Here is a 57,671-nt window from a genome sequence, read left to right on the forward strand (position 1 = left end):
CGCGACGATCCAGATGACCACTCCGGCGACGACCAGGACAGCGATGATCGCGAGCACCCAGACCCATGCGGAACCCGTGTCGGCATCGTCGGGGACCGGTGTGGGCGTCGAGGTCGCCTCGGGCTCCGTGGTCTGCTCCGCCGTCGGCGCTGCGCTGGTCGGGGCCGCCGTGGGCTCCGCGGTCGCAGACCCGTCGTCGCCGACGGTCACCATGAAGGAGTACTCGCCGGAAGTGGGGTGTCCGTCGCTGGAGACGACCTTCCAGATCACGTGGTATTCGCCGGCCGGACCGGACCCCTGCAAGGGCTGGGTGACGATCGCGCCTTCGACCGTCGCCGCGCCCTCGGTGACCGACGTGCCATCGGGGGCGGTCACGACGACCTCCGTCGCACCCTCACCGTCGATGAGCTTGGCGCTGAAGGTCAGCGTGAGCTCTTCGGGGACGGTGTCGACCGATTCATCGGCAGCGGGAGACGACGACACGAGCGCGTCGTGCGCGGACGCCGAGAGCGGGGAGAAGAGCACGAGGAACGCGGCGAGCAGGGTCGCGGCGAGGGCGATCGGGGCGGCCGACGGGCGCAGAGCTTTGGTCTTCACCACTCCACCTTATGGATAAGCAGTATGTGACGGCTGAGTGTGAATGCGGCCTCCCGCGAGCGCCTCGGCATCCGTTAGTCTGGATGATCAGGAGGGCACAGTGACAGACAGCGACAGCCGACCGGCCGGTGAGGACGCGATCCACCGTTCCGGCGAGCAGAAACACGACGTGACGCAGACGTTCGGACACGATTCCGACCTGTCTTTCGTGCCGTTCGGGGTGGAATTGACCGACGTGGAGCAGACGGCCATCGCCGCACTGCCTGCGGGATCCGCGTTGCTGCTGGTGCGCTCGGGCGCTCTCGCCGGTGCGCGCTATCTGCTCGACACCGATGTGACCACGGTCGGGCGGCACCCCGAGGCCGACATCTTCTTCGACGATGTGACCGTCTCGCGCCGGCACGCCGAGATCACCCGCAGCGGATCCGCCTTCGAGATCATCGACCAGCGCTCCCTCAACGGGACGTATGTCAACGGGGAGCGCGTCGACCGCAGCGCGCTGGTCGACGGCTCCGAAGTGCGCGTCGGCAAGTTCCGTCTGAACTTCTTCGTCTCCCCTCACGATCGCGCGGCGGCGAACGACTGATGGCGGCCACTCCCGCCCGCGAACGTTCCGCGTCCGCGGGCTTGCTGAGTATCGGCCAGGTCCTTGCTCGGCTCACACCGGAGTTCCCCGACCTCACGTCCAGCAAGCTGCGTTTCCTCGAAGTGCAGGGCATCGTCAGCCCCTCCCGCACGGAGTCGGGCTACCGCAAGTTCTCCGCCTCGGACATCGAGCGGTTGCGTCTCGGTCTCACGCTGCAGCGCGATCACTATCTTCCGCTGAGCGTCATCCGGGAGCAGCTCGATGACGCCGCCGCCGGCGGGGAGGCGTCCGCCCTCGCTCCGCCGCCCTCGATCACGCCGGCGCCGCGTCGCTACCGCCGAGACGAGTTGCTCGCCGCCGCCGGTGCGGGACCGCAGCTGCTCAACGATGCGATCAGCACCGGCGTCATCACGGCGCAGGAGAGCTACCCGGAAGCCACCGTCACGCTGCTGCGTGGTCTCGTCGCCCTCGACCGCCACGGCATCGAACCCCGGCACCTGCGGTCGTTGCGCCAAGGGGCTGAGCGGGAAGTCGCGCTCATCGAGTCGGCGATGTCCGCACTCCTGCGGCGGACCGACGCCGCATCCCGGGCGAAGGCCAGCGAATTGGCGCCGGAACTGGCGACGCGGATCGACGAAGTGCGCTCGCTCTTCGTCAAGGATGCGCTGTCGCGAGTGCTTTCGTAACGAACTGATTGCGACACACCTTCGTTGTCGCACGGATGTCATTGCCGGTGCCCAGGCACTGCTCTACCGTGGAAGAAACCGTTCCAGGGAGGATTTCAGATGAATGCGGATGAGCTCGCAGGCGACCCGCGGTTCGTACCCGAACTCCTCTTCACCGACGGCCTCCCGGCCATGGACGACGAGGTCGGATACCGCGGCGCGGTCGCCGCTCGTGCGGCCGGCATCACGTACCGCCAGCTCGACTACTGGGCGCGCACCGAGTTGGTGGAGCCCACCGTGCGCGGCGCCAGCGGCTCCGGTTCGCAGCGCCTCTACGGCTTCCGCGACATCCTCGTCCTGAAGCTGGTGAAGAGCCTTCTCGACACTGGCATCTCCCTCCAGCAGATCCGCACCGCCGTCGAGGAGCTGCGCCGCGCAGGCATCCGCGATCTCGCGGGCACCACGCTGATGAGCGACGGTGCATCCGTCTACCTCTGCACGTCGAACGACGAGGTCATCGACCTCGTGAGCCGCGGCCAGGGTGTCTTCGGCATCGCCGTCGGCAAGGTCCTCCGCGAGGTGGAATCGACCCTCGTGGCATTCGACCCGACCGCTCCGGACCCCGTCGACGAACTCACCGCTCGTCGCGCGAAGCGTTCCGCCTGACCACGACTTTCCGCTTCAGACGGAAAACGGCCGCCCTCGATGAGGGCGGCCGTTTCGTCGTGTGCGTCGTGCGGATCAGCTCTGCGGGCCGTTCTCCGGAACGGCGATCCGACCGGTGCGGATGATCCTGTCCAGAAGCTGGTCGAAGTCGGCGGCGAGTTCCTGCGCGGAATCGCCGGGCCAGATGTGCAGCGGCTTCGCGGCACCCTGGGCCTGCTGCAGCGAGGTGCGCTCGGGCAGCTGAGGGGAGAGCACGAGAGGTCCGAACATGTCACGCAGCTCCTTGATGCGGAACTGGTGCTCGATGGACTGCGGGCGCACGCGGTTCACGACGATGCCGAGGGGCTGGAGCCGGGGCGAGAGCCCCCGACGGATCTCCTCGATGGCGCGGAGGGCACGGTCGGCGGCGGCGACGGAGAACAGTCCGGGTTCCGTGACCACCATGACGCGGTCGCTGGCGGCCCAGGCGGTCCGGGTGAGCGCGTTCAGGGAGGGAGCGCAGTCGACGAGGACGAGGTCGTAGTCGGCCTCGACCGAGGCGAGCGCCTCCTCGAGCTTCCACACGTCACGCACGCTCGGGTGCGGCCCGTCGAAGTTGATCGCGGAGGGGCTCCCGATCAGCACGTCGATGGTGCCGGGGTGGACCTTCGCCCATCCGCTTGACGTGATCGCCTGCCGGACCACCTTCTCCTTCGGGTTCGCCAGGACGTCGGCGATGTTGAGCCGACCTGCCACCTGGATGTCCATCCCGGTGGAGACATCGGACTGAGGGTCGAGGTCGACGACGAGAGTCCGGACGCCCCGAGCGAAAGCCGCGGAGGCCAGCCCGAGTGTCACGGTCGTCTTGCCGACGCCCCCCTTGAGAGAGCTGACGCTGAGTACGTGCACGGACACCACGTTACCTTCCCCTAGGCTGGGGGAACACTCAGCCCCGCCCCATGTGCATCGAAAACGCTGTGCATCGAGCTCCCAGAGGTGTGCATGTTCCAGAAGATCCTTGTGGCGAACCGCGGCGAGATCGCGATCCGCGCCTTCCGTGCGGCTGTCGAGGTGGGGGCGCGCACCGTCGCGGTCTTCCCCCATGAAGACCGGGGTTCAGTGCATCGTCTCAAGGCCGACGAGGCCTACGAGATAGGCGAGCGCGGGCACCCGGTGCGGGCGTACCTCGATGTCGACGAGATCATCCGCGTTGCGCTGGAATCGGGAGCGGATGCCATCTATCCGGGATACGGCTTCCTGTCGGAGAATCCCGAGCTCGCGGAGAAGGCTGCGGCGAACGGCATCGTCTTCATCGGTCCTCCCTCGAACGTGCTGGAGATGGCGGGCAACAAGGTCGAGGCCAAGCGGCACGCGATCGACGCGGGAGTCCCGGTCCTGCGGTCCACGGAGGCCTCCGACGACGTCGACGCACTCGTCGCCCAGGCAGAGGACATCGGGTTCCCGCTCTTCGCGAAGGCGGTCGCGGGTGGCGGTGGCCGGGGGATGCGCCGCGTCGAGACGTCCGGTGACCTCGCTCCGGCGTTGGCCGAAGCCATGCGCGAGGCCGCCAGCGCGTTCGGTGATGCGCGGATGTTCCTGGAGCAGGCCGTCGTCCGCCCCCGGCACATCGAGGTGCAGATCCTCGCCGACAAGACCGGCGAGACCGTGCACCTGTTCGAGCGCGACTGCTCCGTGCAGCGTCGTCACCAGAAGGTCGTGGAGATCGCTCCGGCGCCGAACCTCGACGACGACATCCGCACGGCACTGCACGGATACGCCGTCGCGTTCGCCCGCTCCATCGGGTACGAGAACGCGGGCACGGTCGAGTTCCTCCTCGAGACAGCGGGGGAGCGGGCAGGCGAAGTCGTCTTCATCGAGATGAACCCCCGCATCCAGGTCGAGCACACCGTGACCGAGGAGGTCACCGACGTCGACCTCGTGCAGAGCCAGATGCGGATCGCCTCGGGGCAGACGCTGGCCGAGCTCGGTCTGCAGCAGGAGAATCTGCACCTGCGCGGCGCCGCGCTGCAGTGCCGGATCACGACCGAGGACCCGACGCAGGGCTTCCGTCCCGACACGGGGAAGATCACCACGTACCGCTCTCCCGGTGGGGCCGGGATCCGTCTCGACGGTGGCACCGTGCACCAGGGCGCACAGATCAGCCCGCATTTCGATTCGATGTTGGCGAAGCTCACCTGTCGCGGGCGGGACTTCCCGGCCGCGGTCGCTCGGGCGCGCCGGGCACTCGCCGAGTTCCGCATCCGCGGCGTCGCGACCAACATCCCCTTCCTGCAGGCTCTCCTCGAGGATGACGCCTTCATCGCCGGAGACGTGAGCACCTCCTTCATCGACGAGCGCCCCGGACTGCTTCGCGGTCGTGTCTCGAAGGACCGCGGGACGAAGCTCCTGAACTGGCTGGTCGACGTCACGGTCAACAAGCCGAACGGTGCCCACCCCGGTGTGATCGATCCCGCATCCAAGCTGCCGGCGATCGATCTGAGCGCGGAACCGGCTCCCGGCTCACGCCAGCGCCTCCTCGAGCTCGGGCCCGAGGGATTCGCCCGCAGCCTCCGGGAACAGACGGCGCTCGCGATCACCGACACGACTTTCCGCGACGCGCATCAGTCCCTCCTGGCGACGCGGGTGCGCACGAAGGATCTCGTGGCCGCGGCGCCCTACCTCGCCCGGTCGACCCCCGGACTCCTGTCCGTCGAGGCCTGGGGCGGGGCGACCTACGACGTCGCCCTCCGCTTCCTCGGTGAGGACCCGTGGGAGCGCCTCGACAAGCTGCGCGCCGCACTGCCGAATGTCGCGATCCAGATGCTCCTGCGCGGACGCAACACGGTCGGCTACACGCCCTACCCGACGGCGGTCACCGAGGCGTTCGTCGCCGAGGCTGCGGCCAGCGGTGTCGACATCTTCCGCATCTTCGACGCGCTCAACGACGTGGAACAGATGCGGCCGGCGATCGAGGCCGTGCGCAAGACCGGAACGGCGGTCGCCGAGGTGGCGCTCTGCTACACCGGCGACCTGCTCGATCCGGCCGAAGACCTCTACACCCTCGACTACTACCTGCACCTCGCAGACCAGATCGTCGACGCGGGGGCGCACATCCTCGCGATCAAGGACATGGCGGGGCTGCTGCGCCCGGCCGCCGCGGCGAAGCTCGTCGCAGCGCTGCGGGAGCGGTTCGACCTGCCGGTGCATCTGCACACGCATGACACCCCCGGTGGGCAGCTGGCGACCCTGCTCGCCGCGAGCGCCGTCGGGGTGGATGCGGTGGATGCCGCGTCCGCGCCCCTCTCCGGCACCACGAGCCAGCCGTCGCTGTCGTCCCTCGTCGCCGCCCTCGCCCACACCGACCGGGACAGCGGCATCCCGCTCGACGGCGTCTCCGATCTCGAGCCCTACTGGGAGGCGGTGCGGCGGCAGTACGCGCCGTTCGAATCCGGGCTTCCGGGACCCACGGGACGTGTCTACCACCACGAGATTCCCGGTGGCCAGCTGTCGAACCTGCGTCAGCAGGCCAAGGCGCTGGGGCTCGCCGACGATTTCGAGCTCATCGAGGACATGTACGCCGCGGCCGACCGCATGCTCGGTCGCGTTCCCAAGGTCACTCCGTCCTCCAAAGTCGTCGGTGACCTGGCCCTGCACCTGGCCGCGGTGAAGGCGGATCCGGCCGACTTCGAGGCCAACCCCGAGAAGTACGACGTGCCGGACTCGGTCGTCGGTTTCATGGCGGGCGAACTCGGCGATCTTCCGGGCGGATGGCCCGAGCCGTTCCGCAGCAAGGTGCTCGCCGGACGCACGGTGCGCGTCGGCCTCACCGAGATCAGTGCAGACGATGAGGCCGCACTCGCCGGGACCAGTGCCGAACGCCGCGCACGGCTGAACACCCTGCTGTTCCCCGGTCCGAGCGCTGAGTTCGCGGAGCGGCGGGAACTGTTCGGAGACCTCTCCGTGCTCGACACGGCCGACTACCTGTACGGGCTCGTGGCCGGGCAGGAGCACCTGATCGAGATCGATCGCGGCGTCCAGCTCTACGTGGGTCTCGAAGCCATCGGCGATGCGGACGACAAGGGGATGCGCACCGTGATGACGACCCTCAACGGACAGCTCCGGCCCGTCTTCGTGAGGGATCGGTCGATCGTCGTGGACGTGCACGAGGTCGAGAAGGCGGACACCTCCGTGCCCGGCCAGGTCGCGGCGCCCTTCTCCGGGGTGGTCACGCTGAAGGCCGAGGTGGGTGCAGCCGTCCGCGCCGGCGAACCCGTCGCATCCATCGAGGCGATGAAGATGGAGGCGGCCATCACGGCCCCCGTGGACGGCGTCATCGAACGTCACGCGATCGCTGAGACGCAGCAGGTGGATGCCGGAGATCTTTTGGTCGTGATCCGTCCGGCGCACTAATCTTGTGCGGGCGAGGCCAGCGCACGATGTGCGTACCCGGGGCCCGCACAGGCTGGGAGCGACATCGTGACACCGAAGAACACCACGGACCCCGAGGATAACCCGCTGGGGGTGCTCGACGAAGCCGCGTCACTCGACACAGCAGGCATCGGCATCCTCGGGGCGACCGCGCAGGTCAGTGTGACGCTGCCGAAGGACGAGGACGATGACCTTGCCGACGACGGGGTCGTGGACGGCGAGGTCGTCGGCGAGCTCGTGATCGATCCGCCTCGCGTCGAGGAGCAGGCGACCGACGCCCGTCCGGTCGAGACCCCCGCCGTCGCGGCGCCTCGAATCGTGCGGCCGTCTTCGGAGAAGGTCATCGATGCCGTCGTGGTCGACGAGCCCGAGACCCCCGAGACGCCTGCGGTCGTCGAAGTCACCGACGACGCGCGGCACCAGGCCGAAGAGGCAGCCGCCGCGGCACGATTCCTCGCACGAGCGAGCGCGGAAGCGCCGCCGTCTCCGTCGACATCTGCTCCCGTACGAACATCCGTCGAGAAGGAGAACAGATCCGTGTCCGCTCCGGAGGAGAAGAAGACCGTCATCTCGCAGTCCCCCCGCACGGCACCGCGCACCGACGTGACGCTGACGTCCAAGCGTCTGGACGACCTGGGAGAGTCCTCGCGCGAGTCCGCGGATCTCCTCACCGCCGACAGACTGCTCGATCCGCATCGGGTGGCCAAGCCGGAGCCGGAGGGAGCGTGGAGCCACTTCCTGTACACGATCTCTGGCCGACGCATCAACATCGGCGACGGCAGACGCGCGCGGGAACGCAAGGCGCTCTCGGCGAGGATCGCGGCTCCGCTCGCGGGCGGTGCACGCTTCGTCCCGGTGCTCTCCCGCAAGGGAGGTGTCGGCAAGACGACGATCACCGCGCTGCTGGGGATGGCACTCGCCGACGCCCGCGAGGACCGGGTGATCGCCGTCGATGCCAACCCCGATCGGGGAACCCTCGCGGAGCGCATCGTGCGGCCGCATCACAGCAAGTCGGTGCGCGATCTGGTCCGGATCCACGATGACGTCAAGGGCTACCACGACATCTCCGCCATCGTCGCGCGCGACGCGACACGTCTCGATGTCCTCGCCTCCGATTCCGATCCGCGCGTCGCCGAGGCGTTCAGTGACAGCGACTACCGCGACGTGGCCGGCGTGGCCGCTCACTACTACTCGCTGGTCCTGACCGACACCGGCACCGGGATCGTCCACTCCGTGATGTCGGCGACGCTCGACCTCGCGGACCAGATCGTCATCGTCTCGGGATTGAGCGTCGATGAGGCCCGTCTGGCATCCGAGACGCTCACCTGGCTCGAGACGAACGGCTTCGCGGAGCAGGCGCGTGAGGCGATCGTCGTCCTCAACCAGTCCACGCCCGGGACCCCGTTGGTGCGGCTGAACGAGCTGGAATCCCACTTCGCCACCCGTGCGCGGAGCGTCGTCCGCGTCCCCTACGACCCGCAGATCGCGGGAGGGGGGACGATCGTGTTCGCGACCCTGTCGCCGGAGACCCGCATCGCCGCGCGTGAGCTGGCGGCGCTCCTGGTCGAGGGCCTGCGGGCCAGGGCCGCCTGATGTCGGTCCGAGAGATCCGCATCTTCGGCGACCCCGTCCTGCGCACGGTGTGTGCCCCGATCGAGGAGATCGACGAGGGGGTGCGCGCACTCGTGGCCGACCTGGTCGACACGGTGGAGCTGCCGGGTCGCGCCGGCGTCGCCGCACCGCAGATCGGCGTCGCGCTGCGTGCGTTCAGCTACAACATCGACGGCGACATCGGCTACGTGCTCAATCCCGTCCTCACCGAAGTGCGGGGGGAGCCGGAGCCGACGGGCGAGGGCTGCCTCTCGGTACCCGGACTGTGGCACGACGCACTGCGGTATCCGTGGGCGCGCGTGGAGGGCATCGATCTCGACGGCAATGCCGTCGTGCTCGAGGGGGAGGGACTCCTCGCGCAGGCTCTGCAGCACGAGACCGACCATCTCGACGGCAAGCTCTTCCTGACCAGGCTCGATGCCGAGACGCGCAAGGCCGCCATGCGCGAAGTGCGGGAGAGCGCCTGGTTCTGACGGCCTGAACTCCGACCGCACGAAGAAGGGCCCCGCGCGAGCGGGGCCCTTCTTGCTGTCCGGGGTGTCAGCCGCCGATGGCGACGTTGGTGGTGGCGACCGGCTCGTCGTAGATCGCGGCGATCTCGTCGGCGAAGTCGTTCATGATGACGTTGCGCTTGATCGAGAGCTTCGGTGTGAGGTGGCCGGAGGCCTCCGTCCACTCGGAGTCGAGGATCGTGAACTTCCGGATCGACTCCGCGCGCGACACCCGGTCGTTCGCGGCGTCGACCGCCCGCTGCACCTCGGCGCGGACGGCGGCGTTCGTGGACGCATCCGCCAGCGACATCTTGGCATCGAGGCCATTGTTCGCGAGCCAGGTCGGAAGCATCTCCGGGTCGAGCGTGATCAGAGCGGAGATGAACGGACGCTGGTCACCGACCACGACGACCTGCCCGATGATCGGGTTCGCACGGATCGGATCCTCGAGCGCGGCGGGAGCGACGTTCTTCCCTCCGGCGGTGACGATGATCTCCTTCTTGCGCCCGGTGATCGTGAGAAAGCCTTCGGAGTCGAAGCTGCCGATGTCGCCGGTGTGGAACCAGCCGCCGTCACTGAAGGCCTCGGCCGTCGCCTCGGGGTTGTTCCAGTACTCCTTGAAGACGTTGATGCCGCGGACCTCGATCTCGCCGTCCTCGGCGAGGCGCAGTCCGACACCCGGGAGAGCAGGTCCGACCGTGCCGATCTTCGACTTGTCGGCCAGGTTGACCGTCGCCGGGGCAGTCGTCTCGGTGAGGCCGTAGCCCTCGAGGATGACGACGCCCAGGCTGTGGAAGAAGTGGCCGAGGCGCGAGCCCAGGGGAGCGGAGCCCGAGACGGCATACACGACGTTGCCGCCCATCGCCTCGCGGAGCTTGCTGTAGACGAGCTTGTTGAACAGCGCGAACTTGAGCTTCATGCCGAACGGGATCTTCTTGCCCTGCTCGAGCAGCTTCGAATGCTCGATGGCGACGTCGGCGGCCGAGCGGAAGATCTTGCCCTTGCCGCCCGCCTCCGCCTTCTGCTCCGCGGAGTTGTAGACCTTCTCGAAGACGCGCGGGACCGCGAGGAGGAAGGTCGGCTTGAAGGAACCGAGCGCCGGCAGCAGCTGACGGGTGTCGGGCTGGTGTCCGGTGCGGACGCCGGCGTGGACGTCGAGGATGGAGATGAAGCGGGCGAACACGTGTGCGGTCGTGATGAACAGCAACGTGGACGCGCCGGGCGTCTGCACGACCTCGTCCAGGGCCTTGGCCGAGTTCCGGGAGAGCTCGACGAAGTTGCTGTGCGTGAGCACGCACCCCTTCGGGCGGCCGGTCGAACCGGAGGTGTAGATGAGCGTCGCGATGTCGGATCCGACGGCGAGGCTGCGGCGGCGCTCGATCTCTCCGTCCGTCACCGACGCACCCTGCGCGGTGAGGGTGTCGATCGCTCCGAGGTGCAGCTGCCAGACCTCCCGGATCAGCGGCAGGTCGCCGCGGACCTCATCGAAGCGGGCGAAGTGCTCGGGGGACTCCACGATCAGCGCGATCGCACCCGAGTCTTCGAGGATCCACTGGATCTGCGAGGGCGAGCTCGTCTCGTAGATCGGCACCATCACGGCGCCGGCGTAGAAGAGGGCGAAGTCGATGAGCGTCCACTCGTACGTGGTGCGCGCCAGGAAGCCGACCTTCTCACCGGGCTGGATCCCGGCGGCGGCGAAGCCCTTCGCCAGGGCGACGACCGCCGTCTGGAAGTCGGCGGCGGAGATGTCGCGCCAGCCGTCGCCCTCCGGCACGGAGAAGAGGGCGCGATCCGGAGTGGCTTCGACGCGCTTGACCAGGAGGTCGGCGACGTTCGCATCGGGGTCGGCGGGGACGATCGCAGGGACTTCAAACTGGACCACGGCAGCTCCTTCGGTACCGGTCGGGCAGGGCGTGGCTTCGAGTCTAGGGCATGGAACCGAGTTGCGTCCGGGGTGAAACTGGGTCGCTCGCGCGGAAGCGCCGCGGAGAAGACCCGGGTGGATGCGACCCTCGGCGCTAGACTTCCACTCGATGTTTTATTGGCTGATGAAGTACGTGGTGATCGGCCCCGTGGTCAAGGCGGTCTTCCGACCGTGGATCGTGGGGCGGAAGAACGTGCCCGCAAGCGGTGCGGCGATCCTCGCCAGCAACCATCTGTCCTTCGCCGATTCCATCTTCCTTCCGCTCATGATCGACCGGTCGATGTCGTTCCTGGCCAAGAGCGACTACTTCACGGGCCGGGGTCTGAAGGGGTGGTCCACGAAGTTCTTCATGAAAGCCACCGGACAGATCCCGATCGACCGTTCCGGCGGCAAGGCTTCGGAGGCGTCCCTGAACACGGGCCTCCAGGTCCTCGGCGGAGGCGACCTCCTGGGCATCTACCCGGAGGGGACACGGAGTCCCGACGGCACGCTGTATCGCGGCCGCACGGGGATCGCCCGCATGGCTCTCGAAGCCAAGGTCCCGGTGATCCCCGTGATCATGGTCGACACCGATACGGCGATGCCGATCGGACGGCGGTTGCCGCGCATCGTCCGGGTCGGGATCGTCATCGGGGAACCTCTCGACTTCTCCCGCTACGCCGGGATGGAAAACGACCGCTACATCCTCCGCTCCGTCACCGACGAGATCATGGTGGCCCTGCAGCGCCTCGGTGAGCAGAAGTACGAAGACGTCTACGCGTCGACGGTCAAGGACCGGCTCCCCACCCGCGTCACATAGCCTCCCGCGCGCATCTGCGTGGTCCCCGCGACCACTAGGCTGGAAGGCATGCTCCCGCACCACATCGAAGCACTTGATGCATGGCGTTCGCTTCCCATCAAGCAGCAGCCGCAGTGGCCCGACGCGGACCGCGTCGCCGACGTCTCGCGCCAGATTGCAACCCTCCCGCCGCTGGTCTTCGCGGGTGAGGTCGACAACCTCCGCGACCGGCTCGCCCGCGCGGCTTCGGGACAGGCGTTCCTGCTCCAGGGCGGCGACTGCGCCGAGACCTTCGCCGGCGCGACGGCCGAGCAGATCCGCAACCGCATCAAGACGGTGCTGCAGATGGCCGTGGTGCTCACCTATGGCGCATCGATGCCAGTCGTCAAGATGGGCCGCATGGCCGGTCAGTTCGCGAAGCCGCGCTCGAGCGACTCCGAGACGCGCGGCGACGTCACGTTGCCGGCGTACCGCGGCGACATCGTCAACGGCTACGACTTCACCGAGGGCTCTCGTACGGCCGACCCGGGTCGGTTGCTCCAGGGCTACCACACCGCCGCGTCGACGCTGAACCTGATCCGCGCGTTCACCCAGGGTGGATTCGCCGACCTCCGCGAAGTGCACTCGTGGAACAAGGGCTTCGCGCAGAACCCCGCCAATCAGCGCTACGAGCGCATGGCGGCCGAGATCGATCGCGCGATCAAGTTCATGGAGGCGGCCGGCGCCGACTTCGACGAGCTGAAGCGCGTCGAGTTCTTCACCGGTCACGAAGGCCTGCTGATGGACTACGAACGACCGATGACGCGTATCGACTCGCGCACGGACACTCCGTACAACACGTCGGCTCACTTCCTCTGGATCGGCGAGCGCACCCGCGAGCTCGATGGCGCGCACGTCGACTACTTCTCCAAGATCCGCAACCCCATCGGCGTGAAGCTCGGACCGACGACGTCGCCCGAGACGGCGCTCCAGCTGATCGACAAGCTCGACCCGGACCGCGAGCCCGGCCGACTCACGTTCATCACGCGGATGGGCTCGGGCAAGATCCGTGACGCCCTGCCGCCCCTGCTGGAGGCGGTCCGCGATTCCGGTGCGCAGCCGCTGTGGGTCACCGACCCGATGCACGGCAACGGCATCACCACCCCGACGGGCTACAAGACGCGTCGCTTCGACGACGTGGTCGACGAGGTGCGCGGCTTCTTCGAGGCGCACCGCGCAGTCGGGACGTTCCCGGGTGGCATCCACGTCGAGCTCACCGGCGACGACGTCACGGAATGCCTGGGTGGATCCGAGCAGATCGACGAGGCGGCTCTCGCGACGCGTTACGAGAGCCTGTGCGACCCGCGTCTGAACCACATGCAGTCCCTGGAGCTCGCGTTCCTGGTGGCTGAGGAGCTCGAGAAGCGCTGATCAGCTCCTCGCGTCACGAAGAGAGCCGCCCTCCCCGAACCTCGGGAGGGCGGCTCTCTCGTGTGGGCTGTGGGATCAGCCGGTGAGCTGGATGGAGAGGTTCACGGTGCCCCCTCGCGGCAGTGACTTGTCCGCTCCCGGGTCCTGGCCGGTCACCGTGGCCATCTCCGCGAACCCCGGCAGGTCGCCCCAGGCCGCGTAGCTGGCCGTGAAGCCGTTGTCGGCGAGGATCTGTTTCGCTTCGTTCAGGGTCCTGTTGGTGACATCGGGGACCGGGAAGAGTTCGGGTCCCTTCGAGACGATCAGCTGCACCGTGTCTCCGGGGCGCCAATTGCCCTCGGAAGCCCGGTCCGCCACGCCGATGACGATGTCCTTGGCGACATCGTTGCTGAAGGCGTACTGGGACTCCTCGTTGACGACCAGGTCCTTTCCGGTCAAGGTCGAGGTCGCCTCGTCGACCGACATGCCGGACACGTCGGGGAAAGCACCCGCTGAGACGTACAGTTCCACGGAGTCGTCTTCGAAGACGGTGCATCCGTCACCGCAGGCATAGGCGTCACCGCCTGCGCGCGGGGTGACGTAGGCGTTGATCACGATGCCCGCGTCGGCATTCGAGAAGAGGATGAGGGTCTCGTCGTCGACGTTGACGTTGACCCCGGCGAGATAGTCGCGCGCGTCCTGTTCCGTTCGTCCGTTGAGCTTTTCGAGGTCGTGCGAGGCGGGGCCTGCGGACACGATCACCGTGACGGCGTCACCCTTGTCGAGCCGAGTGCCTTCGCCGGGGTCGGTCTCGATCACGGTTCCGGCGTCGACGTCGACGGAGAACTCGTCTTTCTGTGTGGGGACGAAGCCGGCATCCACCAGCACGGCCGCGGCGTCGTCGTAGGTCTTGCCGGCGACGCCGGGCACGGCGATGAGCGACCCGGGGCCGGAGCCGAACCACCAGCCGACGCCACCCGCGAGCACGGCCAGCAGCAGCACGAGCGTGAGGAGGAAGGCGCCGCGCGCGCGCCGCTTCGACGCGCGCCGTCGAAGGAGCGTCGCGTTGTCGATCGGGGCGGCCACGGGGGCGGCAGGATCCGCGATGACCATCGTGCTCGGCATCACCTTGGTGAGGTCGCCGGAGTCGCCGGGGCTGTGCTGCGGAGCGGTCGCGCGGGCGGCCATCGGGGTGATGCCGAGTTCGCGTTCGATCTCACGCAGACGCTCGAGCATCTGCTGGGCGTCGTCCGGGCGCTCGTCCGGCGACTTCTCGGTCGCCCAGAGCACGAGTTCGTCGAGCTGCTCCGGCACCGCGGGGTTGCGGACGCTCGGACGCGGGACGGATTCCGTGGCGTGCTGGAAGGCGATCTGCATCGGCTGCTCGCCCTTGTACGGCTGCTCACCCACGAGCATCTCGTAGAGCATGATGCCGAGCGCGTAGATGTCGCTGCGCGCGTCGGCCGTGCCTCGGGTGACCAGTTCAGGCGCGAGGTACGCGATGGTCCCGAGCAGCTGCTGCCCGGTCGCCGTGTTCGCCGTCGTCGCTCTGGCGAGGCCGAAGTCGCCGATCTTGATGCGTCCGTCCTCCGCGAGGAGCACGTTCTCCGGCTTGACGTCACGGTGCACGATGCCGGCTCGGTGCGCGGCGGAGAGCCCGGCCAGGATCGCATCCATGATCGTGATGGTCTGCGGGATGGTGAGGCGCTTCTGCTCGCGCAGCAGCTCGCGCAGCGTGATCCCGGGGAGGTACTCCATCACGAGGTAGGCGAGCTCGCCGTCCTGCCCCTGGTCGAAGACGTTGACCACGTGCGGATCCGCCAGGCGGGCGGCCGCGCGGGCTTCTTGGATGAAGCGGCTCTGGAACGCGGAGTCATCGCTGAGGTGCGCATGCATCACCTTGAGGGCGATGCGCCGCTCCAGCCGAAGGTCGGTGGCGACGTACACCGTCGCCATCCCGCCACGGGCGATGCGAGCACGCACACGGTAGCGGCCGTCGACAAGCCGCCCGATGAGGGGGTCGGCCTGCTGATTGGTCGTCACGTCAGAATTCTATGGAGGACTGCCTGAAAGTCAGGGGAGCGGCTCACCTCTCGGCGGTGTCGGTTTTCCGGATGTCGTCACCCGTAGAGCGCGAGCCAGGCATAAGCTTGCGTCTCCCATTGGCCGTATCGGTCGGGATAGGCCGAGATCTGCACGGCCTGAGCGGCCGAGGTGAACGGCATGCTCTCCCAGCCGGGGATGTCGAGGAGCCCTCGCGTCGCCTGCCCGTTCGGATCGTGCTGACCACCGTAGAACACTCGCGTGCTGCGCTCCGCGTCCATGATCTGCGCGGGCGTTCCCCATCCGGTGCTCGGGCGTTGCTGGAAGATCCCGAGTGAATCGCGGTCGCCCCAATCGAGGTTGCGGAGTCCCGACTCGACCATGCCGGTCGCGAGTGCCAAAGCGATGGCGCGATCGCTCACACCGAGCTCGCGGCCGATGCGGATGATGAGGGCGGCGTTCGACGCCTGCTCGGCGGTGAGGCTCGCGTAGCGCTGCCCGCCGGTCGCGGCGGTGCTCGACGCCGCAGGGGCGGGGGCGGCCTGCACGGCGAGTCGCTGACCGGGGTAGATGATCGATGACGGGCCGAGTCCATTCAGGGTGAACAGCGCGTGGGTGGTGGTCCCGTACTTCTGCGCGATGCCGAACAGGGTGTCACCCGCGACGACGGTGTGGGCCGCCGCGGATGCAGGGGGAGTGGCGGGCGTGGCAGCCGGCGCGGCGGCCGCCTGCGGCGCAGCGGAGCCGGAGACGACGAGGCGCTGTCCCGGATAGATCACCGAAGCGCGTGTCAGCCCGTTCGCAGCGAGCACGGCATCCACGGTGGTGCTGTACTTCCGGGCGATCGCGTACACGGTGTCGCCGGCGACGACCTGATGCGATGTCGAGGTCGCCGTCGGAGCCGGCGCCGGCGCGACGGCTGGTGCGGCCGACGCCTGCAGGGTCAGGGTCTGGCCCGGGTAGATGACCGAACGCCACGAGAGCCCGTTCCAGGACAGCACGTCGACCGTGCGGAGCCCGAAGCGTGAGGCGATCGCCGAGACGGTGTCACCGGGCTGGACGACATAGCTCGACGGTGCGGACTGGGCGGGTACCGTGCGCACGGGGACGCTGCGCGGGCGCTCGATCGGCGAGAAGTCCGTCGTCGTCGTCGAGGCGGCGTCGGCGGGAGCGGTGGTGAGCGTGGCGGCCAGAGCCCCCAGGACGGCCGCAGGCAGTCCGAGCTGCAGGTTGCGCGTTCGACGCGTGGCGGTCTTGATTCCCAAGGCGAGCCCCCTTTTCGAGCACTTCACGCTGACACGGATGTAAACGGAAGTCAACAGAAGTGACGGAAGTGACGTATGGGGCTGATGGGTCGATATGCGGCATCCCGGCGGAGATGAGATAGTGGGCAACGTGTCTGAGAACGTTGCTGGAACCCCTGCCGCCGCTGCCGTCGAGTGGCTGACGATGCCCGACCTCGTCGAGGTGCTCGACGAGCCGCTCGGTCGCGTGCGCCGTCTGATCGACGAGCACTACCTGGTCGGGTCCCGTCGCACCGGCACCTTCGCCGTGCCGGCGGTGTTCATCGTCGACGGGCGTCCTCTGAGCTCCTTGCGGGGAACGATCATCGTGCTCCAGGATGCGGGCTTCACCGACGACGAGCTGATCGACTGGCTGCTCGCGGACGAGGAGAGCCTGGGGCGTTCGCCGATCGACGCACTGCTGGCGGGGCACAAGAGCGCCGTGCGTCGACTCGCACGCACTCTCGCTTGAGGGGTCCGTCGCGTCAGGCGGAACGGACCGTCGCTGCGCGTGCGAGTTCACGCAGTTCGGCGACCGCGGCGTTGTCGAGCCGGGCGCCCGAGAGGGCGCGGTCGGCGTCCCGGGCGTAGTCCGCGATCATGGTCTCGACCTGAGCGAGCGCACCCGAGTCGGTGATCGTCGCCTGCAAGGAGGTCACCTGCTGCGGTGTCAGCTCGACGTCTCCGAGCATCTCGTCGAGCAGGTTCCTCGCTGACGTGTCGAGCGCCTGCCGCGTGAGGGCGATCAGAACCGTGCGCTTGCCTTCCCGAAGGTCGTCACCGGCCGGTTTCCCGGTGACGGAGGCGTCGCCGAACACTCCGAGCACGTCGTCGCGCAGCTGGAAGGCCATCCCGATCGGGTGACCGAAACGGCGAAGCGCGTCCAGTTGATCGGCGTCGGCGCCGGCAAGTGCGCCGCCGAGGATCAGCGGCTGCTCGATGCTGTATCTGGCCGACTTGAGAGATGCCACCCGCAGCGCCCGATCGGCGTGGAGGGCTCCGTCGTTGACGCTCCAGGCCGACTCCTCGGCGATGTCGAGGAACTGCCCCGTGGTCACGTCCCGGCGCATCCGGGCATACTCGGAGCGCACGGCGCGCGCGTGCGGCTGGTCGTCCAGCGCGGCCTCGAGCAGATCGTCGCTCCAGGCGACGAGAAGGTCGCCGAGAAGAATCGCGGAGGCGCGGCCGAACGACTCGGCATCTCCCGACCACCCGGCTTCGTCGTGCGACGCCTGGAGCGCGCGATGGGCCGCCGGCCTCCCGCGACGGGTGTCGGAGTTGTCGATCAGATCGTCGTGCACGAGAGCCGCGGATTGGAAGATCTCTAACGCGGTGCACACGTCCCAGAGCGCCTCGGTCTCTGCCGCATCACGCTCGTGGAAGCGTGCGACGGCGCGCCAGCCGGCGTGGCAGAACCGGGCGCGCAGTCTCTTCCCTCCTTCGAGGGTGCCGGCCGCGGCATCGAGAAAGGAGACGGCGTCCGGGCCGTAGTCGGCGGATTCGTCGCGCATCCGTGCGAGGAAGCGGTCGAGGCGAGCGGCGACCGCGCCGGGGACGGGGGAGGAGGACGACACGACTCCCAGCATACGTAAAGCAAGGGGACGTCGAACTGCTAGCCCCGGACGCCTCCGCGCGCGTAGAATGGGAGGCACGATACCCGAGGGGGACGAAATGCCACTCTCCGAACAGGAGCAGCGTCTGCTCGACGAGATGGAACGCCATCTCCTTCACAATGATGCCGACGTCGTGAGCGCGCCGTCTGGCGACCGCGCACTGAGCTACCGAAATCTGGTCTACGGTGCTCTCCTTCTCCTCGCCGGTGTCGGCGGCCTCGTGGCCGGCGTCATCCTCGGCGGCGTATGGGGCATCGTGGTCGGCGTGATCGGATTCGTGGCGATGCTCGCCGGTGTCATCGTGGCCGTCACGCCCGTGCGGCGCACGGCTCCTGCGCAGCCTCGGGAACGCTCTGCGGCGAAGCGGCAGGATTCCGCCTCGTTCATGGACCGTATGAACGACCGCTGGGATCGTCGGCAGGACGGTCACTGACCCCCACACACTTCTCACGACAGAAGCCCGGATGCTGAGCATCCGGGCTTTTGTCGTTAACGCGCGGGCCGCCACGCTCCTCCACTGAGCCTCCACTTCGCTCCACCGCGGAATTCCGCGGTATTTCAGCATGCCCTTTTGCTCACGACCCGTGATTTCCCGGATTGGTCGTAGGTAAGTGGAGGAAAGTGGAGTAAAGTGGGGCGCACCTCGAGTTGGCCGGACGCAGAGGGGGTGATGGCCGATGTTGCTGGGTACGCACTCTCCGAAGCTGGACGACAAAGGACGGGTCATCCTTCCTGCGAAGTTCCGCGAGGACCTCGGTGGCGGCATCGTCGTCACCCGCGGCCAGGAACGGTGCCTCTACGTGTTCAGCACGGCCGAGTTCGAGGCGATGCACGAGCGGATCCGCCAGGCTCCGCTCGCCAACAAGCAGGCGCGTGACTTCATGCGTCTGTTCCTCTCCGGTGCGAGTGCGGAGATGCCCGACAGTCAGAACCGCATCACCATCCCCGCGCACCTGCGTCAGTACGCAGGGCTGCAGAAGGAGCTCATCGTCACCGGTGTCGGCGCTCACGCCGAGATCTGGGACGCGGAGAGCTGGAACGCCTACCTCGCCGCTGGTGAGGAGACCTACTCCGACCTCGAGCAGGAGGTGATTCCGGGACTCTTCTGACCACGGCTGTGATGCCCCGCCGCTCCCGCCCCGACACACTTCCCCGGTGCCGGGTCGAGAAGCGGAGGGGGATCAGAGCCGATGGTCACCCCGAGAAAGATCATGAACCTCCGAGATATCCACACCCCCGTCCTGCTCGACCGCTGCGTCGAGTTGCTCGCTCCCGCCCTTCAAGCGGACGGAGCGGTGCTCGTGGACGCCACGCTCGGTATGGGCGGCCACTCCGAAGCTCTGCTCGAGCGTTTTCCGAACATCCGACTGATCGGGCTCGACCGCGACACCGACGCGTTGCGCATCGCGGGGGAGCGGCTCGCCCGATTCGGGGACCGCGTCACGCTGGTGCACACGGTGTACGACGAGATCGGACTGCATGCGCAGGGCGCGGCAGGGATCCTCTTCGACCTCGGGGTCTCCTCCCTCCAACTCGACGAGGCCGAGCGCGGATTCGCGTACTCGAAGGATGCTCCTCTCGACATGCGCATGGACCAGACCAAGGGCGTCACCGCTGCCGATGTCATCGCGACGTACAGCGAAGGCAACCTGCGCCGCATCTTCGAGCGGTACGGGGAGGAGAAGCTCGCCGGTCGCTACGCGCGCTTCATCATCGAGGCGCGTCAGAAGCAGCCGATCACCCGCTCCGGCGAGCTCGTCGAGATCCTGATCGCAGCGACTCCCGCTGCCGCACAGCGTGCCGGGCATCCGGCCAAGCGCGTGTTCCAAGCCCTGCGCATCGAGGTGAACACCGAGCTCAACGTGCTGGCCGACGCGATCCCGTCAGCGATGGATGCGCTCGATGTCGGCGGACGCATCGTGGTGATGTCGTACCAGTCGCTCGAGGACCGGCTCGTCAAGCAGGCGTTCGCCGCGGCGTCTGCCTCGACGGCGCCGGCCGGGCTTCCGGTGGAACTGCCCGAACATGCACCGCGGTTCCGCATCCTCACCAAGGGTGCGGAACTCGCCGGCGACGACGAACGCGCGCGCAACCCCCGGGCGATCCCGGTGCGGCTGCGCGCCGCCGAGAAACTGCGGGAGAGCGCATGAGTCTGAACGCGGTGGTCCGCAAGCCCGCGACGCCCCTCACACCGACCCGCGAGCCGCAGAGGCGGCTGCAGCCCGTCACACGGCCGGCGGTCCGTCGCAAGCCGAAGCTCGCGTACGCGCTCGTCGCCCTGGGTGGGGCCCTGGCGATCGGTGCGGCACAGGTGGGGTTCTCGCTCGCGATCACCCAGGATTCGTTCACCTTGGCCGCGCTCTCCTCGCAGCAGCGTGAACTGGATCTCCGGTCCCACGCGTTGCAGGAAGAGCTCACCGGCCTCAGCTCGCCGCAGGTGCTCGCCAGCAGCGCTGCCGATCTCGGCATGGTCGTCGCCGGTTCTCCCTCGTACCTGCGGCTCAGCGACGGAGCGCTCTTCGGCACCGGAGCCGGCGCGGAGGGGATCTCGACCGTCAACCCGGACGGTGCGGCGGCTGTGGCCAACTCCCTGATCGTGGAACCGCCGCCGGCGGAGACCGTGACCGACGACGGCGACACGGCCCAGACGACGCCGGACCTTCCGCCGGCCATCACCGACGGGCTCCCGAGTCCCACCACGCACTGACCAGCACGAAATGATCGATGGAGAGATCGCATGACGACACGAGCAACCCGCGGTCCTCGGCGACGTACCGTCGTCGCCCTCGCCGTCATCCTCTCCGTGTTGGCGGCCTTCGTCGTGCGCCTGATCGACATCCAGGTCGTGAGCGCCGACGAGCACGTCGCGCAATCCCTCACCAAGATCGGCGCGGGGAACACGATCCCCGGTCGACGCGGATCGATCGTCGACGCGGGGGGCACCGTGCTCGCATCGAGCGTGCTGGTCTACGATGCGCAGCTGAATCCGAAGGTCATCATGCAGCTGGAGGAGAAGGATCCCCAGGTGCCGTGGGCCGAGGCGTCCGACAAGATCGCCGCGATCACCGGGCAGAGCGGTGACGACGTGCGCGCCCTCGTGTCGGATGCGCTCGCGAACGACCCGCAGAGTCAGTACGCACCGCTCAAGAATTCGCTCACCACGGAGCAGTACATCGAACTCCGCGATCTGAAGCTCGCCTACCTCCACATGGAGGGAAGGGAGACCCGCGTCTATCCGAACGGTGCGGTCGCCGGGAACATCCTCGGCTTCCTGGACGGATCGGGGACGGCACAGGCCGGGATCGAGCAGCTGAGCGAGAAGTGCCTCGCACCCATCGACGGCGAGGAGTCGTACCGCAGGGGATCGAACGGCGTGGTGATCCCCGGCAGCGAACGCACGGTGGAGGCCGTCGACGGCGGTTCCGTGGAGCTCACCATCAACAGCGACCTCCAGTGGTATCTGCAGCAGATGATCGGTGAGGAGGCGCAGAAGCAGGGCGCCAAGGGCGGCACCGTGACGGTCGTCGAGGTCAAGACCGGCAAGATCCGCGCGGCAGCCGAGTGGCCCTCGATGGACCCCAACGATCTGGACTCCTCGACGCCGGAGACCCGGTACAGCCAGATCTTCCACAAGGACTTCGAGCCGGGATCCACGTTCAAGGCGATCACGGCCGCCGCCGTCATCGAGGGCGCGGGCCTCACACCGCTGAGCACGGTCACCGCGTCGTCGCGGGAGACGTTCCCCAACGGAGCCGTCGTGAACGACGCATTCAGTCACCCCGCCTACAACTACACGCTCGCCGGTGGGCTCATCGATTCGTCGAACGTGGCGCTGTCGAAGTTCGGCACCATGGTCTCCCCGGACGTGCGCTACGACTACCTCGAGAGGTTCGGAGTCGGCCAGAAGACCCTCAACTTCCCCTCGGAGGTCGGCGGCATCCTCCACCCGGTCAGCGACTGGGACAGCCAGTCCCTCTACACGACGACGTTCGGCCAGTACTTCACGGTGACGGCACCGCAACTTGCCGGTGCCTACCAGGCGATCGCCAACGGCGGGGAGAAGATCGATCTCTCCCTCGTCGAATCGTGCACGGCCGAGGACGGCACCGTCGTGAAGTCCGAGGCGCCGAAGCATGAGCAGATCATCAAGAAGCAGACCGCGGCCGAGCTGACGCGCATGCTGGAGAACGTGGCGGTGCAGGGCGGCAACGCGGACCGCATCCAGGTGCCGGGCTACCGTGTGACCAGCAAGACCGGTACCGCGCAGGTGTCCGACGGCAACGGCGGCTACAAGGCCGGCGTCTACTACACCAGCATGGTGGGGTTCGCCCCGGTGGACGATCCGCAGTACGTCGTCGTGGTCACCCTGGACGAGCCGACTAAGGTTGTATCGTCCGCGGCCACCGCATCCGCCTTCCAGAAGGCGATGACGCAGGTGATGAAGACCTATCGCGTGATGCCGTCCACTGTCCCGATGGACGAGCTCCTTCCCAAGTTCGGATAGTCGGCGAGAGCCGCGCATGGAGATGAAATGATCGCCCTGACGCTCGCTGAGATCGCCGCCGCAGTCGGCGGTGAACTGCGCGTGGCCGGAGAGGACACGACCGAGACCGTCGTCGACGGGATCGTCGACACCGACTCCCGCACGATGACTCCCGGCTCGGTCTTCGTCGCGAAGCCCGGCGCGGAGACCGACGGCCACCGGTTCGTGGGTGCGGCTGTCGCAGCAGGGGCCGCCGTGGCGATCGTCGAGCACACCGTCGACGTCCCCGTCAGCCAGGTCGTCGTGTCGGACGCCGTCGTGGCCCTCGGCGCCCTCGCACGCGAGGTGGTCGCTCGCGTCCGTGCCGAGGGGCGGCTCCGCATCGTCGGCATCACCGGGTCGAACGGCAAGACGACGACCAAGAACTTCCTCGCGCGCATCCTGGAGGACGAAGGCGAGACCGTCGCTCCCGTCAAGTCGTTCAACAATGAGGTCGGTGCTCCCGTCACCATGCTCCGCGTGACGAAGAGCACCCGTTTCCTCGTGAGCGAGTTCGGTGCGGCCGCGCCGGGGAGCATCGCGCACCTCGCGGGCCTGGTGGAGCCGGATCTCGCAGTGGTCCTCATGGTCGGCATGGCTCATGCCGGAGGGTTCGGCGGGATCGAGGCGACGGCCAAGGCGAAGTCGGAGCTCGTCTCGGCGGCCCGGGTGCCCGGCACAGCCGTGCTCAACATCGACGATCCCCGAGTGGCCGCGATGAAGGATCTCGCGCTCTCGCGCGGCCTGGACGTCATCGGCTTCGGGCAGAGTGACGCCGCCGACGTGCGCGCAGTCGACATCGAGGTATCGGCCTCGGGCACGTCCTGCGTCATCGAGGTCGGCGGGGAGCGGCTGCCGCTGCGACTCCGCGTGCTCGGCGCGCATCACATCACCAATGCCCTGGCGGCGATCGCCTCCGCCCTCGTCCTCGGCATCGCCCCGGCAGACGCCGTCGCGCGTCTGGAGACGGTGGAGATCGCCGAACGATGGCGTATGCAACCGCTCGGAAGCGACCGCGTCCGCATCATCAACGACGCCTACAACGCCAGCCCGGACTCGATGGCTGCGGCGCTGCGCACCCTCGCCCAGATCACCGGTCCCGATGAGCGGACGGTCGCCGTGCTCGGGGCCATGAGTGAACTCGGCGAGAGCGCGGGGGAGGAGCACGATCGGATCGGTCTGCTCGCCGTGCGTCTGAACATCCAGCGAATCGTCGTCGTCGGACCGGAGGCCAGGCGGCTCTATCTCGCCGCCGTCGGCGAAGGCTCCTGGGACAGTGAGGCCGTGCACCTTCCCGACCAGGACGCGGCGTACGAGTACCTCCGCACCGAGCTCCGCGACGGCGACCGCGTGCTCGTGAAGTCATCCAATTCCGTGGGCCTCCGGCATCTCGGCGATCGTCTGGGAGAATTGTTCTCGTGAGGTCTCTCATCATGTCGGCGGCGATCTCGCTCGCCTTCACCCTGTTCCTGACCCCCGTCTTCCTCCGGCTCTTCCGGAAGTGGGGCTGGGGACAGGTCATCCGTACCCCGGAGTCGGTCCACAACCCGAGCCATGAGGCGAAGCGGGGGACCCCCACGATGGGCGGCGTCATCTTCATCCTCGGCTCGATCGTGGGCTACTTCACGGGCGTCCTCGTCAGCGGCGAGGTTCCCGCCCTCTCGGCGCTTCTGGTGATCTGGCTGATGGTCGGCTTCGGTGCCGTGGGCTTCATCGACGACTACATGAAGGTGCGCAGCCAGCGGAGCCTCGGGCTGTCGGGCTGGCGCAAGGTCATCGGCCAGCTCATCGTGATCGTGCCCTTCGGCATCGTCGCCCTCAACTTCCCCAACAAGTGGGGGCAGACGCCTGCGAGCTCCGCGATCTCCCTCTTCCGCGACATCACCTGGCTCAACCTGTTCGCCTTCGGTGTCGTGCTCGGCTGGATCCTCTATCTGGTGTGGATCTCGGTCATCGGCGTCGCCACGTCGAACAGCGTCAACCTGACGGACGGGCTGGACGGCCTCGCCGCCGGTGCCGGCGTCATCGTCGTCGGTGCGTACAGCGTGATCGCGTTCTGGCAGTTCAAGCAACCCTGCATCGGCGGAGACCCCGATGCGCTCGGCGGATGCTACGAGGTTCGCGATCCCTTCAACCTCGCCATCATCGCGGCCTCGGTCGCGGCGAGCCTCATCGGTTTCCTCTGGTGGAACGCCCCCAAGGCGAAGGTCTTCATGGGTGACGTCGGCTCGATGGCCATCGGTGGCGTGATCACGGCCATGGCGATCCTCACCCGCACCGAACTCCTCCTCCTCGTGATCGCCGGGGTGTTCGTGCTGTCTTCCGGTTCGGTCATCCTGCAGCGGGGCTACTTCAAACTCACCCGAGGCAAGCGCCTCTTCCTGATGAGCCCGTTCCATCACCACCTCGAGATGCGCGGCTGGTCCGAGGTCACGATCGTCGTCCGCATGTGGATCATCGCCGGTCTGCTCGCCGTGTCGGCCGTCGGCCTGTTCTATGTCGAATGGCTCACCCGTGTCGACTGAGCGCCTCGCCGGACTCACCAGTTGGAACGCCGACTGGCGGGGTCTTCGGGTCGCGGTTCTCGGGCTGTCCATGACCGGCTTCTCCGTGGCCGATACACTCACCGAACTCGGCGCGGACGTGCTGGTGCTCAGCGAATCGGCGGAGGAGGAATACGAGCGGCTGCTTCCGGTGATCGGTGCACGCCTCGAGCTCGGATCACTCGCCGAAGTCCCCGCCGTGCTGGTGGATTTCGCGCCGGAGGTCGTCATCGCTTCGCCGGGGTTCCCGCCCTCGCACCCGCTCATCCGGTGGGCACAGGAGTCGGACGTGACGATCTGGGGCGACGTGGAGCTCGCGTGGCGCGTCCGCGACAAGGTCGTCCGTGCCGACGGTTCGCCGGCCGACTGGGTGCTGATCACCGGGACGAACGGCAAGACGACCACGACTCAGCTGACCGCATCACTCCTCGTGGCGGGGGGCCTGCGCGCGGCACCGTGCGGCAACATCGGCGTGCCGGTGCTCGATGCCGTGCGCGACCCGGCGGGCTTCGACGTGCTGGTGGTCGAGCTCTCGAGCCATCAGCTCTGGTACCTCGGACAGTCCCGCCCCGAGGGTGAGCTGTTCCCGTACTCCGCCGTCTGCCTCAACCTCGCCGACGATCACCTGGTCTGGCACGGCAGTGCACAGGCGTACCGCGATGCGAAGGCCGTGGTCTATCGGAACACCCGTGTCGCCTGCGTCTACAACAAGGCGGATGAGGCCACCCGCCACATGGTGGAGGAGGCGGAGGTCGTCGAGGGGGCCCGCGCCATCGGCTTCGATCTCGGGATCCCGGGCCCGAGCGACCTCGGCATCGTGGAGGGGCTCCTGGTCGACAGGGCCTTCCTGGACGACCGTGCACGCAGCGGCCTCGAGCTCACGACCGTCGCCGCTCTCGATGAGGCGGGCCTCGCGGCTCCGCACATCGTGCAGAACATCCTCGCAGCGAGTGCGTTGGCGCGCTCCCTCGGTGTGGAGCCGGAGGCGATCCACGCAGCGCTCCAGTCCTTCCGCCTCGACGCCCACCGCATTCAGGTGGTCGCGCGACACCGGGGGATCACCTGGGTCGACGATTCCAAGGCGACGAATCCGCACGCGGCAGCGTCGTCGCTGCGTGCCTACCCGGGGGCCGTGTGGATCGTCGGGGGTGACCTCAAGGGCGTGGACATCGCCGAGCTCGTCGCCGAGGTCGGCACCACGGCTCGTGCGGCCGTCGTGATCGGCGTCGAACGTGCGTCCGTCGTCGCGGCATTCCGGCGACACGCGCCGACGGTGCCGGTGTTCGAGGTGGATGCTGGCGAGACTGGTGAGGTCATGAACCGTGTCGTGGAGATCGCGTCGGGGATCGTCGACGGCGAGGGCACAGTCCTGCTGGCCCCGGCTGCGGCGTCTTTCGACCAGTTCTCCGGCTATGCGGATCGCGGGCATCGCTTCGCCGAGGCGGTGCAGGACTGGATCGACCGGGGGAGCGCCGATGACACAGGTGTCCCGCCCTCCGCGCTCTGAGTCCGGCGGGCTCGCAGCCCGAGTCTCCCTCGGGCGTCGGTTCACTCCGGTGTCGACGGAGTTCCTCCTCATCGCATCGACCGCGCTGCTGCTGACTCTGTTCGGTCTGGTCATGGTGCTGTCCGCCACGAGTGCCTCCGCGGTCGCGAGCGGCAAGGACCCGATGGGCGGTGTGCTGCGTCAGGGGGTGTTCGCCCTCCTGGGTGTGCCGCTGATGTTCCTCGTCAGTCGGATGCCGGTCGCGTTCCTGAAGAAGATGGCGTGGCCCGCACTGTTCGGCGCGGTCGCTCTGCAGCTGCTGGTGTTCACGCCGCTGGGTATCGAGGACGGCGGAAACCGGAACTGGATCCAGATCGCCGGGTTCACGCTGCAGCCCTCCGAGTTCCTCAAGCTCGCCCTGGCCCTCTGGATCGCGGCGGTGCTGCTGCGCAAACAGGCGATGCTCGGCACCTGGCATCACGTCTTCATTCCCGTGATCCCGGTCGGTGCGCTCGCGATCGGTACCGTGCTCGCCGGAAAGGACCTCGGCACCGCGATGGTGCTGGTCCTCATCCTCCTGGGGTGCCTGTTCTTCTCCGGGGTCAAGCTCCGGTTGTTCATCCTGCCCGTGATTCTCGGCGTCATCGCGGTGCTCGCCTACGCGCTGTCCAGCCAGGACCGCATGCGCCGCATCGTCGCCACGTGCGACGACATGGCGCTGTACGAGGGCGACTGCTATCAGTCGATCCACGGCATCTGGGGCATGGCATCCGGGGGGATCTTCGGACTCGGGCTCGGCAACTCCCAGGAGAAGTACGGATGGCTGCCTGCAGCGGGCAACGACTTCATCTTCGCCATCGTCGGAGAAGAGCTCGGGCTGATCGGCTGCATCGTCGTCCTGGCCCTGTTCACGTTCTTCACGGTCGGTGCGTTCCACATCATCCGGAAGACGCCGGATGCCTTCATCCGCGTCGCGGCCGGGGGAATCACGGTGTGGATCGTCGGTCAGGCCGTCCTGAACATCGGCGTCGTCATCGGTATCTTCCCCGTGATGGGCGTCCCTCTCCCGTTCATGTCGCAGGGAGGCACAGCACTGCTCGCCGTGCTGATCGCCTGCGGCGTGCTGCTCGCGTTCGCACGCACGATCCCCGTGACCGAGAAGCAGTCAGCGGAGCGGGGTAGGGTCGCCAGGTGACCTCGTATCTCCTCGCCGGCGGTGGCACCGCCGGCCATGTGAATCCCCTGCTCGCCGTCGCCGATGCGCTCCGTGAGCGCGTCCCCGACGACTCGGTCCTCGTGCTCGGCACGGCGGAGGGGCTCGAATCGCGACTCGTGCCCGAGCGAGGTTATGACCTGCTGATCGTGGACAAGGTTCCGTTCCCGCGCCGACCGAACCGCCAGGCGGCCGCCTTCCCCGGGAGGTTCCGTCGGGCGATCGCCCAAGTGCGCGAGCACATCCGTCGGCACGGCATCGACGTCGTCGTCGGGTTCGGCGGGTATGCGTCGGCGCCGGCGTACGTCGCCGCTCGTCGCGAGGGTGTTCCGTTCGTGGTGCACGAGGCCAATGCCAAGCCCGGACTGGCCAACGTGCTCGGTGCCCGCCGCGCGGCGGCCGTGGGCGTCGCGTTCGAGGGCACGCCTCTCCGTGGCAGCGAAGTGGTCGGGATGCCCCTGCGCCGCGAGGTGATCGCGCTCGATCGTTCGGCCGCTCGCGCGGAGGCCGCGGAGCACTTCGGGCTCGACGCCAAGCGTCCCGTGCTGCTCGTCTTCGGTGGTTCGCTCGGTGCACAGCGCCTCAACGAGGCTCTGGCGGATTCCTGGCAGGACATCCTCGCAGCGGGCTGGCAGCTGCTGCATGTGACCGGTGAACGCAGCGATCTGGCGGACCCCGGAGTCGACGGCTACGCGTTGCGTCGGTACGTGGATCGCATGGATCTGGCCTTCGCGCTCGCAGACCTGATCGTGTCGCGGTCCGGCTCGGCGACGGTGAGCGAGATCAGCGCGCTGGGGATCCCCGCGCTCTACGTGCCCTATTCGGTGGGCAACGGTGAGCAGCGACTGAACGCGGCCTCTGCAGTGGCGGCCGGTGCTGCCGAGCTCCTGGACGACGCCACCTTCGACGGCGACGCGGTACGCCGGATCGTCGTGCCCCTCTTGGGGGATCAGGCACGGATCGACCGGATGGCGGCCGCCGCCGCGACGGCAGGAACCCGCAACGGCACGGAGAACGTGATCACCCTGATCGACCGCGCGCTGCATGCGGCCTGACGCGGTCGACACCACCGAACGAAAAGTAGACTGAACCGGACATGATCAGACCCGACCTCTCCCTCCCACTTCCCGAGACGATCACCTCCGCGCACTTCATCGGCATCGGCGGTTCCGGCATGAGCGGGCTCGCGAAGATGTTCCTCGACGCGGGCATCCGCGTCTCCGGAAGTGACCGCGCCGACAGCGACAACCTGCGGGCGTTGGCCGCGGCGGGAGCAACGGTCCATGTCGGTCACGATGCCGCGTACCTGGGCGACGCCGACACGGTCGTGCACACCGGCGCGATCTGGCCCGAGAACCCCGAGTTCGTCACCGCGAAGGCGCGTGGACTGCACGTGATCCACCGTTCCCAGGCGCTGCACTGGCTGATCGGGTCCCGTCGCCTGGTGTCGGTCGCCGGCGCGCACGGCAAGACGACCTCGACGGGCATGATCGTCACCGCACTGCGGGAGCTCGGGGCCGACCCCCATTTCGTCAACGGCGGTGTGATCGAGCAGCTCGGAACGTCGAGCGCCACCGGATCGGGCGACCTGTTCGTCGTCGAAGCAGACGAATCGGACGGCACCTTCCTGCTCTACGACACCGCGGTCGCTCTCATCACGAATGTGGATCCCGATCACCTGGACCACTACGGTTCGGACGAGGCCTTCCACGACGCGTTCGTCCGGTTCGCGAATGCCGCCTCGGAGGCCGTCGTGATCTCGAGCGACGATGCCGGGGCGCTCCGAGTCGGCGCCGGGATCACCCATCCGAACGTGCTCACGTTCGGTCAAGCGGCGGATGCGGATGTGCGCGTCACCGACTTCGTGACCGTCGGAGGCGTCGCAGCGACCATCACCCACGGTGGCGAGCAGGTGCGGATGCAGCTCGCCGTCCCCGGTGTGCACAACGCCATCAACGCGGCCGGCGTCGTCACGGTGCTGCGCGCCCTCGGGTATCCCCTCGTCGACGCGGTCCGCGCCGTCGAGGGTTTCGCGGGAACGGTTCGCCGCCTCGAACAGCACGGGGTCGCGCGCGGCGTGACCGTGTACGACGACTACTCGCACCATCCGACCGAGGTCAGGGCTGCTCTCGAGGCGATGCGCGGCATCGCGGGCACGGGGCGGGTCATCGCGATCCAGCAACCGCACACCTACTCCCGCACGCAGCACATGTACCAGGAGTTCGCCGACGTCCTCGAGGAACTCGCCGACCACACGGTGATGCTGGACGTCTACGGGGCGCGTGAGGATCCAGTCCCCGGAGTCACCGGCGAGCTGGTGAGCAACGCGTTCCGCGACCCGTCGCACGTGCACTTCGTGGCGGATTGGCAACAGGCCGCCGACTACACGGCTACCGTGGCGCGCGACGGAGACTTCGTCGTGACCCTCGGCTGCGGCAACGTGTATCAGATCATCCCGCAGGTCTTGGAGTCCCTCCGCCGGACCGACGAGGCATAGCCGATGCGTCGGCCCGCACCGCTTCCGTCCACCCCGGAGAGTTCGGGGGAGAAGGGCGCCGCGACGCAGGCGACCCGGCGTCCGAGTCGGCCCGGCGCCGCGGCGGAGGAGAAGTCCGCTGCCGCGGCGGAGGAGAGGCCCGCTGTCGCCGAGGAGCGCGCACCGGCGGAGGAAGCGACGGTCGATGCGCCGCAACCGACCTCGACGAGGGATGTCTGGCGCGCGGCGCGCGCCCGGCGCAAGGCTCTCCGCGCAGAGATCCGCCGGTTCACCCAACGCTCTCGGCGACGACGGATCATCTGGTGGAGCAGCCTCGCCGCCGTGGTCGTCGTGATCGGAGGGAGCATCGCGGCCGCGTACAGCCCGCTGTTCGCCGTCGAGAAGATCACGGTCGTCGGGGCAACCAGCCTCGATCCCTCCGCGGTCGAGGCGGCGCTCAGCGATCAGCTCGGCACGCCGCTGGCTCTGGTCGATTCCAGTGAGGTGAAGGCCGCGCTGCTGGCGTTCCCTCTCATCGAGACGTATGCGCTGGAGGCGCGGCCTCCGCATGACCTGACGGTGCGCATCGTCGAACGCACGCCGGTCGGCGTGATCCGCTCGAGCGCTGGATTCACGCTCGTGGACGCGGCGGGGGTGGCGCTTTCGACCACGCCCGATCAGCCCGCAGGACAGCCTCTGATCGAGATCGACAGCGGGGTCGATTCCGCCGCGTTCCGCAGCGCGGGGCTCGTCGTGAGGTCCTTGCCCGCCGATGTCCGATCGCAGTTGGCGGGGGTCGCGGCGACCACCCAGGACGACGTGACCCTGACGCTGAGCAGTGGGCTGACGGTGGTCTGGGGGAGCGCGGAGGACTCGGGTCTCAAGGCACTGACCCTCTCAGCGGCGATGGGCGCCCATCCCGGGGCACGGTCGATCGACGTCACGTCACCCGAAGTCGCCGTCGTCGGCTGACCTCTTTCGTGGGGAATGGCGCGACACGCCCAAGTGGTTGCGTGCGCGCGGCCAGGCGGCGCTTACCTTCGATCAAGAGAACGCAATACCGGGAAATACTTTACACCTCTAGTTGAGGTTTAAGGTTCATCCTTTTCAGGCTCGAATAATCGGAGGCCGGCCATGAGCCAGAACCAGAACTACCTCGCCGTGATCAAGGTCGTCGGCGTCGGCGGTGGCGGCGTCAACGCCGTCAACCGCATGATCGATCTCGGTCTCCGCGGAGTCGAGTTCATCGCCGTCAACACCGACGCCCAGGCGCTGCTCATGAGCGATGCCGACGTCAAGCTCGACGTCGGTCGGGAACTCACGCGTGGTCTCGGCGCCGGAGCAGACCCCGAGGTGGGGCGCCGTGCCGCGGAGGACCACGCCGAGGAGATCGAGCAGGCCCTGACCGGTGCGGACATGGTCTTCGTGACCGCCGGCGAGGGAGGCGGCACCGGAACCGGTGGTGCTCCCGTGGTGGCCCGCATCGCGAAGTCCATCGGTGCGCTCACCATCGGTGTCGTCACCAAGCCGTTCTCGTTCGAAGGTCGCCGTCGCCAGAGCCAAGCCGAGGCGGGCGTCGCGAAGCTCAAGGAAGAGGTCGACACCCTCATCGTGGTGCCGAACGACCGTCTCCTCGAGATCAGTGACCGTGGGATCTCCATGATCGAGGCCTTCGCCACCGCGGACCAGGTGCTCCTCGCCGGTGTCCAGGGCATCACCGACCTGATCACGACCCCGGGTCTAATCAACCTCGACTTCGCCGACGTCAAGTCGGTCATGCAGGGCGCAGGTTCCGCCCTCATGGGCATCGGCTCCGCCCGCGGTGCCGATCGCGCGATCAAGGCGGCCGAGCTCGCGGTCGAATCGCCTCTGCTCGAGGCCTCCATCGAGGGTGCGCACGGCGTGCTGCTCTCGATCCAGGGAGGATCGAACCTCGGCATCTTCGAGATCCACGACGCGGCCGACCTCGTCAAGGAAGCGGCACACCCCGAGGCGAACATCATCTTCGGTACCGTCATCGACGACACTCTCGGCGACGAGGTGCGCGTGACCGTCATCGCGGCCGGATTCGACGGTGGCGAGCCTTCGCTCCGACTGGACCCGATGGTCGTCTCCCGGCCCTCGGCGGCGACTCTCCCCGAGGTCTCCCTCGAGGAGGAGCCGGAGGCGAAGAGCGACGCGGCACCGGCAGAGCCGGTGCAGCAGCGAGTGCCGACCACCAGCATCGAGCCGGCTTTCGCAGACGACGACATCGACATCCCCGAATTCCTGAAGTGACCACTGCGGCCGACGGGCAGGGGCGGTCGGACCTGGCGGCGCGGCTGACGGCGATCGACGAACGCATCGCCGTCGCCGCGCGCGCCGCGGGGCGGGATCCGGCGGAGCTCACCCGCATCGTCGTGACGAAGTTCCATCCGGCATCTCTGGTCCGTGAACTGCACGCGCTCGGCGTGCACGACGTGGGAGAGAACCGGCAACAGGAACTGTCGGCGAAGCAGGCGGAACTCGCAGCCCTCGACCTGACCTGGCACTTCATCGGCCAGGGGCAGACGAACAAGGCCGCGGCCATCCGGCGCAGCGCCGACGTCGTGCATTCCGTCGACCGGGGCCGATTCGCCGACGCGCTGGACCGCGCGGCCCAGGACGATGGTCTCCTCGACGTGCTCGTACAGGTCAACCTCACCGACGATCCTGGCCGCGGGGGAGTGGCACCCGCTGATGCCGTCGCACTCGCCGAGCACGTGCTGGCGCTGCCATCGCTCCGTCTGCGGGGCGTCATGGCGGTCGCGCCACTGGACGAAGAACCCGGCGCTGCATTCGCGCGCTTGCGTGCCGTCGCTGAGGGCGTCCGCGCCGTTCAGCCCTCCGCATCGTGGATCTCCGCCGGGATGACCGGCGACTTCGTGGAGGCGATCGACGCCGGCGCGACACACCTGCGGATCGGCTCCGCAATCACCGGCCCCCGGCCCGACCGGGGTTAACCTGTGAAAAGACCAGCCCCAAACGTTCGAACCGGAGGACACGATGGGTAACCCGCTGAAGAAGACCATGGTGTATCTCGGCCTCGCCGACGAGGAAGAGGTCTACGAGGAGGAGACGCAGGCTCCTGCGCGCGCTCACCGCGAGCGCGAAGAGCCGGCTCCGGCTCCCGTCACGCCCCTCCGTCGTCCCGTCGCCGTCCGCCAGCCCTCTGCAGGAGCCGTGAACGAGATCCTCACCGTCCACCCCAAGCAGTACCGCGACGCTCAGCTGATCGCGGAGAGCTTCCGCGAGGGCGTCCCGGTCATCATCAACCTCTCCCAGATGAGCGATGCCGACGCGCGCCGTCTCATCGACTTCGCGAGCGGACTCTCCCTCGGACTGTACGGCCGCATCGAGCGGGTCACCTCGAAGGTGTTCCTGCTCTCGCCGGAGAACATCGCCGTTTCGGGCCACGGGGGCATCGCGCACGCAGACGCTGAGTCTGCGGGCTTCGACCAGTCGTAGCTCGTGGAGTTGGTCTCCGTCGCAGCGAGCATCGTTCATCTGGTGCTGCTGCTCTACATCTTCGTGCTCTTCGCGCGCCTCATCCTGGACTACATCCCCCTCTTCAATCGGGAGTGGCGTCCCAAGGGGTTCGGTCTGGTCGCCGCTGAGGCTGTCTACACGGTCACAGATCCGCCCATCCGGTTCTTCCGGCGGCTCATCCCGCCACTGCGGATCGGTTCCCTGTCGCTCGATTTCGGGTTCACGCTCACCCTGTTGATCGTGCTGGTCCTGATGAACATCGTGCGGCTGTTCATCCGCTGACCTCCTGGCGATCCGCCAGGATCCGCCACGCGGACTTCGTGGTCTCTGGGTGTCGTGACATCGCGGCGCTGAGGCGCGGGGGCTATGCTGGCACCCAGGTGCGCGCCCCGGGTTCGCGCCACATCACGACCACGCCATACATCGATACTGGCATTCGTACTCATCGAAAGAGGAGCCACTCATGGCACTTACCCCGGATGACGTCGTCACCAAGCAGTTCCAGCACGTCCGCTTCAAGGACGGCTTCGACCCGGACGAGGTCGACGACTTCCTCGACGAGATCGTCATCGAGTGGCGCAAGGCTCTCGAAGAGAACGTCGAGCTGAAGGCCAAGCTGGCCGCCTACGAGTCCGGCGAAGCCCCCGAGGCCGCCGCTCCGGCCGCGGCACCCGCGGCGTCCGAGACTCCGGCTCCCGTCGCCGAGGTTCCCGCAGAGCCTGCTCCGACCGGTTCCGCGACCGCGACCGCCGGCATCATCGAGCTCGCACAGCGTCTGCACGACGAGCACGTCGCCGAGGGTGAGGCGAAGCGCAACGCGCTCATCGCCGAGGCCGAGACCGAGGTCGCCCGGATCCGCACCGAGGCCGAGGCCAAGCAGCGCGAGGAGTCGGCACGCCTGGAGCGCGAGCGCAACACGCTCGAGGCTCGCATCACCGAACTCCGCAACTTCGAGCGCGACTACCGCTCGCAGCTGCGCGGATACATCGAAGGCCAGCTCCGCGAGCTCGACGAGAAGTCGGCGTCCACGGACTCCACGCCCGTCTCCGCGATCGGTCTGTAAGGCGCCCTCTTGTCAGGACGTCGTCCCCTTCGTCGGTCGGCGGCCGGTGCGATCGTTGCGATCCTCGCAGCGCTCGTGCTGGCCGCCGATCAGTTTGTGAAGTACCTCACGATCGAGAACCTGCCGCTGCAGGTACCGGTCCCGGTTCTCGGTGAGTTCCTTCAGCTGTACTACGTCCGCAACCCCGGCGCGGCGTTCTCGCTCGGTTCCGAGGTCACCTGGATCTTCACGATCGCCCTCGCGGTCGTCGCGTCGATCATCATCTGGAAGGCGTTCGGGCTCAAGTCCCGGCTGTGGGCCGTGGTTCTCGGCTGCCTGCTCGGTGGCGTGCTCGGCAACCTCACCGATCGACTGTTCCGGGAGCCCGGGTTCCCGGTGGGACATGTCGTCGACATGATCTCGATGCCGTGGATGATGCCGGCCATCTTCAACGTCGCGGATATCTTCATCGTCACCGGCATGATCTCGGTGGCCCTGCTCGTGGTCTTCGGCCTGCGGTTCGACGGCACGCGCGAGCGCGATCACGCGGTGGTCGAGACCGAGGAAGAGGCGGAAGCAGCGGCGATCGCCGCCGAAGCGGAGACCGAGACCGACACGGACGAGGTGGACGCGGGCGACGATGACGCATCCTCGGAGGATGCGGCTCCCGCATCGGAAGGCCGCTGACGTGGAATCCCGATCTCTGCCGGTTCCTGACGGCTTGGACGGCACGCGGGTGGATTCCGCGCTCGCGAAGCTCATGGGTTTCTCCCGCACCTTCGCCGCGGATGTCGCTGCGGCAGGCGGGGTCCGTCTCGACGGCGTGACGCTCGACAAGTCAGACCGCCTGCACGGCGGTGGCTGGCTCGAAGTCGAATGGGCGCCGAAGGAGGCGCCGCGAGTCATTCCGATCGCGGTTCCCGAGCTCGGGGTCGTGTACGACGACGACGACATCATCGTGGTCGACAAGCCCACGGGCGTGGCCGCGCACCCGTCCGTCGGGTGGGAGGGGCCCACCGTCGTCGGTGCACTCGAGGCCGCCGGATTCCGCGTCGCGACGAGCGGTGCCGCCGAGCGTCAGGGGATCGTGCACCGGCTGGACGTCGGCACGAGCGGTCTCATGGTCGTGGCGAAGTCCGAGCAGGCGTACACGACGCTGAAGCAGGCGTTCAAGGATCGTACGGTCGAGAAGGTCTATCACGCGGTCGTGCAGGGGCACCCGGATCCGCTGGCGGGAACGATCGACGCGCCCATCGGGCGCCATCCGAACCACTCCTGGAAGTTCGCCGTCGTTCCCGACGGGAAGCCCTCGGTGACCCACTACGAGACGCTCGAAGCTTTTCCGGGCGCTTCGCTCCTCGAGATCCATCTCGAGACGGGGCGCACGCATCAGATCCGCGTGCACATGGCTGCTCATCGGCATCCGTGCGTCGGCGATCCGCTGTACGGCGCCGACCCCACGATGTCAGCCCGGCTCGGGCTCACACGTCAGTGGCTGCACGCACATCAGCTCGCGTTCGCGCACCCGGCGACGGGGGACTGGGTGCAGTTCGAGTCGCCCTATCCGGCAGACTTCCGCCACGCGTTGGAGGTCCTGCGCGGCGAATAGTCGGCGCTGCGCCGGCCCGATGTCGGTGTCGTGCGCGACACTGAGCGCATGAGCATCGAGGTTCGTCCTGCAACCGTGTTCGACGATGTCGCAACCCTCGTCGGGCCGAAGAAGCCGACGTCGAACGTGTGCTTCTGCCTGAGCTATCGCATCGGCAACAAGGAGAACCTTGCGCTCAAGGGCCCGGCCCGCGCCGACCGGGTGCGCGAGCTGTGCCACCAGGATCCGCCCCCTGGCGTGATCGCCTATCTCGACGACGAGCCTGTCGGCTGGGCGGCACTGCATCCGCGACGCGAGACGAGCTTCGCCCGCAACCGGCTCATCCCGCAGATCGATGACCTCGACGTCTGGTCGCTGTGGTGTTTCCGGGTACGCCCCGGGTACCGGAAGCAGGGCATCTCGCATGCGCTGATCGACGGTGCTGTCGCATATGCGACAGAGCGCGGTGCGCCCGCGATCGAGGGCTATCCGGTCGACAACGGCGGCGAGAAGGTGAATCTGACGATGGCATACGTCGGCACGCGAGCGCTCTTCGAGGGTGCAGGATTCGCGAAAGCCGCGGATACGGGTTCCGTGCTGGACGGGTTCCCACGGGTGCTGATGAGGCTCGACCTGGGGGCGCCACAGAGATCGTCGAAGAAAGCGTGAACCGATCGGTGACTCACGGCCAATACATAGCGTGACCACAGACAGCGAGATCATCCAGCGATCTCTTCAACGTCCGGCAACGTTCGCCGAACTCTTCGACAGGCACGCGCGCGCGGTCAACGCGTTCGCGACGTACAGAGTCGGCCGCCATGCGGCAGAGGACGTCTTGAGCGAGACCTTCCTCGTCGCCTTCCGGCGGCGCGCCGACTTCGACACGGACGCCGAATCGGCGGCGCCGTGGTTGCTCGGGATCGCGTCACGACTGATCCGCCGGCAGCGCGCGGTCGAGGCCAAGCAGTGGAGGTCGTTCGCGGCATCCGTGTCGCAACATGAGCAATCAACACTCGGGGGCCTGGATGATGCCCTGACTCGCGTCGACGCGGAGCGCGAGGTCGCGACACTGAGAGCGCGTATCGCCGCGCTCGCTCCCCGAGACCGCGAGACCCTCCTGCTCTATGCCTGGCAGGGGATGAGCTACGACGAGGTCGCCGTCGCCCTCGGGGTTCCCGTGGGAACCGTGCGATCGCGGCTGAACCGGGTTCGCAGACGACTGGACTCCACTCGGAGAGTTCAGGCATTCGAGCAGCAGCAGAAGAGGGGAGAGACCCGTGGACGAGTTTGAGAAGGTTCGGTGGACCAAGCCAGAGATAGACGGAGCCGAAGAGAACCTCGCCGCTGCGCGGGCGCTCCTCCTGACCGAGATCCAGGAGGAGCGCCGACCCGCGCGTCCGCGGGCGGCGCGGCGGCCCTGGTTCATCGCCGCCGGCGCCCTCGGCGCGGCGGCTGCAGTCACCACCGGAGTGCTCGTCGTGAGTGCGATCACGGCGCCGTCGCCTACGCCTACCGTGGAGGCGGTGCCGACGCGCACGCCGGGGCCGGCTCTCGAGCCGACCGCGACGCCTGGGCCAACGATCTCGCCCGCGCCTGAACCGCCGACGGCCAAGACGGTCTTGGTCGGAGCGGCGACGGTCGTCGGTGACGACCCGGGGCCGGTTGCAGGCCCCGGGCAGTACCTCAGAATTCACCAGGAGATCCGAAACCTCGAGCTTTACTCCCCCCAGGACCAAGGAAATGCGAACCGGACGCAGGCGACGGCGGCGTGGGTCTCCACAAGCTCCCAAACCTGGTACATCCCCGCCGACAGGACAGGCGAATGGGTGCAGGTGCTCAACGCGGACCTGCAGGTCGTCGAGCTGTTCGGAGGGGAGGCGGGTCGCCTGTCTCAAGAGTGGCTCGATCGATTCAGCTGGCGCGTGGATCCGCAGGTCTTGCGGTACCAGGGTGGGGGGCACGTCGGGACGCCGGTTCCGAATCAGACTTATGTCCAGTACGCGGAGATGCCGCGAGATCCAGCTGCCCTCCTGGCTTGGACGACGGCATACCTGCGAGCAGACGAAGCGGCGTCGGCGGGTATCGGTGCTGTGACATTCCTCATCGATGAGTTGCAGCAGGGGTCTGCACCGGCGGATCTCAAGGCTGCGATGTACAGAGCCCTGAGCCTCATCCCTGGCGTATCGATTGTGGACAGCGAGGGCGATGTCGTCACGCTGTTGTTCTCAGGACTCCCGCAAGTTGATCGCAGCTATTCCATGTCGATCGACACGCGCACTGCGCAGGTGGTGCGCTCGACCATCAACGACGGCCCGCGCGGGGGCATCGTTCCGGACTCCGTTCCTGATCACGAACTCACGACGACTGTCCAAGTCGTCGATGAGGCTCCGTAGATTCGCCTCGTTGTCGATCGACACGGTGACAGAGGTGTTGCTCCTCCAACGCCGGTCGGTTGGTGAAGATCGAGATCTCGGTCGACATGACGACCGGCCTGGTGGTCGGTTCCGCGATCAGGCAAGACGCGGGGGCCGGCATCGTGCCGGAAGACGTCCCTGACACGTGGAGGACGATCACGGTGAGCGTGGTCGACGCGGCACCGTAGCCCCTCGACGAAGCCCCGGCGCCGACCTCCGGTGTCGGGGCTCCGCCGTAGACTCGAAGGCATGGCATCCGACTCCTTCGTCCACCTGCACGTGCACAGCGAGTACTCCATGCTGGACGGTGCGGCGAAGATCAATGCGATGACCCAGGCAGCCGCCGAATACGGGATGCCGGCCATCGCGGTGACCGATCACGGCAACACTTTCGCGGCATTCGAGTTCTACAACGCGGCGCGCAACGCAGGCATCAAGCCCATCATCGGGCTCGAGGCATACATGACCCCGGGCACGCACCGCAGCGACAAGACGCGCGTGCAGTGGGGCTCACCGGACCAGAAGAGCGACGACGTCTCCGGCTCGGGCGCGTACACCCACATGACGATGTGGAGCCAGAGCACCGCGGGCATGCACAACCTCTTCCGGATCAGCTCCCGGTCGAGCATGGAGGGTTACTACTTCAAGCCCCGCATGGACCGCGAGCTGCTCCAGACCTACGGCAAGGGCATCATCGCGACCACAGGATGCCCCTCCGGCGAGATCCAGACGCGACTGCGGCTGGGGCAGTACGACGCGGCGCGCGCGGCGGCTGCAGAGTTCCAGGACATCTTCGGCAAGGAGAACTACTTCGCCGAGATCATGGACCACGGTCTCTCCATCGAGCGACGGGTGATGACCGACCTGCTCCGCCTCGCGAAAGACCTCAACATCCCACTCGTCGCGACCAACGACTCGCACTACACGCACCAGCACGAGGCCGACGCTCACGAGGCTCTGCTGTGCGTGCAGTCGGGCTCCACCATGGACGATCCGAACCGCTTCAAGTTCGACGGCGACGGCTACTACATCAAGACCGCCGCCGAGATGCGGCAGCTGTTCCGCGATCACCCCGAGGCCTGCGACAACACGCTCCTGATCGCCGAGCGCTGCGAGGTCGAGTTCGACACCTCGGCGAACTACATGCCGCGCTTCCCGGTCCCCGACGGTGAGACCGAGGACAGCTGGCTCATCAAGGAGGTCGAGGCCGGCCTGCACTACCGGTACCCCGGTGGGATCCCCGACAAGGTGCGCAAGCAGGCCGAGTACGAGACTGGCATCATCCTGCAGATGGGCTTCCCCGGCTACTTCCTCGTCGTCGCGGACTTCATCAACTGGGCCAAAGACAACGGCATCCGTGTCGGTCCCGGCCGTGGTTCGGGTGCCGGGTCGATGGTCGCCTACGCGATGCGGATCACCGACCTCGACCCGCTCGAGCACGGTCTGATCTTCGAGCGCTTCCTCAACCCCGACCGTGTCTCGATGCCCGACTTCGACGTCGACTTCGATGATCGTCGCCGCGGCGAGGTCATCGAATACGTCACCGAGAAGTACGGATCCGAGCGCGTCGCCCAGATCGTCACCTACGGCACGATTAAGTCGAAGCAGGCGCTGAAGGACGCCGGGCGCGTTCTCGGGTTCCCCTTCAGCATGGGGGAGCGCCTGACGAAGGCGATGCCGCCGCCCGTGATGGGCAAGGACATGCCCCTGGACGGCATGTTCGACTCGGCGCACCCCCGGTACAAGGAAGCGAGCGAGTTCCGCACGCTGATCGAGACCGACCCGGAGGCCAAGACCGTCTTCGACCGCGCTCTCGGTCTCGAAGGGCTGAAGCGTCAGTGGGGCGTCCACGCCGCCGGCGTGATCATGTCGTCCGATCCGCTGCTCGACATCATCCCGATCATGAGGCGCGAGCAGGACGGCCAGATCGTCACGCAGTTCGACTACCCGTCGTGTGAGTCGCTCGGGCTGATCAAGATGGACTTCCTCGGGCTGCGCAACCTCACGATCATCTCCGATGCGCTCGACAACATCCGGACGAACCGGGGCGAAGAACTCGACCTCGAGCACCTCGGTCTCGACGATCCGGGTGTGTATCAGCTGCTCGCGCGCGGAGACACCCTAGGCGTCTTCCAACTCGACAGTCCGCCGCTGCGTTCGCTGATGCGCCTGATGAAGCCGGACAACTTCGGTGACATCTCGGCCCTCATCGCCCTGTATCGCCCGGGTCCGATGGGCGCGAACTCGCACACCAACTACGCACTGCGCAAGAACGGGGTGCAGGAGATCACCCCCATCCATCCCGAGCTCGAAGCGCCGCTCGCGGAGATCCTGGAGGAGTCGTACGGGCTCATCATCTACCAGGAGCAGGTCATGGCCATCGCTCAGGCCGTCGCCGGCTTCAGCCTCGGACAAGCAGACATCCTCCGTCGCGCGATGGGCAAGAAGAAGAAGTCGGAGCTCGACAAGCAGTACGAGGGCTTCGCGGGCGGGATGAAGGAGCGCGGCTTCGGCGAGGACGCGATCAAGGCGCTGTGGGACATCCTGCTGCCCTTCTCGGACTACGCCTTCAACAAGGCCCACTCCGCGGCGTACGGACTCGTGTCGTACTGGACCGCATACCTCAAGGCGCACTATCCCGCCGAGTACATGGCGGCGTTGCTCACCAGCGTGGGCGACTCCAAGGACAAGATGGCCCTGTACCTGAACGAGTGCCGCCGTATGGGGATCAAAGTCCTTCCGCCCGATGTCTCGGACTCGATCAACTTCTTCGCGGCCGTCGGAGACGACATCCGCTTCGGCCTCGGCGCTGTGCGCAACGTCGGCAGCAACGTCGTCGAAGGGATCGTGCAGGCGCGCAAGGGGGAGCGGTTCACCTCGTTCCACCACTTCCTCGACACCGTGCCGCTGCATGTCTCGAACAAGCGCACCGTGGAGTCCCTGATCAAGGCCGGCGCCTTCGACTCGATGGGCGACACCCGCCGAGCGCTCATGGAAGTGCATGAAGACGCGGTCGAGGCAGCCGTCGACCGCAAGCGCAACGAGGCACAGGGCGCGATCGGGTTCGACTTCGACAGTCTCTACGACGGCATGGAAGAGGCCGCTCCGGCCAAGGTGCCGGCCCGCCCCGAGTGGGTCAAGAAGGACAAGCTCGCCTTCGAGCGGGAGATGCTCGGCCTGTACGTCTCCGATCACCCGCTGGCCGGGCTCGAGGTGCCGCTCGCGAAGCATGCGTCGATCTCGATCCATGACCTCAACAACTCCGAAGACCTGCAGGACGGTGATCAGGTGACCGTGGCGGGCCTCGTGACCAGCGTGCAGCACCGCGTGGCCAAGGCGAGCGGTAATCCGTACGGCATGATCACGGTCGAGGACTTCAACGGCGAGGTCACCGTGATGTTCATGGGCAAGACCTACACCGAGTTCCAGCACACCTTGCAACAGGATGCGATCCTCGCCGTGCGCGGGCGTGTGTCCCGTCGTGATGACGGCCTCAACCTGCATGCGCAGTCCGCGTTCGCGCCCGACATCGGCTCGTTCGACGCCGCAGGGCCACTGTCGTTGGTCTTGGCGGAGCAACGTGCCACCGAGCGGGTGATGGGTGAGCTCGCCGAGGTCCTGCGTCGGCACAACGGCGACACAGAGGTGCTGCTCCGCGTGCACCGAGGCGGCACTGCGAAGGTCTTCGAGGTGCCCATGCCGGTGAAGGTCTCGGCAGACCTCTTCGGTGACCTCAAGTCCCTTCTCGGACCCACCTGTCTGGGGTGAGCGGGTAGGATCATGAGCCGTCGGCAGCACGACGAATCCCCCCGTCGAGCACGGTGACGAAAGGACCACGCATGAGCACGGAACTCCCTGAGCCGGGTGTCGAAGATGCGGACTTCAGCGATGACGACGGTGTCCTCTACGACGATGAGGTGACTCCGGAGTACGGGATCCTCGGATTCACCCTCCGTGAGCTTCTCATCGTCAGCGTGTGGCTGGTCTCCTTCGTCGTGTCGTTCTTCCCGCTGGCCGGGGGCGCCTCGCTCTGGGGCGTCGGAATCCAGTGGATCCTTCCGGTTGGTGTCCCCACGGTCGCCGTGTTCCTGCTCGTGCTCCGTCGCTTCTCGCCTGACGGTATCCGTCGCGTCGGGTCGCTCGGCATCGACCAATTCGCCTCTGTGGCCTTCTCGGTCGCAGCCGTCGTCTGGGCCGGGAACGTGTGGCTCACGATCTCAGGGCTGATCGCCACCGGGTTCTGGTCACTTCCGTGGAGCGGGGTGGTGATGGCCGTCGCCGCTCTGGCCCTGGTCGTGCTCACGGTCTTCGCTCCACTCATCCCGGGGCTGAAAGAGGACTTCCACGGACGTCTGGTCACCCTCGCCCACCGCAACGCCAATCCGGTGCGCCCCGTCATCGCGCGACCGCGACCCGAACCGGTCCTCACGGAGCCCGAGCCACAGACCGCCGCCGACGGCGACCGGACGGATGTGAGCGTGGATGCTTCCGCGCTTCCTCCGGTCGCAGACGCCGACAGCCGGGATTCCGGGAGCCAGGCCACGGACGAGGTCGAGCGCGTCGACCTCGCCGCGCAGGTGCCCCTCACGGCACACGCGTCCGGTGGTGACATCGGCACCGTGCACGGCACAGATGACGAGGAGTACGTGCCCACGTACTCTCGGCGTTCTCGGGGGCAGGAGCCCGAGATCGTCTCGGACATCGGGAGCATCGAGTCCCTCCTCGAGACCGCTGCGACATACGAGACCGCTGTCGTCCCGGACGACACGGAAGCTCCGATCGTGGAGGGTTTCGCCGACGCGGACCTCGATGCGACGAACCCGCGCGAGTCGACTCCCGTCGCGCAGCCGTTCTGGATCCTCGCGCCCTCTGAGCGTGACGTCCACGACGAGCGCGGCGAGGCGTTGTTCCGCATCGGCCCGAATGCCTGGGCGCTCGTGATCGAAGACCGTGGAGGTGCCTACGTCGTGCGTCATGACGACGGGCGGATCGGCTACCTCCACGACATCTCCGACATCACGAAAGGCTGAAATGCGCACGATCGATCTGCGGGGGCGCGAGCTCTCGCCCGCTGACATGCTCGCCGCCGTACCGCGAGCCACACAGGCGCGTGCCGAGGCGCTCGACACCGCCGCCCGCCTCGTGGACGACGTCCGCAACCGCGGTGAGGCCGCTCTCCGTGAGCAGGCGGAACGCTTCGACCGGGTCGCCGGACACTCCGTCCGGGTTCCCGCCGCCCACATCGACGAGGCGCTGGCCGAGCTCGCCCCCGAAGTGCGTACCGCTCTCGAGGAGGCGATCCGCCGCGTGCGACTGGCCTCCGCAGCCCAGGTTCCGGCCGCGCAGGTCACCCGCATCGGCGACGGTGCCGTCATCACGCAGCGCTGGCAGCCCGTCCACCGCGTGGGTGTGTACATTCCCGGTGGGAAAGCGGTCTACCCGTCCAGCGTGATCATGAACGTCGTGCCGGCTCAGGTGGCAGGTGTGGAGCAGATCGCCTTGGCATCGCCGCCGCAGGCGGACCAGGGAGGGCGAATCCACCCGACGATCCTCGCCGCGGCCGCTCTGTTGGGCGTGACCGAGGTCTATGCGATGGGCGGAGCGGGGGCGATCGGGGCGTTCGCGCACGGTGTCGCCTCGCTCGGGCTCGACCCCGTCGACGTCGTTTCCGGGCCCGGCAACAACTACGTCGCCTCCGCCAAGCGCGCGGTCGCCGGCGTCGTCGGGACGGACTCGGAGGCCGGCGCGACCGAGATCCTGGTCGTCGCCGATGCCGATGCCGATCCGCGCCTCATCGCAGCCGACCTCGTGAGCCAGGCGGAGCACGACGAACAGGCCTCCGCGGTATTGGTCACGGACGCCGCGGAGCTCGCTGCACGCGTCGCCACCGAGGTCGAGCGGATCTCCGTCCTCACCCGTCACAGCGAGCGTGTCGCCGCGTCCTTGGGAGGACCGCAGTCGGCGATCGTCCTCGTCGACGATCGCGCCATGGCGACCGCTTTCAGCAACGCCTACGCGCCCGAGCACCTCGAACTCCACCTCGCCGATGCCGAGAGCGCCGCGTCGGCCTTCACGAGCGCCGGAGCGGTCTTCGTCGGAGACCAGACGCCGGTGAGCCTGGGGGACTACATGGCGGGGAGCAACCACGTGCTCCCGACCGGCGGTCAGGCGCGGTATGCACCGGGACTCGGCGCGTACACGTTCCTGCGTCCTCAGCAGGTGATCTCCTACGACAGGGCCGCACTGGCCGCCGTCCGAGCGGGGGTCGTCGCACTCGCCGAGTCCGAGGCGCTGCCGGCGCACGGTGAGGCGATCGAGGCGCGCTTCACCGCGTAGGATCGGTCAGATGCACTGCCCCTTCTGCCGTCATCCCGACTCCCGCGTCATCGATTCCCGCACGAGCGACGACGGGCTCTCGATCAGGCGGCGTCGTCAGTGCCCGGAGTGCGGGGGCCGTTTCACGACCACCGAGACCGCGAGCCTCAACGTCATCAAGCGTTCCGGCGTGATGGAGCCTTTCAGCCGGGAGAAGGTCATCTCCGGCGTGCGCAAGGCGTGTCAGGGACGGCCGGTGACCGAGGCCGACCTCGCCATCCTCGCGCAGCGCGTGGAGGAGGCTGTTCGCCAGACGGGGGTGTCGCAGCTCGACACGAATGAGATCGGTCTGGCCATCCTCGGTCCGCTGCGTGATCTCGATGAGGTCGCGTTCCTCCGCTTCGCCAGCGTCTACCAGGCGTTCGACTCGCTCGAGGACTTCGAGGCGGCGATCACCGACCTCCGGGCCGACCACACGAAGCAGGAGGCCGAGGAGCGGTAATCTGGCAGGGATGTATCCGCTGCTCTTCCGCGCTGTCCTCTCGCGCTTCGATCCCGAGTTCGCCCATCACGCCGGCATGGCGGTGATCCGCGTCCTCGGAGTGCCGCCGTTCTCCTGGGCGACCCGTGCCCTGACCGCGCCGGATCCGTCCTTGCGTGTCGATGCACTCGGACTCAGCTTCCCGTCGCCCTTCGGCATCGCGGCCGGTTTCGACAAGAACGCCGTCGGCGTCCGCGGACTGGCGGCCCTCGGGTTCGGCCACGTGGAGATCGGTACCGTGACGGCGATCCCGCAGGAGGGGAATCCCAAGCCGCGTCTGTTCCGTCTGTTGGCGGACCGCGCCGTCGTCAACCGGATGGGGTTCAACAACGACGGCGCTGATGCGGTCGCCCGTCGCCTCGCTCGACTGCGCCGTGGCGCACCGGACACGGTGATCGGCGTCAACATCGGCAAGAGCCGCATCGTGGACGTCGAGGATGCCACCGCCGACTACGTGGCCTCGGCAACCCGCCTCGCCCCGCTCGCCGACTACCTCGCGGTGAACGTGTCCTCTCCGAACACCCCAGGACTGCGCGGGCTGCAGGCAGTGGAGACGCTGGCACCGTTGCTCCGGGCGGTCAAGGAAGCATCGGGGTCCACGCCGCTGCTCGTCAAGATCGCCCCGGATCTCCCGGATGACGAGATCACCGCCATCGCGGAGTTGGCCGTGACCGAGGGGCTCGCCGGAATCATCGCGCACAACACCACGATCAGTCGAGACGGACTGCTCACGGACGCGGCGTCGATCGAAGCCGCGGGCGCGGGCGGACTGTCGGGGGCGCCGCTGAAGAAGCGCTCGCTCGAAGTGCTCCGGATCGTGCGTGACGCCGTACCGGCAGAGTTCTGCGTGATCGCGGTCGGTGGAGTCGAGACTCCGGCCGATGTGCAGGAGCGTCTGCAGGCCGGTGCCACTCTCGTGCAGGGTTACACGGGATTCCTGTACCGCGGTCCGTTCTGGGGCCGCGAGATCAACAGAGGACTGGTCAGTCGGGGTACTGGCCGCGCTTGACCTGCGGCTTCGGCAGTCGCATGAAGCGCATCTGCAGCGCGCGCATCGCCGCGTACCAGCCGAGGCCGCGCTCGAGGCGATCCTTGCCGAACTTCGCTGCGGCCTTCCGCTTGACCCGCATCCCGAGCAGCACCATGCCGCCGATGGCGATCACGAGATACCCCATCATGACGATGTAGGCGTAGAACGAGATCATCATGTTCGTCGGCAGGAGTGAGGCGAGGATGACCAGCACCATGACGCCCATCACGAACTCGGCCGGGTGCCACCCCGCGTCCACGTAGTCGCGCACCCAGCGGCGCTGCGGGCCCTTGTCGCGGACCGGGAGGTACTTCTCCTCGCCGGCGGCCATGCCTGCCTGGGCGCGAGCACGACGCTCGTTGAGCTCGGCTTTGGCAGCCGCCTTCGCCTCTTTGGTGTTGGCGACCAGGGGGCGGCGACGTGCTGCCTCCTGCTCCGCGCGGGTCGGCGTCGCGCGCCCCTTGCCGACGGCAGTCGTCTCGGAGGCGTCGTCGTTCGTCGAAGGGGAGGCGGGGTTAGTGGACACGGAGTTCCTCGGTTCGCTGGCGGGGGATCACCTTAAGATTACTCGCATGACCTCTCCTGTTCTTCCCCCTGAGCCCGATGCCGCCGTTCTCGAAGCCGTGGACACAGGAATCCCTGCTGCGCTGTCGGATCTCGGACACCTCGTGCGGATCCCCGGGATGGCATGGCCGGCGTTCGATCAGACGCAACTGGAGCGCAGCGCGGCCGCTGTCGCGTCACTGGCCGAGGACACCGGTGTCTTCGATGAGGTCCGTGTGCTGCGCTCAGCGATCCCCGGCACCGACGAGCAGGGGCAGCCGGCGGTCCTCGCCACCCGTGCGGCGCGGAATGGGAAGCCGACGATCCTCCTCTACGCGCACCACGACGTGCAGCCTCCAGGGGACGACGCCCTGTGGGAGACGCCGCCGTTCGAGCCGACGGTGCGGGACGGACGTCTCTACGGGCGTGGTGCGGCGGACGACAAAGCGGGGGTCATGGCGCACATCGCGTCGATCCGGGCGGTCAGCGAGGTCCTCGGGGACGATCTCGACCTGGGTATCGCGATGTTCATCGAGGGGGAGGAGGAGTACGGTTCCCGCTCCTTCGCGCAGTTCCTCTCCGACAACAAGGAGGCTCTGCGCGCAGACGCGATCGTCGTGGCGGACTCCGGCAACTGGGACTCCGTGACGCCGGGACTCACGGTCTCGCTGCGCGGCAACGCGCGCTTCACGCTGCGTGTGCGCACACTCGACCACGCGTCGCACTCGGGGATGTTCGGCGGTGCGGTGCCCGACGCGATGATGGCCACCGTCACGCTGCTCGCGACGCTCTGGGACGAGGACGGGGCGGTCGCGGTCGAGGGGATGACCGCGCGCGATGCGGCGACTCCGGACTACACCGAGGCGACGCTGCGAGATGAGGCCGGACTGCTTCCCACCACCACACCGATCGGCAACGGGACGATCCTCAGCCGGATCTGGAACAAGCCCGCGGTCACCGTCATCGGTATCGATTCCACGACCGTCGCCGCAGCCTCCAACACGCTCCTTCCCGAGGTCACCGTGGTGATCAGTGCTCGAGTCGCACCGGGCCAGACGGGGCAGGAAGCCTACGAGGCGCTCGAAGCCCACCTCCGCGCCCATGCACCGTTCGGTGCGGAGCTCACGTTCTCTGACGTCGATCTCGGCGACGGCTTCCTGGTCGACACGAGCGGGTGGGCCGTGGCGTTGACCCGTGACGCGATGCGCGACGGCTACGGAGTCGCTCCGGTCGACCTCGGCGTGGGCGGATCCATCCCCTTCATCGCGGATCTGGTACGGGAGTTCCCCGCCGCGCAGATCCTGGTGACCGGTGTCGAAGACCCCCACTCGCGGGCCCACAGCCCGAACGAGTCGCTGCACCTGGACACGTTCCGTCATGCCGTCGCGAGCGAGGCTCTGCTCCTGGCTCGGATGAATGCCACCGAACTCTGAGCCTCACAGCCTCTGCGGCGGTAGAATCGTCCGAGAAGCCGTGCACCTGCGGCCCGTCACAAGGAGCGACATGAGCGACACCACCCTCTCCCCAGAGACCACCCGCGCACACGGCGTCACCCTGACCGACGCTGCCGCCACGAAGGTCAAGAACCTCCTCGAACAGGAGGGGCGCGACGATCTGCGCCTCCGCGTCGCCGTGCAGCCCGGTGGCTGCTCTGGCCTGATCTATCAGCTGTACTTCGACGAGCGCTACCTCGAAGGCGATGAGACCGTCGATTTCGACGGCGTCGAGGTGATCATCGACAACATGAGCGTCCCGTACCTCGATGGTGCGGCGATCGACTTCAAGGACACGATCTCCGAGCAGGGCTTCACGATCGACAACCCCAACGCGGCGGGTAGCTGCGCGTGCGGCGACAGCTTCCACTGATCCTCGCTTCGCGGACCACGGCCGCCGTCACCGATCGGTGACGGCGGCCGTTCTGCATCCGGCAACCTGCGTGGATGGCATGAATCAGGTGTGAGGTTGCCCTAGACTTGGGTGTGCTCTGTTCGCGATCTGAAAGGTGCATCGTGCCCTCGAAACGCAGCCTTCGTTGGGCCGCCCTCCCTGTGGGAGTTGCGGCAGCCTTGGCCCTGGCGGGATGCTCTCCCACCGAGCTGAACGGCTTTCTTCCGGGCTTCGTGGAGGGTGGCCCCGCAGCCACCAATCAGACCGAGCGCGTCTCGTCGCTCTGGGTGAACTCGTGGATCGTGCTCCTCGCCGTCGGAATCATCACCTGGGGCCTGATGGCCTGGGCTGCGATCGCGTACCGCCGTCGCAAGGGCCAGACCGGCCTGCCGGTGCAGATGCGCTACAACATGCCGATCGAGATCTTCTACACGATCGTGCCGCTCATCCTCGTGCTGGGCATGTTCTTCTTCACGGCTCGCGACCAGACCGCGATCGAAGCCAAGTGGGACGAACCCGACGTCGAGATCACCGCGATCGCCAAGCAGTGGGCGTGGGACTTCCAGTACGACGGCGACAAGGACGACAACTCCGACGCCGTGTGGACGATGGGCATCCAGGCTCAGCCCGACAAGGACGGCAACATCGACCAGGCGCAGCTGCCCACGCTGGTGCTGCCCGTCGACAAGAAGGTCACGATCAACCTTCAGTCGCGTGACGTCATCCACTCCTTCTGGATCATCGACTTCCTCTACAAGAAGGACATGTACATCGGGAAGGACAACTCGTGGTCCTTCATCCCGACCCGCGAGGGCGAGTACGCCGGCAAGTGCGCCGAGCTCTGCGGCGAATACCACTCGATGATGCTCTTCAACGTGAAGGTCGTCTCCGAGGACGATTACGAGGCCTACCTCCAGACGCTCGAAGAGAAGGGCAACACGGGCGACATCACCGACGCCTACGACCGTCTCTCGAACTTCCCGGGAACGACCCCGACGACCGACACCGAGGAAGGAGGGGAGTAAGCCATGTCGACCACTGAAGCTCCCCGTACCGACGAGGCTCCCAGATCTCGTCCCACCAGTCTGCCCGCCCGCCAGGCCGCTCTCATGAGCTCCTCGCGCGTGGAGCAGAAGGGCAACATCGTCGTCAAGTGGATCACGTCCACCGACCACAAGACCATCGGGTACATGTACCTGATCGCCTCGGTGATGTTCTTCCTCCTCGGCGGTGTGATGGCCCTCGTCATCCGTGCTGAGCTGTTCGCGCCGGGCATGCAGATCATCCCGACGAAGGAGCAGTACAACCAGCTGTTCACGATGCACGGCACGATCATGCTGCTGATGTTCGCGACGCCGCTGTTCGCAGGTTTCGCCAACGCGATCCTTCCGCTGCAGATCGGTGCGCCCGACGTCGCCTTCCCGCGTCTGAACGCCTTCGCCTTCTGGCTCTTCCTCTTCGGCTCGACCATCGCGGTCGCAGGCTTCCTCACGCCGCAGGGTGCGGCCTCCTTTGGATGGTTCGCGTATCAGCCACTCGCCGGAGCATCCTTCTCGCCGGGTGCCGGTGGGAACCTGTGGATGGTGGGGCTGGGAATCTCCGGTTTCGGAACGATCCTCGGTGCCGTCAACTTCATCACCACGATCATCACGATGCGTGCTCCCGGTATGACGATGTGGCGTATGCCGATCTTCTCGTGGAACACGCTGATCACGAGCCTCCTGATCCTGATGGCGTTCCCGGTTCTCGCTGCGGCCATCTTCGCCGCAGCCGCGGACCGTATCCTGGGCGCTCACATCTACGATCCGGCCAACGGTGGTGTCCTGCTCTGGCAGCACCTGTTCTGGTTCTTCGGGCACCCTGAGGTCTACATCATCGCCCTGCCGTTCTTCGGCATCGTGTCGGAGATCTTCCCGGTCTTCAGCCGCAAGCCGATCTTCGGGTACAAGACGCTCGTCTACGCCACGATCGCGATCGCCGCGCTCTCGGTGGCGGTGTGGGCTCACCACATGTACGTCACCGGCTCGGTCCTGCTGCCGTTCTTCGCTCTGATGACGATGCTCATCGCGGTGCCGACCGGCGTGAAGATCTTCAACTGGATCGGAACACTCTGGCGAGGGTCCGTGACCTTCGAGACGCCGATGGTGTTCGCCCTCGGGTTCCTGGTCTCGTTCGTCTTCGGTGGTCTTACCGGTGTGATCCTGGCAGCCCCGCCGCTGGACTTCGCGCTCTCCGACTCCTACTTCGTCGTCGCACACTTCCACTACGTCGTGTTCGGTACAGTCGTGTTCGCCATGTTCGCCGGCTTCTACTTCTGGTGGCCCAAGTGGACCGGGCGCATGCTCAACGAGCGTCTCGGCTACGTGCACTTCTGGTTGCTCTTCATCGGCTTCCACATGACGTTCCTCATCCAGCACTGGCTGGGTGTCGACGGAATGGTCCGCCGCTACGCGGACTACTCGGCCGCCGACGGCTGGACCTGGCAGAACCAGGTGTCGACGATCGGTGCGATCATCCTCGGCGCTTCGATGCTTCCGTTCTTCCTGAACGTCTGGATCACGGCTCGCAAGGCACCGAAGGTCACGGTCAACGACCCGTGGGGGTACGGCGCTTCGCTCGAATGGGCGACGTCCTGCCCGCCGCCGCGTCACAACTTCACGTCGATCCCGCGCATTCGCAGCGAGCGTCCTGCGTTCGACCTGAACCACCCGGAGGCCGCCGAGTTCGCGACCACGGCACCCGGCGAGCGAGAGGCCCACTAAGTCATGCGCGACAATGTCATTCTCTGGTGGATCCTGACGGCGTTCTTCGCCCTCGTCGGTGTCATCTACACCGGCTGGCACATCCTGGCCACGCCGGCGGACAACTTCGCCATGCGGATCGAGTGGGTCGGTACGGTCGCTCTGTTCTTCTCGGCGTTCATGGCCGCGATGATCGCGTTCTACCTGGACCGCACGCACAAGGCGCAGAGCGGTGAGCTCCCCGAAGACATCCTCACCGCGGACATCGACGACGGTGACCCCGAGCTCGGCGAGTTCAGCCCGTGGTCCTGGTGGCCGATTGTGCTCGCCGCTTCTGCGGGAGTCTTCGTCGTCGGCCTGGCTGTGGGGCACTTCCTGCTCCCGATCGGCCTCGCGATCTTCGTCGTCGCGATCGTCGGCTGGGTGTACGAGTACTACCGCGGCAACTTCGCTCGCTGACGCGACTGACGTCGAGAAGGCCCCCGGATCCTTCCGGGGGCCTTCTTCATGTTCAGCGCGAGGCGATCAGGCGCGGGTTCGGATGCGTGCGATCCCGGTCAGTGGGTCGACCGGACGTCGGTGCGTCCCGTCGGCGTCTTCGACCGGATAGCCTTCGCGCACCCAGTACTCAAAGCCGCCGATCATCTCACGCACTTTGTAGCCCAGTCGGGAGAACTCGAGTGCGCCCTTGGCACCGGCGTTGCAGCCGGGGCTCCAGCAGTACACCACGACCTCGGCGTCGGGGGAGATCTCACGCGGTGCTCTCGCCGCGATCTCGCCGTAGTGCATATGGATCGCACCGGCCACGCGCCCCTGTGCCCATGCCTCTTCGGACCGTACATCGATCACGACGATGTCGCTCTGAGCCTGACGGGCGGCATGGACATCACTGGCGTCGGTCTCGTAAGCGAGTTTGGCGGCGTAGTAGTCGGCACGGTCGATCATGTGCCCAGCCTATTTCGCCGAGCTCCGCGGCGTCCTTCGTGTTCCTGCCGATCGGCGTGCGAAAACAGTCAGCGATATCGCCGCCGCGGTCAGAGGCGTACCGTCATCTGCACGCGGGGCCCGTGGCGCAGGAGACCGAGCTCCTCCTCGACCTGGACCAGGCTGCGCAGCAGAGGAGTGTCCGGCGTCGTGACGGCGAAACCGCAGGACGCGTAGAACGGCGTATTCCAGGGGACATCCGCATATGTGCGAAGCGTCATCCTCGAGCTGCCACGGCGTCGGGCCTCCGCCATCGCAGCCGCCAGCAGTCGGCGTCCGATACCGCGTCGCCCGAACTCCGGAAGCACCGAGAGCTGCTCGAGGTGGGTGCCTCCCTCGATTTCCAGAACATGCGCGAAGCCGATGAGGCCCGGCGACGAGGCCTCATCGCCGCCGTGGTCGGCCACGAGCACGAACCCTGGCGCCGTGGCACGCTCGTGCGGGGGCGTGGGCGGCGGCCAATCGACGGCACCGAACCTCTCGACCAGCAGGACGTCCGCGGCTACCTCGATGCGCTCCGTGGCTGCCTCATCGGCCCGACGTGCCTCGCGGATCAAGACCTCCATGATCACGCGTCCGCGACGGCGGCGATCGCCTCGATCTCCACGAGCTGGTGGTCATAGCCGAGGACCGTCACGCCCAGCAGGGTGCTGGGCACATCGTGCGCGCCGAACGCGGCATGGACCACATCCCACGCCGTGACGAGGTCTGCTTGCGAGGTGGACGCCACGAGCACCCGCGTGCTGATCACGTCGGTCAGGTCGGCGCCCGCCACATCCAGTGCGCCCTTGAGCGTCTCGACGCAGCGTGCCGCCTGGGCCGCGTAGTCTCCGGGCGCAACGGTCGAGCCGTCATCGTTGAGCGGGCACGCGCCGGCGAGGAAGATGAGGCGAGATCCGGCCGGCGCGGTGGCAGCGTAGGCGTAAGGCGTTTCCGCGAGGTTGTCGGCACGGATCAGGCGGACGACGGATGACATGGTTCGATCCTCTCATCGGGCAGATGACGAAGAAGGCCCCGTTCGTGTGAGCGGGGCCTTCTTCGATGGGGGAGTGGCGACTACTCGCCGTCCTCCGACTTCTTCTTCCGAGGCTTCTTCACCGGCTCGGTGGCGATCACCGTGCTGGGGGTGTTCGGCGTCTCATCGACGTGCGTCTCATCGACGGTGAGCGGGGCGTCAGGGAAGCCGGCGCGCTCGTGGGCGCCCTGGATCTCTGCGGCCTCGGTCTCTTCGTTGTGAGCCGTGACGTGATGCTGATGGGCGTCGGCTGCCTCGACCTCGGCCTGCGTGAGCGGAGCGATACGGTCCTCGAAGAACCAGCGGGAGATCGAGGAACGGAGGTTCTCCGTCCACGGGATGCGGCCCTTGGCGTTCGGGCGAACCACGAGGGGCTCGTAGTTGTCGACGTCGATGAGCTTCCAGCGGTCGTACTTGTCGACGGGCTGGTGCACCTCGATGAACTCACCACCGGGGAGGCGGACGATGCGTCCGGACTCGTATCCGTGCAGGACGATCTCACGATCCTTCTTCTGCAGCGCGATGCAGATGCGCTTGGTGACGAAGTATCCGAGGATCGGGCCGAGGAACAGGAGCGCCTGCAGCGTGTGGATCACGCCTTCCATCGTGAGCATGAAGTGCGTCGCGATGAGGTCGGACGAAGCCGCTGCCCACAGGACCGCGTAGAAGATGACGCCGGCGGCACCGATCGCCGTACGCGTCGCCGCGTTGCGGGGACGCTGAGCGATGTGGTGCTCGCGCTTGTCTCCGGTGACCCATGCCTCGAGGAAGGGATAGATCGCGACGATCACGATGAACAGACCGAGTACGAGGACAGGGGCGATGATCCCGAACGACCACGTGTGGTTGAGGAACACGATGTCCCAGTTCGACGGAGCCAGGCGCAGCGCGCCGTCGGCGAATCCGATGTACCAGTCGGGCTGGGTACCAGCGGAGACGGGCGACGGGTCGTAGGGGCCGTAGTTCCAGATCGGGTTGATCTGGAAGAACGTCGCGATCAGCACGATGGTGCCGAACACGATGAACAGGTAGCCGCCCATCTTCGACATGTACACCGGCATCATCGGGTAGCCCACGACGTTGTCGTTCGTGCGGCCGGGGCCGGCGAACTGCGTGTGCTTGTTGACGATCATCAGCATCAGGTGCACGACGATCAGCGCGATGACCAGCATCGGGAGCAACAGGATGTGCAGGGTGTACAGACGTCCGACGATGTCGGTTCCCGGGAACTCGCCACCGAAGAGGAGGAACGAGGTCCACGTGCCGATCAGGGGGAGACCCTTGATCATGCCGTCGATGATGCGGAGGCCGTTACCCGAGAGCAGGTCGTCGGGGAGCGAGTAGCCGGTGAAGCCCTCTGCCATCGCGAGGATGAACAGGACGAAACCGATGACCCAGTTGAGCTCGCGCGGCTTGCGGAATGCGCCGGTGAAGAACACGCGGAGCATGTGCACGCCGATTCCGGCGATGAACACCAGAGCGGCCCAGTGGTGGATCTGACGGACCAGGAGGCCGCCTCGCAGATCGAAGGAGATGTGCAGCGACGATTCGAGAGCCGCCGACATCTCAATCCCACGCATCGGGGCGTAGGCGCCGGTGTAGTGGGTCTCGACCATCGACGCGTCGAAGAAGAACGTCAGGAAGGTTCCGGAGAGGAACACGACGACGAAGCTCCACAGCGCGATCTCGCCGAGCATGAACGACCAGTGGTCGGGGAAGATCTTCCGTCCGAGTTCCTTGACGAAACCGGAGATGCTGGTGCGCTCATCGATGTAGTTCGACGCGGCACCGACGAAGCGACCGCCGAGGGGCGCCTTGGTGTCGTTGTCGTCTTTGGACAGCGTTGCGGTGCTCAATGGCGCTCCCAGAAGCTCGGGCCGACGGGTTCCTTGAAGTCGCTGCGTGCGACCAGGTAGCCCTCGTCATCGACGGTGATGGGCAGCTGCGGCAGCGGACGTGCCGCAGGGCCGAAGATGACCTTGGCGTGGTCCGTGACGTCGAACTGCGACTGGTGGCACGGGCACAGGAGGTGATGGGTCTGCTGCTCGTAGAGGGCCACGGGGCAGCCGACGTGCGTGCAGACCTTGGAGTAGGCGACGATGCCGTCGTACGACCAGTCCTTGCGGTCCTCAGCTTCGATCAGCTGCTCGGGACGCAGGCGCATCATGAGGACGATGGCCTTCGCCTTCTCCTCGAGGTAGCCGTCGTGGTGACTGAGCGTGGCGAGCTCTTCGGGGATCACGTGGAACGCGGATCCGAGGGTCACGTCCGCAGCGCGGATCGGGGTGCCGTCGGGGTCGCGGACGAGGCGGCTGCCCTCTTCCCACATCGTGTGCTTGAGGAGTGCGACCGGGTCACCGGCGATGGGGTCGTCAGGCGTGGAGTGCGGTGCGAGGCCACGGAACAGCGTGACTCCGGGGATGATCGAGGCGACGATCGCGGCGAACAGGGAGTTGCGGATCATGGAGCGGCGCCCGAAGCCCGACTCCTCGTTCGCGTCGGAGAAGGCCTTGATCGCAGCCTCGCGCGTCGAGTCCTTGCCGCGCGTGGGGTGACGGTGCTCGATGAACTCCTTGTCGGACATGAGCGCCTTGGACCAGTGGATCGCACCGATTCCGAGGGCCAGGAGCGCGAGAGCGATCCCGAGACCGATGAAGAGGTTGTTCTGCCGGATGTCGATGAGCGCGCCGCTCTCGATCGGGAACAGCATGTAAGCGGCGACCGCCCAGATGCTTCCCGCGAGCGAAAGGTAGAACAGCGTGTAGACAGTGCGGACAGCGGCCTTCTCAGCGCGCGGGTCCTTATCGGTCATCCGCTCGCGATGCGGCGGAAGCCCGGGGTTCTGCACGGGATCGCTGACTGCGACACCCAGCCCCGGAGAGGGCTGGTAGGCCCTGTCAAGAGCCTGCGAGTCGTCGTCGTGTGCCATGGTGCTCCTCGTACGTTCCTCTTCGATGAATAAGCGTCAGTTGGACTTCGCCGTGATCCACACGGTGGCGGCGACGAGCGCGCCGATACCGAAGATCCACACGAACAGTCCCTCGGAGACCGGCCCGAGAGAGCCGAGCGAGAAGCCGCCGACCTGCACGGACTGCTGCTGGAAGAGCAGAGCCGAGATGATGTCGCGCTTGTCCTCGTCCGACAGGTTCATGTCACCGAAGACCGGCATGTTCTGCGGGCCGGTGACCATGGCCGCGTAGATGTGCAGGGCACTGGTCTCGGTCAGGGCGGGGGCGTACTTGCCCTCGGTGAGTGCGCCACCGGCTGCGGCCACGTTGTGGCACATGGCGCAGTTCACGCGGAACAACTCGGCTCCGTGCGAGACGTCGCCTTCCCCGTCGAGGATGCGCTCGTCCGGGAAGGTCGGGCCGGGGGCCGTGGACTGCACGAACGAGGAGATCGCGAGGATCTGCTCTTCGGTGAACTGCGGCTCCTTCTGCGGCGCCTGCGGTCCTTGCATCTGCAGAGGCATGCGACCGGTCGACAGCTGGAACTCGGTCGCCAGCTCGCCCACGCCGTAGAGGCTGGGGCCGTTGGCGGTTCCCTGCAGGTCGAGACCGTGGCAGGTGGCGCAGTTCGCCGTGAACAGCTTCTCGCCGTCTTCGACGGTCAGCTGGGTCGTCGCAGCCTGCGTGTCGGACGCTGCGAATGCGGCGGTTGCACCGGCATAGACCGCGCCGGTGATCATGAGGCCTGCTCCGATGAGCGCGGCCGCCGCCAAAGGGCTGCGACGACCGCTGGAACGGCGCTTCTTCTCTCGTGCCATCTCGG

At 67.3% G+C, this 57,671-nt stretch carries 55 protein-coding genes (1 of these 55 cut by a window edge); 42 read left to right on the top strand and 13 right to left on the bottom strand.

Annotated features, from left to right (window positions below; translation table 11 throughout):
* Positions 1–597, bottom strand: partial view of a copper resistance CopC family protein gene (locus LVJ59_RS00290; RefSeq protein ID WP_232761615.1) — the 5' portion only. The gene continues 54 nt to the left of window position 1, outside the view; 597 of the gene's 651 nt are visible here — the first part of the coding sequence; its start codon is at positions 595–597; its stop codon lies off the left edge, out of view.
* Between the two features lie 100 nt (positions 598–697).
* Between LVJ59_RS00290 and LVJ59_RS00295 the strand changes: the two genes are divergently transcribed.
* The 3 genes from LVJ59_RS00295 to LVJ59_RS00305 all read left to right on the top strand — a co-directional run bounded on the left by LVJ59_RS00295 (position 698) and on the right by LVJ59_RS00305 (position 2,514).
* On the top strand, positions 698–1,183 hold the full coding sequence (locus LVJ59_RS00295) for an FHA domain-containing protein (RefSeq protein WP_047521927.1): 486 nt from the start codon (positions 698–700) through the stop codon (positions 1,181–1,183).
* Positions 1,183–1,869: a MerR family transcriptional regulator gene (locus LVJ59_RS00300; RefSeq protein WP_131491299.1), complete on the top strand. Its 687-nt coding sequence runs from the start codon at positions 1,183–1,185 to the stop codon at positions 1,867–1,869. Before LVJ59_RS00295 ends, LVJ59_RS00300 begins: the two co-directional genes overlap by 1 nt.
* 99 nt (positions 1,870–1,968) lie before the next feature.
* Positions 1,969–2,514, top strand: a complete 546-nt coding sequence (locus tag LVJ59_RS00305; RefSeq protein ID WP_047521931.1) for a MerR family transcriptional regulator — start codon at positions 1,969–1,971, stop codon at positions 2,512–2,514.
* 75 nt (positions 2,515–2,589) lie between these two features.
* Here the strand turns inward: LVJ59_RS00305 and LVJ59_RS00310 are convergent, their stop codons facing one another.
* Complete coding sequence (locus LVJ59_RS00310; RefSeq protein ID WP_047521976.1) at positions 2,590–3,402, bottom strand: ParA family protein; 813 nt, start codon at positions 3,400–3,402, stop codon at positions 2,590–2,592.
* Positions 3,403–3,495: 93 nt separating this feature from the next.
* Here LVJ59_RS00310 and LVJ59_RS00315 point away from each other — a divergent pair, with 93 nt between their 5' ends.
* The 3 genes from LVJ59_RS00315 to LVJ59_RS00325 all read left to right on the top strand — a co-directional run bounded on the left by LVJ59_RS00315 (position 3,496) and on the right by LVJ59_RS00325 (position 9,005).
* Complete coding sequence (locus LVJ59_RS00315) at positions 3,496–6,903, top strand: pyruvate carboxylase (RefSeq protein WP_232761616.1); 3,408 nt, start codon at positions 3,496–3,498, stop codon at positions 6,901–6,903.
* Positions 6,904–6,969: 66 nt separating this feature from the next.
* Positions 6,970–8,514: a MinD/ParA family protein gene (locus LVJ59_RS00320; RefSeq protein WP_232761617.1), complete on the top strand. Its 1,545-nt coding sequence runs from the start codon at positions 6,970–6,972 to the stop codon at positions 8,512–8,514.
* Complete coding sequence (locus LVJ59_RS00325; RefSeq protein ID WP_232761618.1) at positions 8,514–9,005, top strand: peptide deformylase; 492 nt, start codon at positions 8,514–8,516, stop codon at positions 9,003–9,005. Before LVJ59_RS00320 ends, LVJ59_RS00325 begins: the two co-directional genes overlap by 1 nt.
* Positions 9,006–9,072: 67 nt before the next feature.
* Here LVJ59_RS00325 and LVJ59_RS00330 read toward each other — a convergent pair whose 3' ends face one another.
* Positions 9,073–10,905, bottom strand: coding sequence for a long-chain fatty acid--CoA ligase (locus LVJ59_RS00330; RefSeq protein WP_047521985.1), 1,833 nt, complete (start codon positions 10,903–10,905; stop codon positions 9,073–9,075).
* Positions 10,906–11,056: 151 nt separating this feature from the next.
* On the opposite strand from LVJ59_RS00330, the gene LVJ59_RS00335 reads away from it, so the two are divergent.
* Both LVJ59_RS00335 and LVJ59_RS00340 read left to right on the top strand, forming a co-directional pair.
* Complete coding sequence (locus tag LVJ59_RS00335) at positions 11,057–11,746, top strand: 1-acyl-sn-glycerol-3-phosphate acyltransferase (protein ID WP_052193411.1); 690 nt, start codon at positions 11,057–11,059, stop codon at positions 11,744–11,746.
* A gap of 48 nt (positions 11,747–11,794) precedes the next feature.
* The gene (locus LVJ59_RS00340) at positions 11,795–13,135 is read left to right on the top strand and encodes a class II 3-deoxy-7-phosphoheptulonate synthase (RefSeq protein ID WP_131491295.1); all 1,341 of its coding nucleotides are present in this window, start codon (positions 11,795–11,797) and stop codon (positions 13,133–13,135) included.
* Positions 13,136–13,210: 75 nt separating this feature from the next.
* Here LVJ59_RS00340 and pknB read toward each other — a convergent pair whose 3' ends face one another.
* Together pknB and LVJ59_RS00350 are read right to left on the bottom strand one after the other, a co-directional pair.
* Complete coding sequence (gene pknB / locus LVJ59_RS00345; RefSeq protein ID WP_232761619.1) at positions 13,211–15,157, bottom strand: Stk1 family PASTA domain-containing Ser/Thr kinase; 1,947 nt, start codon at positions 15,155–15,157, stop codon at positions 13,211–13,213.
* Between the two features lie 77 nt (positions 15,158–15,234).
* Entirely contained in the window at positions 15,235–16,422 is a 1,188-nt protein-coding gene (locus tag LVJ59_RS00350; protein ID WP_232761620.1) for a LysM peptidoglycan-binding domain-containing protein, read from the bottom strand.
* Positions 16,423–16,543: 121 nt separating this feature from the next.
* Between LVJ59_RS00350 and LVJ59_RS00355 the strand changes: the two genes are divergently transcribed.
* Positions 16,544–16,912 (top strand): Rv2175c family DNA-binding protein, encoded by a 369-nt coding sequence (locus LVJ59_RS00355; protein ID WP_323131586.1) that lies wholly within the window; start codon positions 16,544–16,546, stop codon positions 16,910–16,912.
* 13 nt (positions 16,913–16,925) lie between these two features.
* Here LVJ59_RS00355 and LVJ59_RS00360 read toward each other — a convergent pair whose 3' ends face one another.
* Positions 16,926–18,014: a polyprenyl synthetase family protein gene (locus LVJ59_RS00360; RefSeq protein WP_232761621.1), complete on the bottom strand. Its 1,089-nt coding sequence runs from the start codon at positions 18,012–18,014 to the stop codon at positions 16,926–16,928.
* A 97-nt stretch (positions 18,015–18,111) separates the two neighbouring features.
* On the opposite strand from LVJ59_RS00360, the gene LVJ59_RS00365 reads away from it, so the two are divergent.
* From LVJ59_RS00365 to LVJ59_RS00500, 28 genes are all read left to right on the top strand, one after another.
* Positions 18,112–18,486, top strand: a complete 375-nt coding sequence (locus tag LVJ59_RS00365; protein WP_134351547.1) for a DUF3040 domain-containing protein — start codon at positions 18,112–18,114, stop codon at positions 18,484–18,486.
* Between the two features lie 244 nt (positions 18,487–18,730).
* On the top strand, positions 18,731–19,162 hold the full coding sequence (mraZ, locus tag LVJ59_RS00370) for a division/cell wall cluster transcriptional repressor MraZ (RefSeq protein WP_017830220.1): 432 nt from the start codon (positions 18,731–18,733) through the stop codon (positions 19,160–19,162).
* A 102-nt stretch (positions 19,163–19,264) separates the two neighbouring features.
* Positions 19,265–20,203, top strand: coding sequence for a 16S rRNA (cytosine(1402)-N(4))-methyltransferase RsmH (gene rsmH, locus LVJ59_RS00375; RefSeq protein WP_232761622.1), 939 nt, complete (start codon positions 19,265–19,267; stop codon positions 20,201–20,203).
* On the top strand, positions 20,200–20,760 hold the full coding sequence (locus tag LVJ59_RS00380; protein ID WP_134351543.1) for a hypothetical protein: 561 nt from the start codon (positions 20,200–20,202) through the stop codon (positions 20,758–20,760). The genes rsmH and LVJ59_RS00380 overlap by 4 nt, the downstream gene beginning before the upstream one ends.
* Positions 20,761–20,790: 30 nt before the next feature.
* The gene (locus LVJ59_RS00385; RefSeq protein ID WP_232761623.1) at positions 20,791–22,557 is read left to right on the top strand and encodes a penicillin-binding protein 2; all 1,767 of its coding nucleotides are present in this window, start codon (positions 20,791–20,793) and stop codon (positions 22,555–22,557) included.
* Positions 22,558–22,584: 27 nt separating this feature from the next.
* A complete protein-coding gene (gene murF / locus LVJ59_RS00390; protein ID WP_232761624.1) occupies positions 22,585–23,997 on the top strand; it encodes a UDP-N-acetylmuramoyl-tripeptide--D-alanyl-D-alanine ligase in 1,413 nt (470 codons plus the stop codon).
* Positions 23,994–25,100, top strand: a complete 1,107-nt coding sequence (mraY, locus tag LVJ59_RS00395) for a phospho-N-acetylmuramoyl-pentapeptide-transferase (protein ID WP_047522001.1) — start codon at positions 23,994–23,996, stop codon at positions 25,098–25,100. The genes murF and mraY overlap by 4 nt, the downstream gene beginning before the upstream one ends.
* On the top strand, positions 25,072–26,625 hold the full coding sequence (murD, locus tag LVJ59_RS00400) for a UDP-N-acetylmuramoyl-L-alanine--D-glutamate ligase (protein ID WP_232761625.1): 1,554 nt from the start codon (positions 25,072–25,074) through the stop codon (positions 26,623–26,625). Before mraY ends, murD begins: the two co-directional genes overlap by 29 nt.
* Positions 26,594–27,799, top strand: a complete 1,206-nt coding sequence (ftsW, locus tag LVJ59_RS00405) for a putative lipid II flippase FtsW (RefSeq protein WP_047522004.1) — start codon at positions 26,594–26,596, stop codon at positions 27,797–27,799. The genes murD and ftsW overlap by 32 nt, the downstream gene beginning before the upstream one ends.
* Positions 27,796–28,872 carry a glycosyltransferase gene (locus LVJ59_RS00410; RefSeq protein WP_232761626.1) on the top strand — a complete coding sequence of 359 codons (1,077 nt, stop codon included), beginning with the start codon at positions 27,796–27,798 and terminating at the stop codon, positions 28,870–28,872. The genes ftsW and LVJ59_RS00410 overlap by 4 nt, the downstream gene beginning before the upstream one ends.
* 41 nt (positions 28,873–28,913) lie before the next feature.
* The gene (gene murC, locus LVJ59_RS00415; RefSeq protein ID WP_232761627.1) at positions 28,914–30,314 is read left to right on the top strand and encodes a UDP-N-acetylmuramate--L-alanine ligase; all 1,401 of its coding nucleotides are present in this window, start codon (positions 28,914–28,916) and stop codon (positions 30,312–30,314) included.
* A gap of 3 nt (positions 30,315–30,317) precedes the next feature.
* A complete protein-coding gene (locus LVJ59_RS00420) occupies positions 30,318–31,265 on the top strand; it encodes an FtsQ-type POTRA domain-containing protein (protein WP_232761628.1) in 948 nt (315 codons plus the stop codon).
* A 162-nt stretch (positions 31,266–31,427) separates the two neighbouring features.
* On the top strand, positions 31,428–32,570 hold the full coding sequence (ftsZ, locus tag LVJ59_RS00425; RefSeq protein ID WP_134351529.1) for a cell division protein FtsZ: 1,143 nt from the start codon (positions 31,428–31,430) through the stop codon (positions 32,568–32,570).
* Positions 32,567–33,274, top strand: a complete 708-nt coding sequence (locus tag LVJ59_RS00430) for a YggS family pyridoxal phosphate-dependent enzyme (protein ID WP_232761629.1) — start codon at positions 32,567–32,569, stop codon at positions 33,272–33,274. Before ftsZ ends, LVJ59_RS00430 begins: the two co-directional genes overlap by 4 nt.
* A 43-nt stretch (positions 33,275–33,317) precedes the next feature.
* Positions 33,318–33,779, top strand: a complete 462-nt coding sequence (locus LVJ59_RS00435) for a cell division protein SepF (RefSeq protein ID WP_232761630.1) — start codon at positions 33,318–33,320, stop codon at positions 33,777–33,779.
* Between the two features lie 3 nt (positions 33,780–33,782).
* The gene (locus LVJ59_RS00440) at positions 33,783–34,082 is read left to right on the top strand and encodes a YggT family protein (RefSeq protein ID WP_047524064.1); all 300 of its coding nucleotides are present in this window, start codon (positions 33,783–33,785) and stop codon (positions 34,080–34,082) included.
* Positions 34,083–34,263: 181 nt separating this feature from the next.
* A complete protein-coding gene (locus LVJ59_RS00445; protein WP_232761631.1) occupies positions 34,264–34,863 on the top strand; it encodes a DivIVA domain-containing protein in 600 nt (199 codons plus the stop codon).
* A gap of 9 nt (positions 34,864–34,872) precedes the next feature.
* Entirely contained in the window at positions 34,873–35,529 is a 657-nt protein-coding gene (gene lspA / locus LVJ59_RS00450) for a signal peptidase II (RefSeq protein WP_232761632.1), read from the top strand.
* Between the two features lies 1 nt (position 35,530).
* Positions 35,531–36,451 carry an RluA family pseudouridine synthase gene (locus LVJ59_RS00455; RefSeq protein WP_232761633.1) on the top strand — a complete coding sequence of 307 codons (921 nt, stop codon included), beginning with the start codon at positions 35,531–35,533 and terminating at the stop codon, positions 36,449–36,451.
* A 48-nt stretch (positions 36,452–36,499) separates the two neighbouring features.
* Positions 36,500–37,099 (top strand): GNAT family N-acetyltransferase, encoded by a 600-nt coding sequence (locus LVJ59_RS00460; protein ID WP_232761634.1) that lies wholly within the window; start codon positions 36,500–36,502, stop codon positions 37,097–37,099.
* Between the two features lie 31 nt (positions 37,100–37,130).
* Positions 37,131–37,721: an RNA polymerase sigma factor gene (locus tag LVJ59_RS00465; RefSeq protein WP_134351521.1), complete on the top strand. Its 591-nt coding sequence runs from the start codon at positions 37,131–37,133 to the stop codon at positions 37,719–37,721.
* Positions 37,708–38,823, top strand: coding sequence for a hypothetical protein (locus LVJ59_RS00470; protein WP_232761635.1), 1,116 nt, complete (start codon positions 37,708–37,710; stop codon positions 38,821–38,823). Before LVJ59_RS00465 ends, LVJ59_RS00470 begins: the two co-directional genes overlap by 14 nt.
* Positions 38,824–38,885: 62 nt before the next feature.
* Positions 38,886–39,032, top strand: a complete 147-nt coding sequence (locus tag LVJ59_RS00475) for a hypothetical protein (protein ID WP_232761636.1) — start codon at positions 38,886–38,888, stop codon at positions 39,030–39,032.
* Positions 39,033–39,093: 61 nt separating this feature from the next.
* Positions 39,094–42,612: a DNA polymerase III subunit alpha gene (gene dnaE / locus LVJ59_RS00480; protein ID WP_047524062.1), complete on the top strand. Its 3,519-nt coding sequence runs from the start codon at positions 39,094–39,096 to the stop codon at positions 42,610–42,612.
* Between the two features lie 71 nt (positions 42,613–42,683).
* Positions 42,684–43,874, top strand: a complete 1,191-nt coding sequence (locus LVJ59_RS00485; RefSeq protein WP_232761637.1) for a hypothetical protein — start codon at positions 42,684–42,686, stop codon at positions 43,872–43,874.
* A gap of 1 nt (position 43,875) precedes the next feature.
* Positions 43,876–45,180: a histidinol dehydrogenase gene (gene hisD, locus LVJ59_RS00490; protein ID WP_232761638.1), complete on the top strand. Its 1,305-nt coding sequence runs from the start codon at positions 43,876–43,878 to the stop codon at positions 45,178–45,180.
* Positions 45,181–45,190: 10 nt separating this feature from the next.
* On the top strand, positions 45,191–45,661 hold the full coding sequence (nrdR, locus tag LVJ59_RS00495; protein ID WP_047524059.1) for a transcriptional regulator NrdR: 471 nt from the start codon (positions 45,191–45,193) through the stop codon (positions 45,659–45,661).
* Positions 45,662–45,671: 10 nt separating this feature from the next.
* On the top strand, positions 45,672–46,709 hold the full coding sequence (locus LVJ59_RS00500; RefSeq protein ID WP_232761639.1) for a quinone-dependent dihydroorotate dehydrogenase: 1,038 nt from the start codon (positions 45,672–45,674) through the stop codon (positions 46,707–46,709).
* On the opposite strand, the gene LVJ59_RS00505 is transcribed toward LVJ59_RS00500, so the two are convergent.
* Positions 46,684–47,256: a DUF3043 domain-containing protein gene (locus LVJ59_RS00505; protein WP_232761640.1), complete on the bottom strand. Its 573-nt coding sequence runs from the start codon at positions 47,254–47,256 to the stop codon at positions 46,684–46,686. The genes LVJ59_RS00500 and LVJ59_RS00505 overlap by 26 nt on opposite strands.
* Before the next feature lie 46 nt (positions 47,257–47,302).
* Between LVJ59_RS00505 and LVJ59_RS00510 the strand changes: the two genes are divergently transcribed.
* The 5 genes from LVJ59_RS00510 to LVJ59_RS00530 all read left to right on the top strand — a co-directional run bounded on the left by LVJ59_RS00510 (position 47,303) and on the right by LVJ59_RS00530 (position 52,360).
* On the top strand, positions 47,303–48,706 hold the full coding sequence (locus LVJ59_RS00510) for a dipeptidase (protein ID WP_232761641.1): 1,404 nt from the start codon (positions 47,303–47,305) through the stop codon (positions 48,704–48,706).
* Between the two features lie 70 nt (positions 48,707–48,776).
* Positions 48,777–49,139 (top strand): iron-sulfur cluster insertion protein ErpA, encoded by a 363-nt coding sequence (gene erpA / locus LVJ59_RS00515; RefSeq protein ID WP_017830247.1) that lies wholly within the window; start codon positions 48,777–48,779, stop codon positions 49,137–49,139.
* Between the two features lie 143 nt (positions 49,140–49,282).
* On the top strand, positions 49,283–50,185 hold the full coding sequence (coxB, locus tag LVJ59_RS00520) for a cytochrome c oxidase subunit II (RefSeq protein WP_232761642.1): 903 nt from the start codon (positions 49,283–49,285) through the stop codon (positions 50,183–50,185).
* Positions 50,186–50,188: 3 nt separating this feature from the next.
* Positions 50,189–51,922: a cytochrome c oxidase subunit I gene (ctaD, locus tag LVJ59_RS00525; protein ID WP_047524054.1), complete on the top strand. Its 1,734-nt coding sequence runs from the start codon at positions 50,189–50,191 to the stop codon at positions 51,920–51,922.
* A 3-nt stretch (positions 51,923–51,925) separates the two neighbouring features.
* The gene (locus LVJ59_RS00530; RefSeq protein ID WP_047524053.1) at positions 51,926–52,360 is read left to right on the top strand and encodes a cytochrome c oxidase subunit 4; all 435 of its coding nucleotides are present in this window, start codon (positions 51,926–51,928) and stop codon (positions 52,358–52,360) included.
* A gap of 66 nt (positions 52,361–52,426) precedes the next feature.
* Here the strand turns inward: LVJ59_RS00530 and LVJ59_RS00535 are convergent, their stop codons facing one another.
* The 6 genes from LVJ59_RS00535 to LVJ59_RS00560 all read right to left on the bottom strand — a co-directional run bounded on the left by LVJ59_RS00535 (position 52,427) and on the right by LVJ59_RS00560 (position 57,666).
* Complete coding sequence (locus LVJ59_RS00535) at positions 52,427–52,846, bottom strand: rhodanese-like domain-containing protein (RefSeq protein ID WP_232761643.1); 420 nt, start codon at positions 52,844–52,846, stop codon at positions 52,427–52,429.
* A gap of 89 nt (positions 52,847–52,935) precedes the next feature.
* The gene (locus tag LVJ59_RS00540) at positions 52,936–53,451 is read right to left on the bottom strand and encodes a GNAT family N-acetyltransferase (RefSeq protein ID WP_232761644.1); all 516 of its coding nucleotides are present in this window, start codon (positions 53,449–53,451) and stop codon (positions 52,936–52,938) included.
* Positions 53,452–53,453: 2 nt separating this feature from the next.
* On the bottom strand, positions 53,454–53,861 hold the full coding sequence (locus LVJ59_RS00545; protein WP_232761645.1) for a RidA family protein: 408 nt from the start codon (positions 53,859–53,861) through the stop codon (positions 53,454–53,456).
* Between the two features lie 80 nt (positions 53,862–53,941).
* Positions 53,942–55,756 carry a ubiquinol-cytochrome c reductase cytochrome b subunit gene (locus tag LVJ59_RS00550; RefSeq protein WP_232761646.1) on the bottom strand — a complete coding sequence of 605 codons (1,815 nt, stop codon included), beginning with the start codon at positions 55,754–55,756 and terminating at the stop codon, positions 53,942–53,944.
* A complete protein-coding gene (locus LVJ59_RS00555) occupies positions 55,753–56,829 on the bottom strand; it encodes a ubiquinol-cytochrome c reductase iron-sulfur subunit (protein WP_134351499.1) in 1,077 nt (358 codons plus the stop codon). The genes LVJ59_RS00550 and LVJ59_RS00555 overlap by 4 nt, the downstream gene beginning before the upstream one ends.
* A gap of 36 nt (positions 56,830–56,865) precedes the next feature.
* Entirely contained in the window at positions 56,866–57,666 is an 801-nt protein-coding gene (locus tag LVJ59_RS00560) for a c-type cytochrome (RefSeq protein ID WP_047524047.1), read from the bottom strand.
* Positions 57,667–57,671 lie beyond the last annotated feature (5 nt).

This window comes from Microbacterium sp. KKR3/1 (assembly GCF_021272365.1).
GTDB lineage: Bacteria > Actinomycetota > Actinomycetes > Actinomycetales > Microbacteriaceae > Microbacterium > Microbacterium aurugineum.

Coding starts and splice junctions, on each gene's coding strand:
- LVJ59_RS00510 (WP_232761641.1), top strand. CDS start 47,303: ATGACCTCTCCTGTTCTTCCCCCTGAGCCCGATGCCGCCGTTCTCGAA.
- nrdR (WP_047524059.1), top strand. CDS start 45,191: ATGCACTGCCCCTTCTGCCGTCATCCCGACTCCCGCGTCATCGATTCC.
- dnaE (WP_047524062.1), top strand. CDS start 39,094: ATGGCATCCGACTCCTTCGTCCACCTGCACGTGCACAGCGAGTACTCC.
- murF (WP_232761624.1), top strand. CDS start 22,585: ATGATCGCCCTGACGCTCGCTGAGATCGCCGCCGCAGTCGGCGGTGAA.
- LVJ59_RS00535 (WP_232761643.1), bottom strand. CDS start 52,846: ATGATCGACCGTGCCGACTACTACGCCGCCAAACTCGCTTACGAGACC.
- LVJ59_RS00315 (WP_232761616.1), top strand. CDS start 3,496: ATGTTCCAGAAGATCCTTGTGGCGAACCGCGGCGAGATCGCGATCCGC.
- ctaD (WP_047524054.1), top strand. CDS start 50,189: ATGTCGACCACTGAAGCTCCCCGTACCGACGAGGCTCCCAGATCTCGT.
- LVJ59_RS00300 (WP_131491299.1), top strand. CDS start 1,183: ATGGCGGCCACTCCCGCCCGCGAACGTTCCGCGTCCGCGGGCTTGCTG.
- LVJ59_RS00555 (WP_134351499.1), bottom strand. CDS start 56,829: ATGGCACACGACGACGACTCGCAGGCTCTTGACAGGGCCTACCAGCCC.
- LVJ59_RS00305 (WP_047521931.1), top strand. CDS start 1,969: ATGAATGCGGATGAGCTCGCAGGCGACCCGCGGTTCGTACCCGAACTC.
- ftsW (WP_047522004.1), top strand. CDS start 26,594: ATGACACAGGTGTCCCGCCCTCCGCGCTCTGAGTCCGGCGGGCTCGCA.
- LVJ59_RS00335 (WP_052193411.1), top strand. CDS start 11,057: ATGTTTTATTGGCTGATGAAGTACGTGGTGATCGGCCCCGTGGTCAAG.
- LVJ59_RS00435 (WP_232761630.1), top strand. CDS start 33,318: ATGGGTAACCCGCTGAAGAAGACCATGGTGTATCTCGGCCTCGCCGAC.
- LVJ59_RS00340 (WP_131491295.1), top strand. CDS start 11,795: ATGCTCCCGCACCACATCGAAGCACTTGATGCATGGCGTTCGCTTCCC.
- LVJ59_RS00500 (WP_232761639.1), top strand. CDS start 45,672: ATGTATCCGCTGCTCTTCCGCGCTGTCCTCTCGCGCTTCGATCCCGAG.
- LVJ59_RS00530 (WP_047524053.1), top strand. CDS start 51,926: ATGCGCGACAATGTCATTCTCTGGTGGATCCTGACGGCGTTCTTCGCC.
- murD (WP_232761625.1), top strand. CDS start 25,072: ATGTCGAATGGCTCACCCGTGTCGACTGAGCGCCTCGCCGGACTCACC.
- murC (WP_232761627.1), top strand. CDS start 28,914: ATGATCAGACCCGACCTCTCCCTCCCACTTCCCGAGACGATCACCTCC.
- LVJ59_RS00420 (WP_232761628.1), top strand. CDS start 30,318: ATGCGTCGGCCCGCACCGCTTCCGTCCACCCCGGAGAGTTCGGGGGAG.
- LVJ59_RS00540 (WP_232761644.1), bottom strand. CDS start 53,451: ATGGAGGTCTTGATCCGCGAGGCACGTCGGGCCGATGAGGCAGCCACG.
- ftsZ (WP_134351529.1), top strand. CDS start 31,428: ATGAGCCAGAACCAGAACTACCTCGCCGTGATCAAGGTCGTCGGCGTC.
- LVJ59_RS00385 (WP_232761623.1), top strand. CDS start 20,791: ATGACGACACGAGCAACCCGCGGTCCTCGGCGACGTACCGTCGTCGCC.
- mraZ (WP_017830220.1), top strand. CDS start 18,731: ATGTTGCTGGGTACGCACTCTCCGAAGCTGGACGACAAAGGACGGGTC.
- LVJ59_RS00485 (WP_232761637.1), top strand. CDS start 42,684: ATGAGCACGGAACTCCCTGAGCCGGGTGTCGAAGATGCGGACTTCAGC.
- LVJ59_RS00380 (WP_134351543.1), top strand. CDS start 20,200: ATGAGTCTGAACGCGGTGGTCCGCAAGCCCGCGACGCCCCTCACACCG.
- LVJ59_RS00365 (WP_134351547.1), top strand. CDS start 18,112: ATGCCACTCTCCGAACAGGAGCAGCGTCTGCTCGACGAGATGGAACGC.
- LVJ59_RS00460 (WP_232761634.1), top strand. CDS start 36,500: ATGAGCATCGAGGTTCGTCCTGCAACCGTGTTCGACGATGTCGCAACC.
- LVJ59_RS00560 (WP_047524047.1), bottom strand. CDS start 57,666: ATGGCACGAGAGAAGAAGCGCCGTTCCAGCGGTCGTCGCAGCCCTTTG.
- LVJ59_RS00545 (WP_232761645.1), bottom strand. CDS start 53,861: ATGTCATCCGTCGTCCGCCTGATCCGTGCCGACAACCTCGCGGAAACG.
- LVJ59_RS00325 (WP_232761618.1), top strand. CDS start 8,514: ATGTCGGTCCGAGAGATCCGCATCTTCGGCGACCCCGTCCTGCGCACG.
- LVJ59_RS00445 (WP_232761631.1), top strand. CDS start 34,264: ATGGCACTTACCCCGGATGACGTCGTCACCAAGCAGTTCCAGCACGTC.
- erpA (WP_017830247.1), top strand. CDS start 48,777: ATGAGCGACACCACCCTCTCCCCAGAGACCACCCGCGCACACGGCGTC.
- hisD (WP_232761638.1), top strand. CDS start 43,876: ATGCGCACGATCGATCTGCGGGGGCGCGAGCTCTCGCCCGCTGACATG.
- rsmH (WP_232761622.1), top strand. CDS start 19,265: ATGAACCTCCGAGATATCCACACCCCCGTCCTGCTCGACCGCTGCGTC.